General features: G+C 44.8%; 31 protein-coding genes. 15 read left to right on the top strand and 16 right to left on the bottom strand.

The window, feature by feature from the left end:
- The 3 genes from MHH63_RS19585 to MHH63_RS19575 form a co-directional block, all read right to left on the bottom strand.
- Positions 1-821 (bottom strand): SpoVR family protein (locus MHH63_RS19585; protein WP_341171981.1); only part of this gene is annotated, 821 nt, incomplete at its 3' end.
- Between the two features lie 590 nt (positions 822-1,411).
- On the bottom strand, positions 1,412-2,425 hold the full coding sequence (locus MHH63_RS19580; RefSeq protein ID WP_076301347.1) for a bifunctional glycosyltransferase family 2/GtrA family protein: 1,014 nt from the start codon (positions 2,423-2,425) through the stop codon (positions 1,412-1,414).
- Entirely contained in the window at positions 2,422-3,393 is a 972-nt protein-coding gene (locus tag MHH63_RS19575) for a phosphodiester glycosidase family protein (RefSeq protein ID WP_076184669.1), read from the bottom strand. Before MHH63_RS19575 ends, MHH63_RS19580 begins: the two co-directional genes overlap by 4 nt.
- A gap of 158 nt (positions 3,394-3,551) precedes the next feature.
- Between MHH63_RS19575 and MHH63_RS19570 the strand changes: the two genes are divergently transcribed.
- The 5 genes from MHH63_RS19570 (at position 3,552) to MHH63_RS19550 (ending at position 8,773) form a co-directional block, all read left to right on the top strand.
- Complete coding sequence (locus tag MHH63_RS19570; protein WP_036684414.1) at positions 3,552-4,268, top strand: response regulator transcription factor; 717 nt, start codon at positions 3,552-3,554, stop codon at positions 4,266-4,268.
- Positions 4,268-5,203, top strand: a complete 936-nt coding sequence (locus MHH63_RS19565) for a sensor histidine kinase (protein ID WP_076301345.1) — start codon at positions 4,268-4,270, stop codon at positions 5,201-5,203. Before MHH63_RS19570 ends, MHH63_RS19565 begins: the two co-directional genes overlap by 1 nt.
- Positions 5,204-5,320: 117 nt before the next feature.
- On the top strand, positions 5,321-6,241 hold the full coding sequence (locus MHH63_RS19560; protein ID WP_076126453.1) for an ABC transporter ATP-binding protein: 921 nt from the start codon (positions 5,321-5,323) through the stop codon (positions 6,239-6,241).
- Positions 6,234-6,926, top strand: a complete 693-nt coding sequence (locus MHH63_RS19555; protein ID WP_341171980.1) for an ABC transporter permease — start codon at positions 6,234-6,236, stop codon at positions 6,924-6,926. The genes MHH63_RS19560 and MHH63_RS19555 overlap by 8 nt, the downstream gene beginning before the upstream one ends.
- Before the next feature lie 209 nt (positions 6,927-7,135).
- A complete protein-coding gene (locus MHH63_RS19550) occupies positions 7,136-8,773 on the top strand; it encodes an ATP-binding protein (protein ID WP_280752675.1) in 1,638 nt (545 codons plus the stop codon).
- Positions 8,774-8,837: 64 nt separating this feature from the next.
- Here the strand turns inward: MHH63_RS19550 and MHH63_RS19545 are convergent, their stop codons facing one another.
- The 6 genes from MHH63_RS19545 to MHH63_RS19520 form a co-directional block, all read right to left on the bottom strand.
- Positions 8,838-9,689 (bottom strand): DegV family protein, encoded by an 852-nt coding sequence (locus MHH63_RS19545; RefSeq protein ID WP_076126458.1) that lies wholly within the window; start codon positions 9,687-9,689, stop codon positions 8,838-8,840.
- A 151-nt stretch (positions 9,690-9,840) separates the two neighbouring features.
- Entirely contained in the window at positions 9,841-10,704 is an 864-nt protein-coding gene (locus MHH63_RS19540; RefSeq protein ID WP_179088144.1) for an AraC family transcriptional regulator, read from the bottom strand.
- 145 nt (positions 10,705-10,849) lie between these two features.
- Positions 10,850-12,532, bottom strand: coding sequence for a glycoside hydrolase family 13 protein (locus tag MHH63_RS19535; protein ID WP_036684397.1), 1,683 nt, complete (start codon positions 12,530-12,532; stop codon positions 10,850-10,852).
- 88 nt (positions 12,533-12,620) lie between these two features.
- The gene (locus tag MHH63_RS19530) at positions 12,621-14,939 is read right to left on the bottom strand and encodes a glycoside hydrolase family 65 protein (protein ID WP_076303875.1); all 2,319 of its coding nucleotides are present in this window, start codon (positions 14,937-14,939) and stop codon (positions 12,621-12,623) included.
- A 319-nt stretch (positions 14,940-15,258) separates the two neighbouring features.
- Entirely contained in the window at positions 15,259-15,915 is a 657-nt protein-coding gene (pgmB, locus tag MHH63_RS19525; RefSeq protein ID WP_076279393.1) for a beta-phosphoglucomutase, read from the bottom strand.
- A 222-nt stretch (positions 15,916-16,137) separates the two neighbouring features.
- Entirely contained in the window at positions 16,138-17,184 is a 1,047-nt protein-coding gene (locus MHH63_RS19520) for a LacI family DNA-binding transcriptional regulator (RefSeq protein WP_076195090.1), read from the bottom strand.
- Positions 17,185-17,872: 688 nt separating this feature from the next.
- Here MHH63_RS19520 and MHH63_RS19515 point away from each other — a divergent pair.
- Entirely contained in the window at positions 17,873-25,525 is a 7,653-nt protein-coding gene (locus MHH63_RS19515; RefSeq protein ID WP_341171979.1) for a pullulanase, read from the top strand.
- Positions 25,526-25,688: 163 nt separating this feature from the next.
- Here the strand turns inward: MHH63_RS19515 and MHH63_RS19510 are convergent, their stop codons facing one another.
- On the bottom strand, positions 25,689-27,434 hold the full coding sequence (locus MHH63_RS19510; protein WP_341171978.1) for an alpha-glycosidase: 1,746 nt from the start codon (positions 27,432-27,434) through the stop codon (positions 25,689-25,691).
- A gap of 819 nt (positions 27,435-28,253) precedes the next feature.
- Here MHH63_RS19510 and MHH63_RS19505 point away from each other — a divergent pair.
- From MHH63_RS19505 to MHH63_RS19480, 6 genes are all read left to right on the top strand, one after another.
- Positions 28,254-29,585 (top strand): sugar ABC transporter substrate-binding protein, encoded by a 1,332-nt coding sequence (locus tag MHH63_RS19505; RefSeq protein ID WP_340395265.1) that lies wholly within the window; start codon positions 28,254-28,256, stop codon positions 29,583-29,585.
- A 107-nt stretch (positions 29,586-29,692) separates the two neighbouring features.
- Positions 29,693-31,006 (top strand): sugar ABC transporter permease, encoded by a 1,314-nt coding sequence (locus MHH63_RS19500; RefSeq protein ID WP_036684375.1) that lies wholly within the window; start codon positions 29,693-29,695, stop codon positions 31,004-31,006.
- On the top strand, positions 31,003-31,845 hold the full coding sequence (locus MHH63_RS19495; protein WP_036684372.1) for a sugar ABC transporter permease: 843 nt from the start codon (positions 31,003-31,005) through the stop codon (positions 31,843-31,845). The genes MHH63_RS19500 and MHH63_RS19495 overlap by 4 nt, the downstream gene beginning before the upstream one ends.
- Before the next feature lie 97 nt (positions 31,846-31,942).
- Positions 31,943-33,997, top strand: coding sequence for a methyl-accepting chemotaxis protein (locus MHH63_RS19490; RefSeq protein WP_341144048.1), 2,055 nt, complete (start codon positions 31,943-31,945; stop codon positions 33,995-33,997).
- 152 nt (positions 33,998-34,149) lie between these two features.
- Positions 34,150-35,082: an AraC family transcriptional regulator gene (locus tag MHH63_RS19485; protein ID WP_341171977.1), complete on the top strand. Its 933-nt coding sequence runs from the start codon at positions 34,150-34,152 to the stop codon at positions 35,080-35,082.
- 118 nt (positions 35,083-35,200) lie between these two features.
- Complete coding sequence (locus MHH63_RS19480; RefSeq protein WP_341171976.1) at positions 35,201-36,706, top strand: alpha-glucosidase/alpha-galactosidase; 1,506 nt, start codon at positions 35,201-35,203, stop codon at positions 36,704-36,706.
- 1,242 nt (positions 36,707-37,948) lie between these two features.
- Here MHH63_RS19480 and yhbH read toward each other — a convergent pair.
- The 4 genes from yhbH to MHH63_RS19460 form a co-directional block, all read right to left on the bottom strand.
- Positions 37,949-39,112 (bottom strand): sporulation protein YhbH, encoded by a 1,164-nt coding sequence (gene yhbH, locus MHH63_RS19475; protein WP_036684553.1) that lies wholly within the window; start codon positions 39,110-39,112, stop codon positions 37,949-37,951.
- A 173-nt stretch (positions 39,113-39,285) separates the two neighbouring features.
- Positions 39,286-40,971, bottom strand: coding sequence for a hypothetical protein (locus tag MHH63_RS19470; protein WP_341171975.1), 1,686 nt, complete (start codon positions 40,969-40,971; stop codon positions 39,286-39,288).
- Complete coding sequence (locus MHH63_RS19465; RefSeq protein WP_341171974.1) at positions 40,968-47,705, bottom strand: DUF7507 domain-containing protein; 6,738 nt, start codon at positions 47,703-47,705, stop codon at positions 40,968-40,970. Before MHH63_RS19465 ends, MHH63_RS19470 begins: the two co-directional genes overlap by 4 nt.
- 118 nt (positions 47,706-47,823) lie before the next feature.
- Positions 47,824-48,468, bottom strand: coding sequence for a methyltransferase domain-containing protein (locus MHH63_RS19460; protein WP_076126477.1), 645 nt, complete (start codon positions 48,466-48,468; stop codon positions 47,824-47,826).
- A 200-nt stretch (positions 48,469-48,668) separates the two neighbouring features.
- Here MHH63_RS19460 and MHH63_RS19455 point away from each other — a divergent pair, with 200 nt between their 5' ends.
- Positions 48,669-49,157 carry a hypothetical protein gene (locus MHH63_RS19455; RefSeq protein ID WP_036684361.1) on the top strand — a complete coding sequence of 163 codons (489 nt, stop codon included), beginning with the start codon at positions 48,669-48,671 and terminating at the stop codon, positions 49,155-49,157.
- Positions 49,158-50,136: 979 nt separating this feature from the next.
- Here MHH63_RS19455 and MHH63_RS19450 read toward each other — a convergent pair.
- On the bottom strand, positions 50,137-50,598 hold the full coding sequence (locus MHH63_RS19450; protein ID WP_076124771.1) for a hypothetical protein: 462 nt from the start codon (positions 50,596-50,598) through the stop codon (positions 50,137-50,139).
- A 170-nt stretch (positions 50,599-50,768) separates the two neighbouring features.
- On the opposite strand from MHH63_RS19450, the gene MHH63_RS19445 reads away from it, so the two are divergent.
- Complete coding sequence (locus tag MHH63_RS19445) at positions 50,769-51,152, top strand: DUF423 domain-containing protein (RefSeq protein ID WP_076124773.1); 384 nt, start codon at positions 50,769-50,771, stop codon at positions 51,150-51,152.
- Between the two features lie 77 nt (positions 51,153-51,229).
- Here MHH63_RS19445 and MHH63_RS19440 read toward each other — a convergent pair whose 3' ends face one another.
- Entirely contained in the window at positions 51,230-51,757 is a 528-nt protein-coding gene (locus tag MHH63_RS19440) for a hypothetical protein (protein WP_036684355.1), read from the bottom strand.
- A 214-nt stretch (positions 51,758-51,971) separates the two neighbouring features.
- Here MHH63_RS19440 and MHH63_RS19435 point away from each other — a divergent pair, with 214 nt between their 5' ends.
- Positions 51,972-52,274 (top strand): YunC family protein, encoded by a 303-nt coding sequence (locus tag MHH63_RS19435; protein WP_036684352.1) that lies wholly within the window; start codon positions 51,972-51,974, stop codon positions 52,272-52,274.
- Positions 52,275-52,463: the final 189 nt, after the last annotated feature.

The raw sequence follows: 52,463 nt of genomic DNA, 5'->3' as shown, positions 1-52,463 counted from the left end.
GAAGCCCAGCCTTCGTTCATGATCTTCGTCTCCATCTGCGGCCAGAAGTAGAGCATTTCGTCATGGAGCATCGTCATAATGTCACGCTGCCAATCCTCCAAAACAGTGGAATATTGCTGGATAAACCAGACCATATCTTTTTCTGGCTCAGGGGGGAAAGCACGGTTTCCAGAGGGGGCTTCCTGTGGCCCGGTATTGCTTTTATCTAAATTCCATAATTCGTCATAAGGATTGGATGATTTCGAGCCGCCTGGAGGGGCATCTTTAAGCTCCTTCATCTTAGCTTCCAGTAGGTGAGTTTTGCCCAGTTTGCGTGGCTGGATCAGACTGGGGTCTATATGCTCCTGGATAGCCAGCACTGAATCGATGAAGCTCTCCACAGCATCAGTACCGTAGGTTACAGAATAACCGGCAATCCGATCTGCTGTAGCTGACATACTCTCGACCATATCTCGGTTGGACATGGAGAAACGCATATTATTTTTGAAAAAATCACAGTGCGCTAGCACATGGGCAACGATCAGCTTATTCTGAATCAGTGAATTTCCATCCAGCAGGAAGGCATAACAAGGGTTGGAGTTAATAACGAGCTCGTATATTTTGCTCAGTCCGAAATCGTATTGGGATTTCATTTTATGAAAGGTTTTTCCAAAACTCCAGTGTCCAAATCGTGTAGGCATTCCATAAGCGCCGAATGTATAAATAATATCTGCGGGGCAAATTTCATAACGCATGGGATAAAAATCTAAACCGAAGCCAGTGGCTATTTCCGTAATCTCGGCAATGGCCCGCTCTAGCGCATTAATTTCTTCGCTTGGCATGAATCTTTCTCTCCCTCCAGCTTGGGCTTATGCTGCAACCTATTCTGACAAGGCTGCAAAGGTTCCGCGACAACGTCCGGGACTGTTCCATTTATATATATGGGGGAGAAGATGAGTGTATGACGTTCTGAATTTTTGAGCAAAGATAATGTGATTTTGCATACATTATTGGAAGGAAGCACTAGCTTTTTTGTATGCGAATTCTATCAACGGTATCCTTCTCGGTGAATTCGGACTCAGATGACGTTATTTGCAAATTTCCAGCCTTTTGAGCAGGGTTTCGGACCCCACAGACGCTATCCCACAAAACGAGGCTCATATGTGGTGTCTTTCTTACCAATAGCGGCAATGGGGTCCGTTAGCATACCAAAAGTGGAATAATACTGCGATTAGTGTCATCTGTGTCCGATAGGTGCCCAATAGGTGCCCAATAGGTACCCGATAGAAGCTCCATATGTGTTCGAAAAGTATTCCATAGGTACCCATAGTACTCCACAAGTGTCCAATTAGTACTCCACAAATTACCGATTGCTAACCACACGAGCATAAGCAGTTCAGAGAACGTAACCTTCCCCAGAGTACCCAAACCCTCAATACACAAACCTCCGTTGCGCCCAATAGCTGAATAGGAAGATTGAAGCCTCGGTCAGTAGCTTGGCGGCGACAAGCGGAATAATCAGCTTTTCATTATAGAAATAGAGTAGCCCATAGTTGAACAACAATACGAGGATCACCAGCGCAAAATATTTGGGAAGCGATGCCTGAATCTTGGAGCGTTTGCCGCCTGTGAAGACATATTTTCGGTTCATAGAATAGTTGAAAACAGAGCTGCACAATCTCGCGGCCGCGACGGACAGGAATAGGTTATGGCTGAGCCTCTGAAACAGGAATAAGAGTGTGAAGTCGAGCAGGGCTGACAGCAGCGAAGAAGTGCTGAACATCAGTATCGGCAGATAAATCCGGAAGGAGTCCATCAGAGGCCGGAAATGGGATGATTTATTATCGTCCAGATAGACGGTATCGATGTACTCTTCCGTAATGGTGTACCCCTCTTTATGGGCAGTCAGCAGCATGTTCATTTCATATTCAAACCGTTCGCCGGGAATCTGGCATAGCCAATCAAGCATTGATAGGGGGTAGCCGCGCAGCCCAGTTTGTGTATCATAAATCTTAGTACCTGTAGTTAAGGAAAAGACCGTCCGGGTTACAGAGTTGCCGAAGCGGCTGCGCAGAGGAATGGTTCCGGTGAACCGGCGGCTGCCGAGTACGATTCCCGGAGTAGTCTGGTTCCGCAGAGATTCAACGATCCGGTTAATATCATAAGGCAGATGTTGGCCGTCGCTATCCGCGCAGACTACATAATCCGGCAGACCGGCCTCCTGAATATACTGGAACCCTGTCTTCAGAGCACGTCCTTTTCCGAGGTTGACTTCATGGGTTAGGACAGTGCAGCCGAATGCTTCGGCCATATCGAAGATTCCACGGTAGTGCGGGCCGCTGCCGTCATCCACAAGAACAATAGGTTCAAGCTGGAAATTATACAGCTGTAAAATCAAATCGAGCAGTCGTTCATCGGGCTCATAGGCTGGGATCAGTATAGTCATGATGTTGCACCCTCCTTGATATAAAGAATGTCGCTGACGCCCCGCTCCTTGTTTTTGCCCTGCGGATTATTTACGACCCGTCCCATGAAGTACATAGTGGATGAACCACCGCCGTCCAGATTGTAGGCTTCTGTGGCGCCAAGGTCGGACATTACATCAGCTAGCTCAGTAAGGGTCATCCCACGGCTGTACCCTTCATTGCGCCCGTCAACTACGACAAACACATAATGGTTTGGTGCGATCATACCAACTGCGGTGCGGGGATTCGCGTTCTGGATGGAATGGTTGCCGAAGTTGGTATCGATTTTGACATTGCTGAAATCACTGGCAATCTCCCCGTCCTGAATCAGAATCGGACCAAAGGAAAGGGTATCGGTGGCCCCTTGCGCCAGCAGTTCAGAGGAAGAAATCTCTTCCTCGTTATAGGTTTGCATTGTCCCATCATCGAACAGCGCCATTGCATCCCGCACAGGATCATCACGATACACCGTGCCGTTACGGATTATCACTCCGTCATTGCGGAAGCCATAGTAATCACCATTGATGGCAAAAATCGCATGGTTCGCGGAAGCAATGTCCGAGGTATCCTCAGTGATGTTTGTTCCAAAGCTGTTGTCGGCAAAAGCAGTGCGCAGACTGCTCGCTTCCTTGAGGACGATATCAGCGACAAAATAAGTGATCTGGTCTGAACCGGAACCGGTCTGCACTTGGTCGATCTGGATCTGAATATCATCGCTGGAGTAATTCCAGTCGTCAGAGGTTGCGTTAACTTCGGCAGTTGTAACGGCTGTAGCTCCTGAGCTGCTAGTTGTAGCTGCATCATCCGCAACTACGACTTCGACATGTTCGATTAAGTAACGATCTGCCAGACTATATATCACTGTGCCGAGAAGCAGGAGGACAATGATCATCACGATCAGCAGCTTTCGTTTGAAGCTCCAGGCTTGCTTACTTCTCTTGTTCAACATTGAAGCATCACCTCATTTTGTAAGTTGTTAAGGCCATAATACCTGGGCTACCTTTAATGAAACTGAAATAAAAGCTGAAATAAAAACCGAAATAGTAAGAGCTCCGGGAAATTGGTATAATTTAACGAAGAGGTTTTCGACTACGGGGAGGTTTGGACATGCCACAGCGTGTGCTGCTGATTGAGGACGACGAAGCAATCAGTGAAATGGTCAGGTCTTATTTGGTAAAAGAAGGTTATGAGATTGAAGCTGTATTTGACGGTGAAGTAGCAGAGAGAACATTTCGGACCGGTGGTCCATTTGATCTTGTGCTGTTAGACCTTATGCTGCCGAAGCGAAGCGGGACTGACATTCTTCAGACTATCCGTGCGGGGAGTCTGGTTCCAGTGTTGATCATGTCCGCTAAAGACAGTGATGTAGATAAAGCGCTTGGGTTAGGCTTTGGGGCGGATGATTATATTACGAAGCCCTTTTCTATGATCGAGCTAGCGGCTAGGGTGAAGGCAGCGATCCGTCGTGCAGGTTATGCATCTCCCAGTATCCAAGTGGAAGATCAAGCTCCGGTGAAGCAAATGATCTCCATTGGCCGATTGACTGTAGATTTAGATAACTTCTCTGCGTTGAAGAACGGGGAAGAAGTAAAGCTAACGTCGAAGGAATTTCATATTCTTAAGCTGTTTGTGACGCATCCGGGCCGAGTATTTACCAAAGCGCAGATTTATGCGAGCGTATGGGAGGATGATTATTTCGGGGATGAGAACGTCATTAATGTACATATGAGAAGATTGCGTGAAAAAATAGAAGACGATCCCTCCCATCCCGAATACATTAAGACGTTATGGGGCATCGGGTATAAGCTGGGAGAACAGCTATAATGATTGCGGTGCTAGGTGTTGTCATTGTGCTCTTACTCGCCGTCATTGTGTGGCAATATCAGAATTCGCGTAAAGCTTCTAATGATTTGCGATATATGCATGACAAGTTAAGCAGCATTATGGAGGAAGGCTCACATGAAAGATTGCTGCTGTTCAGCGGTAATTTGGAGCTGCAGAGCGTGCTGATTGACCTGAACCGGCTGCTGGATATCAATCATAAAGGAAGCATTGAGCGCGTAAGGCTGGAGAAATCCATGCGTAATATGCTGTCTAATATTTCTCATGATCTTAAGACTCCGCTAACGGTTGTGCTTGGTTATATTGAGACCATTCAACAGGATGAGCATTTGCCGGCCGGGGAACGGGAACGGATGATGAAGATGATTCATCAAAAAGCCCATGAAGTGATCCAGCTGATGAACAAGTTTTTTGATTTGTCCAAGCTGGAATCTGGGGATCGGGAAATTGCGCTTTCACGAGTTGAGGCAGGTGAAGTATGCAGACGCAACATCCTTTCTTTCTATGATATCCTCAGCGCTAAGGGCAGTGAGGTGGAGATTGAGATTCCGGATGAGGCTGTTTACTTCATGGGAAATGAAGAGGCTCTTGATCGAATATTGTCCAATCTGTTGTCGAACGCAATTTCTTATGGCGACGCTGGGAGCGTATTAGGATTAAGGCTCTATAGTGATGAGAACAAAGTATACATAGAGGTGTGGGACCGGGGAAAAGGCATCAGTGAAGTACACCAGGATAAAGTATTTGAGCGTCTGTATACGCTGGAAGACTCAAGAAATCGGGCTTATCAAGGCAGCGGTCTAGGTCTGACGATCACCAAAAGATTAACGGAGCAAATGAATGGAACGATTACACTGGTTAGTCAGCCGTATGTGAGAACGGTGTTTACCCTTACTTTTCGCAGATTACGCTTCTAAGGAATAGAATTGTGCGCAGCTTAAGATTTTCGTAAGAAACGAGTAATAAAAAAGAAAATTCTGCTGTGTACAATAAGAACTAAGGAAGACGAGACGAAAACAAAGGGGAGCGCGGAATTGACTACAATACTTCGGACAAGAAATTTAACGAAAACCTATCAAGGTAAAGAAGTCGTCAGCAATGTGAATATGAATATTAAGCAAGGTGAAATTTACGGGTTTCTTGGACCCAATGGTGCTGGCAAAACTACCGTGATGAAAATGGTCACGAACCTCGTTAAACCTACGAGTGGAGAAATTGAATTTTTTAATGAAAAAATGACTGAGCATTCTTACGAAATGCTGAAGCGGATGGGCTGCATCATTGAATATCCAGTGTTTTATGATAAATTGACAGCCAAAGAAAATCTGATTTTGCACGGAGAGTACATGGGCTATTATGATCCGCAAGCGATTGGTGAAGCGCTGGAGCTGGTAAAGCTCACAGGTGTCGATAAAAAGCCGGTGAAGCAATTTTCACTTGGGATGAAGCAACGTCTGGGTATTGCCAGAGCCTTCATGACGAAACCTGAGCTGCTCATTTTGGATGAGCCGATTAATGGGCTAGATCCTGTGGGAATCAAGGAGATGCGTGAAGTGTTCCGGATGCTTAGCCGTGAATATGGAATGACGTTACTTGTATCTAGTCATATTCTGGGGGAAATAGAGCAGATTGCTGATACGATCGGTGTGATCCGGCAGGGTGCTCTGGTAGAAGAAGTGGCGATGGATTCCATTCGTGGCCAAAATACTGAATATATCGAAGTGGTTACGAATGAGATTAATAAAGCAGTGTATGTGTTGGAGCATAAGCTTGGGCTTAATAATTTCAAAGTGCTGGACCATATTACAGTTAGAATATATGACGGTGGAATCTCACAACGTGATCTGAATAAGGCGTTAGTGCTAGCAGATGTGGAAATTGAAAGTATCAGCAAAAAACAACATACGCTGGAAGATCATTTTCTGCAATTGATTGGGGGTGAAGGCATTGCTTAAATTAATATCTTTGGAGATTCGGAAGAATAAGCTAAAAACGCTTCTTACAGGTGCAGTAATCGTCAATCTTGCGATTCTTGCGTTTATGATTATGGTTTTATTCGTTGATCAAAATGAGAGCGAACCGTCATTTGCTTCTTATAAAGAGTTGTTTGAGGGCGTGTTCGTTTTTGTAAAGGCTGCTTATATTATTTTCGCTTCGGTTATTATTAGCAAGTTGGTGATTGATGAGTATAAGAACAACACCATTACTCTTCTCTTCATGTATCCTATCTCACGTAAAAAGCTGATGACTGCGAAAATATTGATAGTGTTCGCCTTCACATTTGTTGCCATAATCGTGGCAGACATTGTAGTCGGCGCTATCCTAATAGGATTCAATTCCTTTGCAGGGCTTATTCCGGGTGAACTGACCCTTCATGTAATCACTTCAGAGCTGATTAAGTTAGGCGCAAACGCTTTTTACGCAGCGGGTATTGCTCTAATCCCATTGTACTTTGGAATGAAGAAAAAATCGGTCCCTGCCACCATCGTCTCAGCTGTGTTAGTTACCTCCTTAATTTCTGGGGGATTTGATCAAGCTCGCTTAGGTAATTTAGCGGCGGTGTCGATCTCACTTGGATTGTTAGGAGCAGGTATTGCCTATATGGCTATTCGCAACATTGAACATAAAGATATAGCCTAATAGATTCGGAATTTACCCCCTTTTATAACCCTTTTGTAACGATGAAAAAGCATCGTGATTGGGGTTATAAAGGGGGGATTTGACGTTTATCTACGACTGATTTCCGTAATTTTGATATAATAGATATGAAATATATTTTAAATTTTAGATGAACATTGCTCGTTTAGGGGTAATGATAATGGATGAGAGAGCCTGAGGGGATGTGAACTGTGGATAAAGACTGGACGTCCATTCTGAGACGGTTGCTTTCGGAAGAGAGCGCTTATAAATCGTTATATGACCAACATCCTGATTTGATATTCGTTCTGGATAGACAAGGTCGCTGCGTAGGAACCAACCGAACTTTTCATCTAGGCTTGAGCGCAGAAGCGAAGTTGCAAAATACAAGTCCGATATCAGCAAAGAGAAAAAATCTTGGCAATATTGCTAGTTTTGAGGCTGCTCTGCAGGGGAACTCCTCAAGCTTTGAGCTACAAGATTTAGAGAATCCCAAAAAAGGCTCGGATTGCGTAGGCGTTAAACTTTTACCCATCAGAACGGAAGAAGGGATCGCCGGGGTATTCGCGATTACCCAAGTGGCTAACGGAAGCGCTCTTTTACATGCGGAACTGTTACAAGACTGGCTAGATGAATTAGCGGACACCTTAGATACTGAATTACCTATCACGGGCGAAGTGGAGATAAGCTCCAAAGATAGCTCAATAGTAGCTGTGAAGGATCAACAATCGAGCCTCATTCTGAATTCCGTCTCCGCGGGAATCTTTGTGCTAGATACAACGGGGCGTGCTCTATTTATTAACCGTGAGGCAGCGGATATGTTAGGCTACCAACCAACAGAATTGATGGGTCTGAAGCTTATGGATTATATCCATCATATCCAAGGTGATGGTTCGCGTTATTCGACACCTGATTGCCAGATTAGTCTTACGATAGAGGATGGAGTCATCCGCAAGAAAGATGATGAGATCTTCTGGCGTAAGGATGGCACCAGTTTTTTTGTTAATTATCGGGTAGCACCTCTTATTGATGAAGGGCTGATCGCAGGTGCGGTTATTGCCTTCAGTGATATTACGAATGAGCGAGAAATCATTCGTGCGAAAGAATCAGCAGAGCAGGCAGCGCAAGCCAAATCTGATTTCTTAATGATGATGAGCCATGAAATTCGGACGCCGATGAACGGGATGATCGGAATGGCTGATCTATTGTTGGATACTGAACTTGGAGAAGAGCAGCGAGGTTATGCCGAGATTTTACGCAGCAGTAGTTATACGTTATTACAGATCTTGAATGATATTCTTGATTTCAGCAAAATGGAAGCAGGTAAAATGTCACTGCAATCCGAGAAGTTTGATCTCCGCGAGATGATCTCAGACGTCATTGATTTATTTGCACCGAAAGCGGAAGAGAAGAAGCTGGCATTACGTTGGTGGATGGATACTAGCGTTCCAACCATAATCATTGCTGATCCGATCCGCTTGCGGCAGATTGTCGTGAATCTGGTAGGCAATGCGCTGAAATTCACGGAACGTGGGAGCGTGACCCTATCGGTGAAGAACATTCCACTATCTGATGAACAAGAATTTTTGTTGGAATTTTCAGTGCGGGATACAGGTGTAGGAATTGCCGGTAACAAACTCAATCTATTGTTTCAATCTTTCTCACAGCTGCATCCGTCCATAAACCGTAAATATGGAGGTACAGGATTGGGACTGGCTATTTGCAAGCAGCTTGTGGAGCTGATGGGTGGGACGATCTTTGTAGAAAGTGAAGAGAATCAAGGTTCTACGTTTCGTTTTATGTTGCCTTGCAGAGCAGAAGATATAGAGCTGGAAGTAACTTCAAACTAGGGGGGTTACACACAAATCTCCGGTCCATTTGCTTAAGAGGCAATGGCCGGAGATTTGTGTGTTATTAGTCCTGAAGCATATACATGAGACCTACAGTATGCGGCCCACAATGGCTGCCAATTACACAACCCGCATGGAGGATTGCTATTTCATTAACTTGAGTTTTCTCTCGTAGTGCTGCCTCCAGATAGAGCGCATCTTCTTCCGCCAAGGTATGGACCACGATGAGCAACTCATTATCCATTCGATCGACATGAACCAAAGCGTTCTGGAGCATTTGTTCAACAGCTTTTTCTTTTTTGCCACGGATTTTGCTGGTAGGTATGATGCTTCCATCTACCAGTCTAAGAACAGGACGGATTTTGAGCAGACTACCGATGAAGTTCTGCATGCCTGAACAGCGTCCACCCATATATAAGTAATCTAGCGTATCCACAACGAATTCAGTTTCCACAAGGCTGCGGCTGTGCTCCAGCATGGCTGCAATCTCTACGGCAGAGTGGCCCTTTTCAGCAGCTCTGACAGCCTTCATAACAAGGAGGGCAATGCCTCCGCACAAGGTTTGTGAATCTATAACCTGTACGCGTCCCTCAGGAAATTCCCCGGCAGCCAAAAGTGCATTCTGATATGTAGAGGATAGTGAGGAGGAGAGACTGATATATACAATATCTTGTCCGCTGCTAATCACGGGTTGAAATGCAGCAATGAAATCTGCTGGCGAAGGTGCTGCCGTTTTCGGCAATACTCCACTAGCGGCTACACGGCGATACACTTCCTCGGGTGTAATATCTTCACCATCTTTGTAGGTACCTTCTTCAAATACAACATAAAGAGGAACGATGCCGATGTCATAAGTATCCTTCCAGTTTTGAGGTAAATCGGAAGTGCTGTCTGAAAATATTTTTACAGTAGACATGAAATTCTCCTTCACCGATAATTCGGATGACAATAATCATTATAGAACTACATAATCTATTTATTATACCAAGACTATGCCAATTCTCAAAATGAAATAGTAGGCAATCACAAGAAAAAAGACTATCGGGATTTCGATAGTCTTTTTAGTTCTATTCTTTTTTCGTAACAGGGATCCATATCTCACAACGATAGTCCTCTACGTCTGGTCTCCCTGGAAGATATAGCTCAAACTCAGGTCCGCCTGTGTGCTCGTAGCCTGTGGAAGGGAACCACTCCTGGAAAATGCGTGCCCATACCTGCTGGATCGCATCAGGCATCGGCCCTACTGAGGTGAACACAGCCCAACTTGCAGCTGGGATTGTTGTAGAAGCAAAGCCCTGTGCATCAGTCTCTGGAGTAGCTTCGACAGCGATCCAATAGGAGAAGGTTTCTTTATCATGGTTCATGTCAGAGCAGATGCCTAATAAATCCTTATCTTCACCGAGCTCAATCAGCTTATCTGACGTACCATTTTCATTAGCCTCTATCCACAACTGAGGGATGCGGCGCAGATTCTCCCCATCCTTCGTTGTCATTTCCTCTACTAGTCCGATAACATTAAAAGCGTCTCTTTTCTCAATTCTGTAGTCCATTTCTTTATCTCCCTTCAGTGATAGATGGAAGGAGAGTCTAGGGAAAGCCTTGAGCTGTACCCCTGACTCCCGCGCAGCAGAAGGAGTAATTCCATGTGCCTTGCGGAATGCTTTGGCAAACGACTCGGGCGAGTCATATCCGTATTTCAGTGCAACATCCAGCACTTTAACTTTAGAAATAGCAAGCTCCTGTGCAGCCAGAGTTAATCTGCGCTTACGGATATAGTCTTTGATAGATACTCCGGTAAGCATATTGAACATGCGCTGGAAATGAAAGGGGGAGGAGTAAGCAACCTTGGCGATTTCTTCAATGGTCACAGATTCCTCCATCTTGCTCTCCATATAATCTAAAGCTTCTTTCATGCGGATAAGCCATTCCAAGTCCGTCATCTCCCTTTAAGTTCATACTATCAGGCTGCATTTGCAAAATCCTGTTATTCCGTGCTCTCTAATGACAGGTAGCAGGCAGAAGGATAATCTCATAAAAAATCATCCTAAATAGTATAACTCAGGAAGATAGACAAAGTTAGTCTTTCAATCGATACACTCTTGCTTCATAAGGTCGTAATAATTCCCGTGTGGGTGCATCATCAGGGTAATTTCCAATAATAAGTTCCGTAGCCTTACTTAGCTCTGCGGAAAGATCAACAGTCTGTGGAACCTCATTGAAATTGAGCAGCACCAGCCACTTCTCGTCATCCAGAGTACGCGTATAGGCATAAATATCCTCATGCTCTGGCAAAAGTAGCTTGTATTCGCCATAAGCCATGATCGGATTTTTTTTGCGCAAAGCAAGCAGCCTTTGGTAATAATAGAAGATGGAATCCGAATCCGCCAGGGCCTGCTCCACGTTAATTTCCTTGTAGTTCGGATTAACTTTGAGCCACGGCTCCCCTTCAGTAAAGCCGGCATTCGCAGAATCATCCCATTGCATCGGAGTGCGCGCATTATCACGGCCTTTGATATGAATAGCGTTTAGCACGCTGTTAGGATCAGCGCCGCCTTCGGTAACCTTTTCGCGATACATATTGAGGATTTCAATGTCTTTATAATGTTCAATGGCTGTGAACTTTACATTAGTCATCCCGATTTCTTCGCCTTGATAAATATAGGGCGTTCCTTTCAGCGTGTGCAGTAAGGTAGCGAGCATTTTGGCAGAGATCACACGATACTTACCGTCATCCCCGAATCTTGAGACCATACGTGGCTGGTCATGATTGTTAAGATAAAGACTATTCCAACCCTTATCCGCCAGACCCACTTGCCATTTATGAAGAATATCGCGCAGCTTCGACAACGTCCACGGGGCTACGTCCCATTTGCCGTCAGGACCCGAGTCCACATCCATATGCTCGAACTGGAATACCATTTGCAGCTCTTTGCGTTCCTCGTCCGTGTAAAGGATGGCATCTTCAACTGTAGCGCCAGGGGTTTCGCCGACAGTCATAATGTTATAGTTGGATAACACTTTGTCATTCATTTCATGTAAAAACTCATGAACACGTGGTCCATTCATATAATATTCGCCACCCCAAGCAAGTTCCCCGGGAGCAAGGCCGTCTCTATGAGAGGAAGGGAGACCTTCCACTTTGGAAATCATATTGATTACATCCATTCGTAGACCATCCACACCCTTGTCGAGCCAGAAGGTGATCATCTTGTATAACTCCTCACGCAGCTGCGGATTCTCCCAGTTGAGATCCGGTTGCTTGCGCGAAAACAGATGCAGATAGTATTCACCAGTGGTTTCATCCAGTTCCCAAGCCGGGCCGCTGAATACAGAACTCCAATTGTTGGGGCGCTCACCATCTGGTCCACCCGGACGCCAAATGTAGTAATCGCGATATGGATTATCTTTTGAAGAACGGGATTCTACGAACCAAGGATGCTCATCTGAGGAATGATTGATTACAAGGTCCATCATCAGTTTTATGCCACGGGCGTGCAATCCAGTCAGTAATTCTTCCCAATCCTGCAATGTGCCGAACTCATCCATAATATCTTGATAATCGCTGATGTCATAACCGTTATCGTCATTTGGTGATTTATATACAGGTGACAGCCAAACTACGTCGACACCTAGCTTTTGCAAATAATCCAGACGTGAAATGATTCCCTGCAGATCTCCAATCCCGTCACCATTGCTATCTTGAAAGCTGCGGGGATAGATTTGGTAGACAACGGCTTCTTTCCAAAAGGTTCTGTTCATTCAAAATCACTCCTTATATAAGTTATCTTCCTAAAAAATAAAGAGACCCCAAAAGCATTAAGCTTCAAGGGTCTCTTGGGTGTAAGTTTTATACTGTAACGGAATTGCTATCAGCAGTGATGCTGCTTAGTCCGTTTACGGTATATTCTTTGTCGTAGATAGTAATAGAAGCAGGGATATCAGTTTCATTCGTAACAGTAACTTGTGCATCCGTAACACTTACTTTCAGACGGGAGCCGCGGAACATGATTTTAAAAGAGTAAGCGGTCCAGTGACCTGGGTTAGATGGGCTCAGTGTCAGTCTGCCGTCATGCACGCGGAGTCCGCCGAAACCATGTACGATTGACATCCAAGTACCAGCCATGCTAGTGCTGTGCAAGCCGTCTTCTGTATCATTGTTATAGTTATCAAGATCCAGTCTTGAAGTACGCAAGTACATTTCATAGGCCTTATCCTTATATCCCAGCTCACTGGCTAGAATGGAGTGGATACAAGGGGAAAGGGAGGACTCATGAACAGTGATCGGTTCATAAAAGTCGAAGTTACGTTTTTTGGTATCGAGATCGTAACGGTCACCCAGGAAATATAATCCCTGCAGAACGTCTGCTTGTTTAATGAAGCAAGAACGCAGGATACGGTCCCATGACCATTTTTGGTTGAGTGGCAGATGCTCACGTTCCAGATCTTTGACTTGAATGATCTCTTTGTCCAGGAAGCCATCTTGTTGTAAGAAGATACCCAGCTCTTCATCCGCAGGATAATACATCTTAGCAATGATGTCTTTCCATTTTGTAGTTTCGCTCTCTTGCAGCCCTAGTTTGTCAACTAGCTCAGCATAACGAGTAGGCTCATTTTCTTGCAAGTATGCCAGTGCTTCCATGGTATATTCCATAGTCCACGAAGCCATACGGTTCGTATACCAGTTATTATTAACGTTATTCTCATATTCATTCGGGCCCGTTACGCCGAGCATTACGTATTTGTCTTTGCGTGATGCATAGTGAACACGTTCTTCCCAGAAGCGGGAGATTTCCACGAGAACCTCAAGGCCATATTGTCCCAGATAGGCTTTGTCTCCGGTGTAGTTCACATAGTTGTAAATAGCGTAGGCAATGGCACCATTCCGGTGAATTTCTTCAAATGTAATTTCCCACTCGTTGTGGCATTCTTCACCGTTCATCGTAACCATTGGGTATAGCGCACCTTTTTTGAATCCAAGCTTACGGGCATTTTCTTTAGCTTTCTCTAAGTGCTTGTAACGGTAGATCAACAAATTGCGGGCAATGGAGGAGTCCGCCGTACTGAGATAGAAGGGAACGCAATACGCCTCTGTATCCCAGTAAGTGCTGCCGCCGTATTTTTCACCGGTAAAGCCTTTCGGGCCAATGTTCAGGCGGTCATCTTCACCATTATAGGTTTGATTGAGTTGGAAAATATTAAAGCGAATCGCTTGCTGAGCCGAAACGTCACCTTCAATGATGATGTCGCTTTCTTTCCATTTTTCTCTCCAAGCTTCAATTTGTTCGGTCAAAAGAGTTACAAATCCGGCTTCCTTAGCAGCTTGCAGAGCAGTTTGGGCGGCGTCGACCAATTGTCCCAGACCGTGATTCCGAGAAGTAACATTGGCTACATATTTATAAATGACGATTTGATTGCCTGCTTGTGCGGTTACGTCCAGTTTGCTGGCTACATATTTCTCTTGTTCGATCGCTTCTGCTTCGGCAGTTACCTTCTCACCATTGACAAGGATATCAAAAGACATAGCAGAGGTGACATGGAAGTCGAGTTTCTTAGTCTTTAGAGTGAGATGTCCATGATCAGGTCCTGCTTGTTTCTCAACTTCATTCCAGAATTTCTCGTCATAGTTGGAATCCTTGTTCTTCACATCACCATCAAGATAAGGAGTAATCGTAATCTTGCCTGAGAAATTGACAGGAATGATGGAATAGCGAATCGCGCCGATTTCTTGACGAGTCATGCTTACGAACCGGATACTTTCTACTTTAACTTCCTTACCATCTTCGAGAGTGGCAGTGAAGCTACGGGAGAGCGTTCCTTCTTTCATATTAAGTACACGGCGGAATTCGGAAACGGTGCACTTTGCCAGATCAAGGGGGATACCCTCGATATCAATGTTAATACCGATCCAGTTCGTGCTGTTAAGTACTTTGGCAAAATATTCAGGATAGCCGTTTTTCCACCAGCCAACACGTGTTTTGTCAGGGTAGTAGACGCCCGCCATGTAGCTGCCTTGCAGGCTGTTGCCGCTATATTGCTCTTCGAAATTGGCCCGGCCACCCATAAATCCGTTACCAAGACTAAATACGCTTTCAGAAATTTCTTGCGTCTGTGGATCAAAGGATTCCTCAATAATGGACCATTCATCAATTGTTAAATATTGTTTCACGATAACCGCTCCTTTAAATATGTTAGGGGGATATATAAAATGAACAAATCTTTTGTTAAACTTCCGGTGATATAAAAGTGACTGCGATGAATCTTTGGACTTTCGATCGCTGTTATAATCAGATTTCTATATTTAAACCACATTTTGCGGATGAAATCTGATTATAAAGGCGAACGCTATGCTTCTACAGTTCCAAAATTCCTCTCCGTCACTTCATCACCAGAAAGTTAACGATTAATTATTAGTTCATTTAATCTCAGGTAGGAATGTCCATAACAACTCAAATCAGTACTATTTGAGTTCATTATGTTCACTATATTTATGCAAAAGATTCTTTGAGCATGGACACACTCATATGAGCGAGCGATGGAACCACAATATTCGCGGCACTGAGGGTTTCCGGCGAACCAATGCCAACACTGAACATACCGGCCCGGGTAGCGGCCTCAATTCCCGCTTCTGCATCTTCGAAGACTACACAATGTTCAGGTGCGGCATCCAGTGCTTTGGCTCCTAACAGGAACACTTCCGGATCTGGTTTAGCAGCACTAGTATGAGTTCCATCGATGATTGCATCAAAGTAAGGGGTTAATCCGGTATTATTCAAGATCGTCATAGCGTTTTTACTGGCAGAACCGAGAGCGACTTTGATGCCATTCGTACGGCACTCTTTTAGGAAATCAAGCGCACCTGGCAGAATCTCAGAACTGTCCATTTTCGCAATATATTCGACATAACGATTATTTTTCTGTTCCGCAAGCTTAGCTTTCTCTTCTTCAGCAATCGTTAGTCCACCGATTTCCAGCAAAATATTTAGTGAAGCCGTTCTGCTGACTCCCTTAAGGCGTTCGTTATCTTGTTCTGTGAAAAGAAACCCCAGTCCATCTGCAAGCTCTTTCCAAGCGATATAATGGTATTTGGCTGTATCGACGATTACTCCGTCCAAGTCGAACAAGCAGGCTTTAATTTCCGACATTGTAGTACCTCCTAAAAGTTTTGACAGCGTCGTGATCCAGCGGATGCCGTATTAGAATCTTATTAAACCGTTTAAACTTTGATTAAGATGTGTAAGTTTATCCTAACCTAAGATCCTAGAAATCACCCATAAAGAACTGGATCATTAAGTATTGTATGATTTAGCGCAAACGTTTGTACAGATTTTCAAAAAATAAATGAAGCGATTAAACGCTTCACTTATTCATTCGGTTTTATGCTTTGCCTGAGAGTGCATGGATGACTCTCTCACGATCAGACGATGGGGAATGACAAATCGGTTGGTATGACCTGAACCGTTATCCGGACTCTTGATATTTTGGATAAGTACTTGTGATGCGGTGTAGCCAAGATGATAAATTCCTATATCAATACTGCTGATCGGAGGACTAGATAATTCAGATAATGGAATATTGTTAAAGCTTACAATGGCGAGATCGTCTGGAACCTTGTATTTCAGTTCATTCAACCCGCGCAAAATTCCGAACGATACCATGTCATCCACCGCTACCAGCGCAGTGGGTCGATTCGGCAAATTCATGAAAAAGGACATCGCTCTATAGCCGCTATCCTGTAGAAATTCACCCTCTACAATCCATTCATCCCGCATTTCTAAACCGCTATTCTGCAATGCTTTACGATATCCGGCGAGACGGTCACGAGAAACGATTAGATTAGGTGGTCCACTTACGAAGCCAATACGTTTATGCCCCATGGAAATGAGGTGGTTCGTAGCATCGTATGCTGCCATCACATTATCATTATCGACTGATAAAATATTCTCATATTTATCACTCCGGCCAACAAGCACGAATGGATAATCGTTGCTCTCTAGAAAATCAATAACGGCATCATCCGTACGAGAGTAAAGCAGAATAACGCCGTCAACACGGCGACCCTTCAGAAGTCGTGAAACGGCTTCCAGTTCTTCTTTCTCGTTCGCTCCGGAGCTTATCAGCACATCATAACCGGAACGGCTGGCTTGTGTAACGATCCCGCGAATTAATTCCATAAAAAATAGATTAGAGAACAGCTCTTCAGCAGGTTTAGGAAGACTGAAGCAGATGCTGTTAGTAGTTTTCGACACCAAGCTCTTAGCCATCATGTTAGGGGTATAGCCCATATCCTCCATAATAGCTTTAACTTTGCGGGAAGTTTCCAGGCTGATTCTGGGATGGTTGGACAATACCCGGGATACCGTGGAGGGAGATACTCCCGCTTTCTTGGCCACATCCTTAATGGTAACTGTCATTGAAACCTCCTTATGGAACCGTTTGCTTTACACAGTAATATTAATCTAAGAGTTCTAAATTGTAAATAGATAAAGTCATTCAAAAGGAGGAAATTGCTACTTTTGGAAGGAACACAAGAAATTTCAATGTAATATTGTTGCTTTTCACCAAAAAAGTATGAATGATTCGGGAATTTTGATCTTAAAATGTATAAATGCGGTCTGAATTTTGTGAAAAGAGCATTCGCTGAATGCAAACGTATGGCTTAAAGGATGCAAGAACTTAGCTGAAAGGAAGGGAAGAACAAGTTTCGTTTTTATTGCGGCTTTAAATTGAGCTTTTATTTTAGAAAATACTGGTTGACAATACCGTAAATTCGGCATTAGTATGTAAATCAAAATACAGCAAGCGTTTTCATTGGGTATTTTTAGGTTGTAATCAGTTGCACTAACGATCGGGTTTTATGGACTAGTGTTTGTGCATAGCTTTTTGCAAACGATTGCACTAATTTCGACATGATGTATCAAGCTTTTACTTTGATAGAAGGATGGTGACAGCGTTGAATTGGCTTGACGAGCCCTACATATAGACCTTCTTCACCTTCAGAAGGAATTCGCATGATTTATAATCTCATAAATTGGTGGGGTTTGTGAAATCATGTATCCGCTTGCAAAAAGGGAATTCATAATTATGGGAGGTTTTGCAAAAATGAAAATAACTTTATGGGGGAAGAGGGCATTTGCGATCTTTATGATCATTGCTCTCGTGTTCTCTGGTCTTGGACTACATCCTGTTAATGTTACAGCAGCAACGACGAAGGTTGTATTGGTTGGGGATCTGCAGTCTAAATTTACATCGACAGGTGCGGAAGCGCCGGGTAAGGATTGGGATGAGACATCGGTAGTTACCCAAATGACCTATTCAGATAATGGCCTATATTCTTTTACAGGCACACTGCCGGCAGGAGAATATAACTACAAGGTTACTCTAAATGATTTATGGGATGAGAACTATGGATTCACAAGTTACACCAATCCTCAGGGGAGCAATGATGGGGAGAATATTCATATCAAGCTAGAAACAGAGACTGCCGTGACCTTTTATTATAATGACTTAACTCATAAAATAGCCGATTCCACGTATTACACACCGATTGCTTCCGCTAAACTACCAAGATTGACAGGAAACCTGCCGGCAGAAGCACTTACCACATTATCTGATCCTGATTTTGATGATGTTTACAGTACGGTGGCTACCCTTCCTAAGGGAGATTACACCTACCAAGTTTCTGTTCCAGGAGACGGTGAAGCCGGGGATCAATTGTATCCCGAAACTGCTAATAATCTGAGTCTTCCTTCAGATCTGCCGGTTACCTTTAAATTTAATCCACTGGATGGCAGTGTGACAGCAGAATATAAAATTCCTTCTGAACCTGTTGAGGTTACCCCTGTTCCGGCTGGACACATCCGTATTCACTACACTCGGACAGCTGGTGACTATGAAAATCAGGGATTATGGACATGGGATGATGTTCAATCCCCTTCCGCAAATTGGCCAACAGGGGCAACTCCATTTCCTGAAGGGCAAATTGATTCTTATGGTGCTTATGTTGACGTGCCAGTGAAGGATGGAGCCAAGAAAATTTCGTTCCTTGTGGTAAACCGAGTCACTCAGGCTAAGGATGAAGGCGATAAACTCTTTGCCATTAACACGCCTGAGACGAATGAAATTTGGATCAAGCAAGGCTCAAATGATGTAACACCGTATGAACCAGTTGCACTTGCTCCTAATACAGTGCGAATTCACTATATGAGAGCTGATACAAATCATGATCAATACGGACTGTGGCTGTGGGATGACGTCGTAGCCCAATCCGAAAATTGGCCGTCTGGAGCTACTCCTTTTGTGGCAGATCAAACAGATCGTTATGGTGCATATGTTGATGTTCCACTTATTGAGAACGCGAAGAAAATCGGCTTTATTGTGATGAAACCTTCGAACGGTGATAAGGACGGTGACAATAAAACCTTTAGCCTGCTGGATCGATACAATCAGCTATGGGTTAAAGAAGGAGACAACAATGTTTATGTTTCTCCGTTTGGAGAGACACCAATTGGCTTAGTATCCGCAGAGGTGTTGTCGACGAGCAAAATCCTTCTCGGCTTCACACTGACTGACGGTTTGGATCCAGCTGCCTTAAAGACAGCAATTACAGTTAAGGATAAAGAGGGTGCTGCAGTCCCGATTACTGCGGTAACCCTTACAAGCAAAACTTCAATCGAAGTGGATACAGAAGCTTTTGATTTGGAAAAAGTTCCGCTTAGCGTTACTTATTCAGGTAAAACAGTCTCCGCCGCAAGTGGCTGGAGAATGCTTGATGAAATGTACAATTATACAGGAGACGATCTTGGAGCTACGTATAATGCTGACAAAACAGCCACATTGAAATTATGGGCACCTAAAGCAAGCGGAGTCGTTGTAAATCTTTACGATAAGAATGACTCTAACGTGCAAGTGGGTAGTGTTGCTTTAACACTCGGCGAGCAAGGGGTTTGGTCAGTCCAGCTGAAGCCAGCTGATTTGATAGGCACAGCGGCAACAGATGTAAGGGGCTTCTTTTATCAATACGAAGTAACGAATGACGGTGTAACCCATAAGGTCCTTGATCCTTATGCTAAATCAATGGCGGTATTCACTGTTGATACCACAGGTGCTGCTGGTGCCGGCGGGGATACAGTGGGCAAAGCGGCTATCGTTGATTTAAGCCAGACGAACCCTGATACCTTTGGGTATGCTGATATAAAAGGCTACGAAAAACGTGAGGACGCCATCATCTACGAAGTCCACGTGAGAGATTTTACATCAGATGTATCGATCGAGGATAGTCTGAGTGGGGAAAGATGGGGTTCTTATAGCGCTTTTGAAAAGAAACTTGATTATATTAAATCTCTTGGTGTAACGCATGTTCAGTTGCTTCCTGTGATGGCTTGGTATTACGGGGATGAGACGAAGATGGGGACTAGAGAGCCAGAGTATTCCGCAAAAAACAATGAATACAACTGGGGGTATGATCCTCACAGCTATTTCTCTCCGGACGGGGCTTATTCACAGAATCCTGCCGATCCAGAAGAGCGGATTAAAGAATTAAAAGGTTTGATTGATGCCGTGCATGAAGCTGGAATGGGTGTCGTTCTGGACGTAGTGTATACTCACATGGCTAAAAAAGAATTTTTAAACGACATCGTACCTAATTATTATGCCTTCCAAGATGCAAACGGCAACTTTATCGGGGGGTTCGGCAACAATTTAGCCACCAACCATAAAATGGCTGAGAAGCTGATGGTTGATTCGGTAAAATACTGGTTTGAAGAGTATAAGATTGATGGAATGCGCTGGGATATGATGGGCGATGCGACAGCTGATGCTGTTCAGCATGCTTATGATGCCGCGGCAGCAGTGAATCCGAAGGCACTCTTTATTGGTGAAGGCTGGAGAACATTCGGCGGCGCTGCGGCTGATCCTTCTCTCGCTGGGCAAGGTGCAGATCAGGATTGGATGGACAAAACGGATAGTGTCGGTGTTTTCTCCGATGAATTCCGTAATGAATTGAAGTCTGGTTATGGTTCCGAAGGTCAGCCTAGATTTATTACCGGTGGAGCACGTCCGATCGCTACAATCCTGGACAATATTAAAGCTCAACCTTCGAATACACCAGCAGATGATCCGGGTGATATCGTCCCATACATCGAAGCTCATGATAATCTGACACTTCATGATGTCATAGCACAATCGATCAAGAAGGATCCGGATATTGCTGAGAATGAGCTTGAAATTCAGCAGCGGATCAGATTAGGAAATATGCTCGTATTAACTTCTCAAGGTACAGCCTTTATCCATGCCGGTCAGGAATATGGGCGGACTAAGCAGTGGAAGGGCACAACGGATCCTGAGGATAAATTCACAGAGATGTTCGACAATAACAACCAATCGTTTGGCTATTTCATTCATGATTCTTACGATTCATCGGATGCAGTTAACATGTTTGATTGGACCAAAGCAACGGATGAATCTAAGTTCCCGGTACAGAACACGACAAGAAAATATACGTCGGGTCTGATGGAGCTGAGAAAATCAACGGATGCCTTCCGATTGGGCGATAAGGATTTGGTTGACTCTAACATTAACCTGATCCCTGCTCCAGAAATGAAGGATAACGATCTTGTCATCGGTTATTCCAACAAAGCAACAGATGGTACTGGCATCTATTATGTCTTCATGAATGGTGACAGCACAACTAGAAAGCTGACCTTATCTGAGGATTTGACGGGTGGTCAAGTGCTTGTGGACAACGATGAAGCTGGTGTTACAGCGATACCGGCTGCGCAGCAGACAGGTTTTATTTTGACAGCAAATTCAATTACATTAGAGCCTTTGACGGCTGTGATTATTCAAAAGGAAGCTGCACCAGTTACGCTTACCTCTTTGGAAACAGATAGTGCAAGCTACACGCTGGCAGCAGGCAATACGCATCAAACCGCTGTTTTTGCGAAATATGATGACAATAGCAGAAGTAATGTTACTAAGAAGGCTACTTACCTTTCCAATAAACCTGAAGTGGCTACAGTAACTGATAAAGGTCTAGTCAAAGCGGTTGGGCTAGGAACGGCAACCCTTACTATCTCTTATGAGGGTGTTTCCACAACCGTCACCGTTAAAGTTACTGACAAACGATATGTTCAATTCACTTATACCCGTAGCGATAAGGACTATAAGGATTGGAATATCTGGGTTTGGAACACTGGAGCTAAAAATGACCAGATTGATTTCACAACCTTTAAGAATGGCACAGCGAGCGTTCTGATTGAGGTTGCGGAGAATGCAACAAGCGTTGGATTTGTCCTGCGCAAAGGTACGGATTGGAACACGGGAAAACAAGACTATCCGGACGATCGTGTCATACCGTTGACCCCTGGTGAACCGTTCACTAAGGTGTATGTAACCAGTATGGTTAAAGAGCTTGATATCAAACCAAGTATTAGCGGCCCTATTTTAAAAGATGGAACGATTACTTTCAGATACCGCGACGACGCTTTGTTCCGTAATGGAAATATGGACGCAATAACAGCTGCTAAAGTAAAAGTGAACGGCACTTCGTATCCAATGATCTATGATCCGGCTAACGAGTGGTTCACTTATACACTGGCTGATTTAAAAGAAGGTATGTATAAATATACTTTCTTGATTACTAAAGACGGCGTCACTACCGAAATTACAGATCCAAAGAATACGGTGAATGATGAATCTGTTATTGATTATCATCAACCTGTCGTTACGATTACGGCATCCGTAAGTCCAGAGGCAGTCACATCCAATCAGAATGCTGTTGTAAGCATCAACGCTTCCTCTTCGGAAGAAGTAACTTACTCTGAAGCATATATGGATTTAACCAATCTTGGAGGACCTAGCAAAGTTAAGCTGGATACGGAACTCTTGAAACAAACGGTTGCTGTGAAAGACACGGTGTCAGCGGGCATCAAGGATATTCCGATTACGCTCGTAGACCAATACGGCAATGCACATAAGGAAAAGGCTACACTTGAGGTAAAAGCAAGAACCTATACAGGGGATAAGCTGGATTTTGATTGGGATGAGGCCCGGATTTATTTCGCGCTTACAGACCGGTTTAAAGACGGTGACCCAACGAATAATGAGAATGTAAATAAAGATCATCTGGAAGCTTATCATGGTGGAGATTTCCGGGGGATGATCGACAATCTCGATTATTTGCAAGAGCTAGGAATTAACACGTTATGGATCACGCCAATCGTAGATAATATTGATTTTAACAAAGGCGTTGACTTTGGCAGCGAACAATATGGATACCATGGGTATTGGGCAAAAGATTTTACCAAGCTCGACGAGCATCTTGGCGATATGGCAACCTTCAAGGAGCTAATCGAAAAGGCGCATGACAAAGGGATCAAGATCATGGTTGACGTTGTACTCAATCATACGGGTTACGGTCTGAAAGCTGAGGATACCTATCCGACAATTACAGCTGAGGATAAAGCACGTTTCGAAGGGATGCTGCGCACGGATGGTGTATCCGCAGATACAGATCCAATTAAGGGTGAGCTTGCTTTCCTGCCAGATTTCAAGACGGAAGATCCAGCCGTTCGTGAAAAAATTATCGCTTGGCAAACAGGCTGGTTAGACAACGCACGTACGGAACGTGGAGACACGATTGATTATTTCCGTGTGGATACAGTCAAGCACGTGGACGATACGACTTGGAAAGCCTTTAAAAATGCACTGACAGCGATTGATCCAAACTTCAAAATGACCGGCGAATACTTCGGTGGAACCATTGATAACAATGGTGGAATGCTCGAAACTAGCCAGATGGATGGTCTGCTTGATTTTGGATTTAAAGATGCAGCCAGAGATTTTGCAAATGGTAAGGTAAACAGTGTGGATGCTTATCTGCAGGAACGTGAATTAAAGATCGATAATACGAAGATGATGGCTCAATTCCTGAGCAGTCACGATGAGAATGGTTTCTTGTCTGATTATGTGGGAGGCGATAAAGGCAAGCTGAAGATTGCTGCAGCTCTGCAAATTACCGCCAAAGGACAGCCGGTAATATACTACGGAGAAGAACTGGGGAATTCCGGAAGCAATGCTGGAAATATGTCTGAAGGTCAATTCAGTGAGAACCGTAAGGATATGCCTTGGGATCAATTGACGGCAGAGAAGCCACTACATGACCATTATCAAAAGCTGTTGAATATCCGTGCGAAGTACTCCAAAGTGTATTCCAAAGGTGCGCGCACGAAGCTCGCAGGTTCAGATGATTCAGGTTATTTAGCTTTCAACAAATCTTATGAAGATGAGAACGTAGTGACGGTAATCAATACTAAAACTAGTGAGAATTCTGTAACGATTCCAGTACCGTTTGCTGCCAATTCATCGGTAACCGATGAATACAGCGGTAAAACATACATGGTTTCCGAAGATCAAAAGGTAAATATTGATCTGCCAGGCATAGATGATGGAGGCACGGTTATTTTGGCGGAAGTATCGGATGTTATACCGACACCAACGCCGACACCAACACCAACGCCGACGCCGACACCGACACCAACGCCAACGCCGACACCAGAAGTAACACCGTCGCCTGAGGTGACACCAACGCCAGAAGCCACAGCGGCACCAACCTCTGGAGTTGTTGTTAACCCTAGCCCTACACCGCCAGCGGATACTCAGGTTGTGAATGAGGATAGCTTGAAGAATGGTAAAGACGGCAAGGTGCAAATTGATGTTGTTGCCGGTAAGACAGCGGTACGCTTACCTTTACAAGCTGCACAAATACTAGGAACTAATGATCTTGTGTTTAAAATGGGAGATCTGTTAGTTACTATCCCTAGCCAGCTTTTAAGTACAATGCCAAGTTTAGCTTCAAGTATTGATGGGGTAGGTGCCCAAATCTTGCTTGAACTGAACCCACTGGCGCAGTCTGCTGCGAAAGCCATAGTAGACGGTTTAAACAAAGACAGTGCTCATGTTAGCTCTCTTTCCGATGTATTTGAATTCAGACTTAGCGTGCTGATGAAAGACGGTACTCGGATTGTAATTAAGCAGTTCGATGAGCCGATTACGATCTCATTCAAGATTAAAGGGCAATTCAACAAGGACTTAATCGGAATCTATTATTTAAGTGATAATGGCGGGTTAGAGTACGTGGGAGGACAGCTGAATGGAGAGGTGATCACGGCACAAGTCACACATTTCAGTAAGTATGCTGTGCTTGAAATCGATAAGTCGTTCAAAGATGTTCCTGCAACCTATTGGGCATTTAAGGCGATTCAATCACTTGCCGCCAAACAAATTGTGTCAGGGGTCACTACCTCTGAGTTTGATCCGAAAAGTAATGTTAGCCGTGCGGAATTTACAGCACTACTAGTACGTGCACTTGGCTTAAAAGCGGAAGGGCAGGTCCTGTTTACTGACATCAGGTCAGATGCATGGTATGCCTCATATGTAGCCACAGCTACTAAGCTGGGTATTGTTAGTGGACGGAGTAATAATATTTTTGCGCCAAATGCATCAATTACCCGTGAGGAAATGGCTGTTATGGCGATCCGCGCACTTGAAATGAAGTCTGGTAAGAAGCTTGAACCTTTAGCAGCCTCTACGGCATTTACTGACGCTTCAAGTATTAGCAAGTGGGCGGAAGCCTATGTGAAGACTGCAGCAGACTTAGGACTCCTGCAAGGCCGAGAGAACAATCGATTCGCTCCAAAAGCATGGATGACCCGCGCAGAAAGCGCACAGGTTATTTATACGCTGCTGAGTAAGTAGGCTAAACTAAGGTGTGCTGAATTCTGGCACCCCTTAGTTTGAGCAGCGGTTAGCATTTTAGTATGCTCCAAAAGAAAACAGGGTATCCCGAAGCGATTATCGCTTGCGAGATACCCTGTTTTGTTATGCTGTATGGCTGGGCAGTGGGAAGAAAAGAAATCTTTTAGATGATTGCCTTTAGGATAGCGAATCCATAGGCTGGCATTTTCACGATCAGCTTGCTGCGTTCTGTGCGCATTGTTTCGCCTGTAAACAAGTTCTCCCAATCCCGCTCGTCTACGTCAATACGGAAGGTCTGAGCGGTCTCTTCACTGTTGATTAGTACCACAATCGTCTGCAGATCCAGCCGGCGCTCATAGGCTAGTTTGCTGCCTTGTTGTCCTGCCTCCAGGAAGGTAAATGTACCTGTGCGGAGAGCAGGGTGGTCGTTGCGTATTTTAGTAAGCTGACGATAGAACTCGAAGAGCTCTCGATCCTGCTTTTCAGGGTTCCACTCCATGCATTTGCGGCAACCAGGGTCACCTTCACCGTCCATGCCGATCTCGTCACCGTAATAGATGCAGGGAGTGCCCATAAAGGTGAATTGGAACAGTGCCGCTAATCGCATCTTGTTTTTGTCTCCAGCAGCCAGCGTAAGCAGTCGTGGAGTATCGTGGCTGTCCAGCAGATTAAAAGCAACTTCACTAGCCTGCAGCGGGTAGCGTGATAACTGTTTACCAATGGAATTGGCGAATCCTTCAGCATCAAGAGTGCCATTCACAAAGAAGTCAAGGACGGCGTCAGTGAAAGGATAGTTCATAACGGCATCAAATTTATCGCCTTCCAGCCAAGGTGCAGATTCATGCCAGATTTCCCCCAATATGTAAGCCTCAGGATTAGCACGTTTAACCACCTTGCGGAATTCCCGCCAGAAATCATGATCCACTTCATTGGCAACGTCCAGACGCCAGCCATCGATCCCGACTTCTTTGATCCAGTATTCTGCGACTTTCAGTAAGTATTGTTTAACTTCAGGGTGTTCTGTGTTTAGCTTTGGCATTAGCGGTTCAAAAGCAAAGGTGTCATAAGTAGGGACACCGTTTTCAATCTGAAGCGGAAACTTGCGAATATGGAACCAATCTTTAAAGGCGGAAGCCTCTCCTTTTTCTTGAACATCTACAAAAGGAGCAAAGGTTTTGCCAGAATGATTGAATACGGCATCTAGCAGGACACGAATCCCACGTTTATGGCAGCTATCGACGAGCTTTTTTAAAGTCTCAATATCTCCAAAATGCGGATCGACTTTCATATAGTCTTCTGTATCGTATTTGTGATTAGTAGTTGCATCAAAGATAGGTGTGAAATAAATAGCAGTGATCCCAAGCTCGTTAAGATGATCTAAATGATCAATAACCCCTTGCAGGTCGCCGCCAAAAAAATTGGTTGGTGTTGGTTCGGAGCCCCATGGCTGAACATTTTCCGGATCAAGGCTCGGGTCACCATTTGCAAAGCGTTCTGGGAAGATCTGATAAAAAACAGCGTCCTTTACCCAGGCAGGCGGAGCGAATACGTCAACGCGGTTAATGAAAGGGAATTCGAACAGCTTGTTTGGGTTTTCCGGCCGCACCGTTTGAAAGTCACTTTCGGTCATCCAAATTCGTTCGTTATCTTTTTGAAGTAAGAAACCGTATTTCAAGCGGCGGTAGAGAGGTACTGAAGCACATTCCCAATAGTCAAACATAGCATCGGAGGTGAAGAGGGTCATGGGAATTAGCTCTTTTGTGGTATCCCAAGCATATTTATCTCCAGCAAAGGCGAATACTTCGGTTAAATCCCCTTTTTTAGCGCGTAGACGCAGGTGAATCGTACTTTCATTATAGGCATAAGACCAATTTAACCGCGGACGATGATACACTGCTTCCAGTAACATGATAAATCCTCCTAAAGTTTTGTTAGCGCTACTTCCTCGGATACTTCGGCAAAACCGCATCGAAAGCATAGGCTAAGTTTTGTTAGCGCTACTTTCTCGAAAGCATAAACTATTCCCGGACGATACTCCACAGAGCGCGTGGAATGTAGAATGTCGCTATTGTTATTGGTTGCACAGTTTTTTATGCAACATGCACTAAATCAGTAGCAGAGTAGCACATAACAAAGAGGCACAACCACCGCGAAGTAGCTTGCCCGAGGTTGTACCTTTGATAAGTAACATTGCCTTTTAATTATATAGAACAGGAGGCAGACAAGGGATGTTGTGCTTCATGCTGGACAGCCTCTTAACGTTTTGGATTATAGCATGGAATAAAAGGGCTTTCAATACTCTTGTTCAAACCATTGCACTAAATTTCACTAAAGTAAACGAGCATTGTGTAGGGCAATTTATGAGAAATCTCTTGAAATAGAGAAAATGTGGCATATTAGGGGCAAATAAAATAGATATTCCAATAATAAACACATGAATTATCGACTAATTAAAAGATATCATGTGAAAAATGGAGATATATGCCTATAATGTATATCAAATAATGGAAAATGACCCAATACAGTATATGCAAACGTTTTTAAAAACAATCGTTACTGTTGTATGATGTACTCATGAATGAAGCGCTTTCTTACCTGTGAAATGCAGATACAGAAGGAGCAAGCTAAAAGAAGAACTTTTTTTTTAGCCTTTCTGAAATCGTTTGCGCAGATTGCAGCACTACTATTTTCCATCTTACGTTTTTAAAAATTGGGAGGGGTTAAAGTAATGAAATTGAAAAAAATGATGGTTATCACCGCAGCTTTCTCAATGGCTCTGTCCGTTACAGCATGCGGTTCGAACAACAACAGTACGAATAACGGGGGCAACAACGCAGCAAAAGCAACTAATAATGCTACTACAGAGACTGCAGCGCCAGAGAGCACAGATGCAGCAGCAACAAATGAAATTGTACCTGAAGATGGCGCAACTCTAGTTGTATGGGAAAGTAAAGAAGAAAGACCTTTTGCAGATGAGATTGCTAAACAGTTCACAGCAAAATATAACGTTCCAGTCAAGGTTGAAGAATTGGCACCACCAGATCAAGTAACTAAACTTACTCAAGATGGTCCTTCAGGATTAGCGGCAGACGTTATTCTTATCCCTCACGATAACTTAGGTAAAGCGGCAAGCGCGAGCTTGGTTCTTCCTAACGATGTCTTCGGTGAAGAAACAAAAGCTAACAATACTGAAGCTTCGATTATCGGATCTTCGTACGAAGGCGAATTGTATGGTTACCCAAGAGCAGCAGAAACTTATGCATTGTTCTACAATAAATCGCTTGTTAAAGAAGCACCTAAATCATTTGATGATGTTCTTGCATTCAGCAAAACATTCACGGATAAATCGAAAAATAGATATGGGATTATGTGGGAAGTAGGAAACTTGTACTTCAACTACATGTTTATCGCTTCCGATGGCGGATACCTCTTCGGTAAGGATGGTACGGATAAAGATGATATCGGTCTTGCTAACGATGGTGCAATTGCAGGACTTAAAGAATTTGTGAAACTGAAGGAAGCATTGCCAATTAAGAGTGGTGATATCAACAGTGATATCAAACGCAGCTTGTTCAACTCTGGTGATGTAGCTATGGATATCACAGGTCCATGGGAGCTTGGAGGATACAAAGAAGCTCTTGGTGACAACCTTGGTATTGCTCCAATCCCTACAGTGAATGGCAAAACAGCAATTACATTCTCTGGTATTAAAATTTTCGCAGTTAACTCGTTTACTCAATATCCGAATGCTGCTAAATTGTATGCGAATTTTGCTTCAAGCAAAGACGCTCAGCTGTTACTGAACAAAACGATTGGTTCGGTTCCTACAAACAACGAGGCGCTTCTTGATCCACAGATCTCTAGCGATCCATATGTCTCTGTTTTTGCAGAACAAGCTAAGAACTCCCAACCGATGCCTTCTATTCCTGAAATGGGTAACGTATGGAGCCCAGTAAATGCTGCCCTTCCAGAAATTTGGGATAAAAATGGGGATCCAAAAGCAGCAATGGACAAAGCTGTACAACAAATCAAAGATTTGAATAACAGTGCATCCCAATAAGGATCATAATTCACTGTCTTAACAGCATACAGTGAATCAAGCTGCCCGCCGCATGTTTAGCGGCTGGCAGCTTCTTATTTTCACTCGGAGAGGAGAACGGAAGCGAAATGCAACGACATCGCACGAGGGCCGCAATACTGTCGACGATTTTTATGGGATTGGGACAAATATATAACCGCCAATTCGTTAAAGGAATATTATATTTAGCCGTAGAAGCTGTAGCCGTTTTTTATTTTATTGAGAACCTTGCCAACTCTTTATGGGGCATCGTAACACTAGGAGAGAATCCGAGTCGTCTGGTTAAAGTGAAGGGGATCGCCAAGATGGTTACCGGTGATCACTCGATTTATATCATGATCCAAAGCTTGATCACCATCCTTATTCTTATTCTATTGATTATCGCCTGGTATTTGAATATCAGAGATGCTTACAAGATTGGAGAAAAACGTGATAACGGTCTTCAGGCAAACACTTTTAAACAAAGTGTTCGTTATATCCTGGATTACAAGTTTGCTCAAGCGTTTCTAGTCTTGCCGGGCATTGGTGTTCTATTCTTTACGATTATGCCAATTATCTTCATGATCCTGTTGGCCTTTACGAACTATTCCGCACCTGATCATCTTCCACCCGCCAAATTGGTGGACTGGGTTGGATTTCAGACCTTTCGTAATTTATTGGTCCTTAAAACATGGAGCCACACTTTTTATGGTGTATTAACATGGACAATTATATGGGCAGTTCTTTCAACCATTACTACATACTTCGGAGGACTGTTGGTCGCTTTGCTGGTGAGTCAGAAGGGCATTCGCTTCAAAGGAATGTGGAGGGTAATTCTGATTGTGCCTTACGCGGTGCCACAGTTAATCTCGCTTCTGCTCATGCGCAACTTATTTAACGGTCAATTCGGGCCTATCAATCAATACATGGGGTATTTTGGATTGGATGGATTACCGTGGCTGACTGACCCATTCTGGGCTAAGGTTACCGTAATTATCGTTAATATGTGGGTAGGTATTCCTGTTTCTATGCTGCTTATCATGGGCGTTCTGACTACTATCCCACGGGATATGTATGAAGCTGCTGAGGTGGATGGAGCCTCGGGTTATCAGAAGTTCCGTATCGTAACGTTGCCGATGGTATTGTTCTCTACAGCACCAACCTTGATCACGCAGTTTGCAGGTAACATCAACAACTTTAACGCGATCTTCCTATTAACTGGTGGTAGTCCGGTAAATGGTGACTATCAATATGCCGGTTCTACGGACTTGCTAGTAACCTGGTTATACAAATTAACGCTAGATCAGAATAAAAACAACATGGCTTCGGCAATAGGGATTATTATCTTTATCATTGTCGCTTCATTCTCCCTGTACAATTACCGCCGGACAAAGTCATTTAAAGAGGAGGATATGATCCAATGAGCAGAAAAGTCGCGAACATTATTCGCTTAGCAGGTAGTTATATTATCTTGATTGCTTTGTCGATAGCTGCACTCTATCCTGCCCTTTGGATTCTTTTAGCTTCTTTCCGACCTGGTAAATCATTGTACAGCAAAACGTTTATTCCCGAGCAATTCACTTTATCACATTACAGAGAATTGTTCACATCACCCAGCTATATGTTTGGGACTTGGTATGCCAATACCTTGAAAATAGCTGTGTTCTCGATGCTTATCGGGGTAGTTCTTACTTTGTTAACCAGTTATGCCGTATCCAGATTCCGGTTTAAAGCGCGTAAAACAGCGTTATCCACCGTATTGATTCTTGGTATGTTCCCTGGTTTTATGAGTATGATCGCTATTTATATGCTGCTTAAAGAGTTTAATTTGCTGGATACACATATTGCGTTAATTATCGTTTATGCGGCTGGGGCGCCGCTGGGGGGAACCTTTATCGCCAAAGGGTTCCTCGATACGATTCCTCGTTCCTTGGATGAGGCCGCTCGTATTGACGGGGCGAGCAATTTCGGAATATTTATGCGAATCATCTTACCTTTGTCACGTCCTATGATCACATATATGGCGCTGACTCAATTTGTTGGACCATGGGTGGACTTCATTTTTGCGAGACTCATTCTGCGGACTAAGGAGAACTGGACAGTCGCAGTGGGGATGTGGGATATGGTTAACACCAATCAAAACACTAACTTTACCTTGTTCTCTGCGGGTGCGGTTTTGATCTCCATTCCAATTATGATTTTGTTTGTATTCTTGCAACGTCTGCTAGTAGATGGCTTGACAGCAGGAGCTAGTAAGGGGTAAACCCATTCGCTCGCTTCATGCTAATAAATGATCAGGGTACAGCCTTTATACAGAAATGGAGGGCTGTACCCTTATTTCGTCATGGGGAGTGAACTTAATGAAAAAGTCCTGGACTCTATATTTTAAATCTGTTGGAGTTAAACTGTTCGTTATTTTATTTAGTTCTATAGTTCTCTTATCCTCCGTGCTAGGATTGACTTCCTATTTTGCCGCTAAAAATATCATTACGAATGAGGTTGCTGCAGCCTCCACACAATCTGTAGTTCAGGCAGCGGACAAGCTGGATTTTGTGCTGTCAGAGTATGAGGCACTATCAAGGCAGTTTGCACTCGACTCTGTGTTAAAGGGTGATTTAGAAAAAATAAATAGTGGCGAGCTTACAACTGTGGCCAAAGCGGGGGCTGAAGATCGGATTCGCAGAAAGCTGGACTTGGTAAAAGGGTCTGATGAGCGGATGTATGGCGTCAGGCTGGTATCCAAGAGCTTGGTAGACTCAGAATCTTATAAGTCTGCTGGTATAAGTGGGATTCGTAGTGATGAAGGCATTTCCGCAAGATTAGAGCAAATTGCCGCAGCTAAAGGAGAGCCAGTCTGGTTTCCCGTTCGTGAGAAAGGCTTTTTTGATGCTTATACTGAGCCATCCTTAACTATGGGGAGATTGCTGCGTAATCTTTTACATCCCGAAGCGGAGTATTACATGCTAATCGAAGTGAAAGGGAAGGCCATGACTGAAATGCTGTCTAACCTTCAGATTGGGATGACCGGTGAAATTCGTATCTTGAGTGCGGATGGCAGCATTGTGTATGGTGCGGATCATGCCAAGCTGGGTCAACCCTCTTACATAAAAGTTTCAGAAGAACAAGGGAAAGAGCAAAATCATTCATTTACAGCGGAGGATGAGAACGGAAGTTCTCAGCTTGTTGTATACCAGCCCCTGGCGACTGCCAAGTGGATGCTTATGGGGTATGCTCCTGTCAGTGATTTTACTAAGTCTGCGGACAAGCTTTTATATATCACATTTTCTGTGGTGCTGGCGGCAGCCTTAATAGCACTACTAATTGGTTATATTCTTGTTCGATTGGTAGGGCGCCCGCTGGGTAAGCTGGCAATCTTGATGGAGGAAGGAGAGCGTGGGAACCTACAGGTACGAACCAATTTCAAGGGCAAAGATGAGATTGGCCGCTTGGGTCAAAGCTTCAACAAAATGATGGAGCAGATCTCCTTACTTGCAAGGCAGAGCGGGAATTCGGCAGATGAGGTCCTCCTTACTTCGGAACAATTAGTACAAGCATCAAGTACAATCTCCCTCCATGCCAGAGAGGTTGCGACCGCTACCGGTGAGATTGCAGCGGGGTCAGCCAGCCTCGCTGTTGAAGCCGAACGCAGTTATCACAATGTTGAGATTATCGGCAACAAAATGAGTGAAGTGACGGAAATAAATACAGTGATGGACCATTCAGCAGAACGGGTCATTGAGGTTAGCAATCAAGGTACAGAGCTGATGAAGCTGCTGGTAGAGCAGAGTGAGTCTACGGTAGAGGTGATCAATCGAATTCAAGATAATTCTACTAAGCTCAGAGAAAGCACTCATTTAATTCGCAGTATACTCAGCCCTATGATTGCTGTGAATAAGCAGACCAATATTTTGGCACTAAATGCTACCATAGAAGCAGTTAGAGCAGGTGCGGCAGGTAGAGGGTTCATAGTGATTGCTGATGAAATCAGGCAGCTCGCTAACCAGTCGAATGAATCGATTCAATCGGTCTCCAAGATCACGGAAGAGATTGGTCTACATATCGAGAACACCGTTAAGGATATCAATGAAGCCGCTCCTAAGTTCCGTGAACAAATCTCTTCTGTAAGAGAGTCGTCAACGATATTCGCGAGTGTCAAAGAGGAAATGGAACATTTCATGAGACATATTAGTGAATCTTCTGCTTCTGTCCTCGAACTGATTGAGTTCCAGCGTCAACTCGGTGAATCCATGGCCAGCGTAAGCTCCATCGTCCAGCAAACCACTGCTTCGACGGAGGAGGTAGCTTCTATGTCATCTCAGCAATTCACGGTTAGTGAGGAATTGGTTGCCCTATCGGAAAAGCTGGAGGGCTTGGCAGCCGATCTTAAGCACTCTTTGGTTTCTTTTCAAGTATGACAATATTATTCTAATAGAGACGGGCAATTTTCCAATATAATGGAGAGTTGCTCGTTTTTGTTGATTTGATTGCTATCGGACGTTATCTTGTCTTCGAAGTGGCTAAAGGGATACACTTGTATTAAGTAATAAATGAAGAAAGTAGTGATCCATTGACGAACTTAAGTCTGAGTCCTAGCGGGAGTCTTTTTCAGCAGGTTTTAATCGAGGGAGATTATAGTCCTCATTTTTTTGCTTACTATTATAAACAGTGGAATAACTACAATATGTCTTACCATCAGCATAATTCAACGGAAATCATGTATTTGATCTCAGGAAGTTGTATCGTGGATGTCCGTCCAAGCTCAGGAGGAGAAGAGAGAGTTCGGCTGAAGCGGGGAGAATTGATCATCCTAGACGCGAATGTTCCGCATAGGCTGATTGTTGAAGAGGGAGCACCATGTCGGATGCTAAATGTGGAATTTGGCTTCATGGAATATAGAGGGGTTGCACCCTCTGTCGGCAAGCTAGCCCGTGAAGAAGCGGCGCTCGCAGAAATGCTGCAGCTTCCTTTTTCCAGTTTAGTAATGCCTGATCCGGAGGAAATCTATCATGTTCTAAAAGGACTTGTGTTAGAGCTTGATCAGAGCGGTGGGAAGGGGGGAAGTATGGTTGATTTATTATTTTGTGAGCTTCTGTTGCGATTATCCAGACTTCGGCAAGAGCAGCTTCATACCAGCCAACAGCCCTCGCAGCTTTATGTGCGCCGGAGCATCGAATTCCTGCATCAGAACTATGACCAGAACATTCAGGTTAAGGACATCGCTGCCGCAGTTAATCTGCATCCCGGATATTTGCATCGAATTTTTAAGAGCCATACGGGTCGGACACTCAGCGATTACTTAAATATGCTGCGAATGGAGAAAGCGAAGATGTTGCTTGGGCAGAGCGACATCCCTATTGCTGAAATTGCAGATTACGTAGGAATTAGCAGCAGGCAATATTTTCACCTTCTTTTTAAAAAATACGCCGATTGCACGCCTGTAGAATTCCGCAATTCCATTGAGCGTCACGCCTGGAGTTATGAAGAGCATGATTTTCAGTAGATAGGTTAGGATTTTTGACACCTTCTTTCAAAAGAGGTCATGATATTGGTTACGCTTTCCTTAGGTCCCTTGCTACAATGGACAGGAACAACCAATTCATTACCGGAGGATGATAACCATGTCATTTAAAGTGTCTTTTATAGGGGCAGGCAGCATTGGATTTACCCGTGGATTGTTGCGGGACTTACTAACTGTACCGGAATTTAAAAATATCGAAGTCTCATTTATGGATATTAACAGCCACAATCTGGAGATGGTCACGGAGCTATGCCAGCGTGATATTAAGGAGAATGGTTTAAATATACAAATTCAGGCGACAACGGATCGCAGAGATGCACTGAAGGATGCTAAGTACGTATTTTGTACTATTCGGATGGGTGGGCTTGAAGCCTTTGCTACGGATGTGGACATTCCCTTAAAATACGGAGTCGATCAGTGTGTGGGAGATACTCTGTGTGCGGGTGGCATCATGTACGGGCAACGCGGAATTGCGGAGATGCTGAATATTTGCCGTGATATCAGGGAGATGGCAGCACCGGATGTGCTTTTGCTTAACTATTCGAATCCGATGGCTATGCTGACCTGGGCCTGCAATAAATATGGTGGTGTTCGGATCATCGGTCTATGTCATGGTGTACAGCATGGGCACCAGCAAATTGCAGATGTGTATGGTCTTAAGAAATCCGAAGTTGATATTATCTGTGCGGGCATCAATCACCAGACCTGGTATATTTCAGCAAGTCATGAGGGGAAGGATCTGACCGAAGGTCTTTTAGAGGCTTTTGAGAAACATCCGGAATTCAGCCGTACGGAAAAAGTGCGCATCGATATGCTTCGTCGCTTTGGCTACTATAGTACAGAATCCAATGGACACTTAAGTGAGTACGTGCCATGGTACCGTAAACGCAGTGATGAAATTATGGGTTGGATCGATCTGGGGAGCTGGATTAACGGAGAAACTGGTGGTTATCTGCGTGTCTGCACGGAAGGTCGAAATTGGTTCGAGACCGATTTTCCAAACTGGATGAAAGACCCGGCACTGGAGTATACGAAGGAGAATCGCGGGGAAGAGCACGGCTCTTATATTATAGAAGGGTTGGAAACGGGACGAGTGTACCGGGGGCACTTTAATACAGTGAACAATGGCGTAATCTCTAATTTACCAGAGGACGCCATTATCGAAGCACCGGGATATGTAGACCGGAACGGGATCTCCATGCCATTGGTAGGTGAATTGCCGCTTGGGCCTGCCGCCGTATGTAACGTGAGCATTTCAGTGCAACGTCTGGCGGTTGAAGCAGCTGTACACGGCGATGATAAGCTGTTACGTCAGGCATTTATGATGGACCCACTCGTTGGTGCCGTATGTAATCCAAAAGAAATCTGGCAGATGGTCGATGAGATGCTCGTCGCAGGGGAACAGTGGCTGCCTCAATACAGCGAAGCTATTGCTAAAGCCAAGGAACGTTTGGCTTCAGGAGAGCTTATCCCAACGAACGCTAACAACGAAGGCGCTGCTCGCCTGAAGGTGAAGTCGGTGGATGAGATGATGCAGGACCGGGAAGCAGCGAACAAAAATGCTGGTGAGTCTGATAAAGGCAAGGATAGAGAGAAGGTTCATTAGGCTGTAGCGTGAAAGCTGTTTAACTATAAATAACCTCCACATTCCAGAGTTTGGGATTGGAGGTTTTTTTAGGATGGAAGTCTAAGAGGGGAAAAACAAAACAGCAGTCATAGCTTACGAAAACAAGCTGACATGGGTGGGGAGTACAAGTTTATCGGTACCGATCCAAATTGTGAAATTAGGTTTATAGTAGGAGTTATTATGTAACTGAAAAAAGAAAGTTAGTTTAATTTCACTGGCTTATTTTTTTATCTATACCGTAGCGCCGAGGGCTACAGTAATCCCAAAGTTGCCCTACATACTATTCTGACGCATTCCTCGATACTTACGGACTCAGATGAGCAATTTGCCCACCCCCGATACTTGCGGACCCAGATGACGCTATTCGCCCATCCCCCGATACTTGCGGACCCAGATGACGCTATTCGCCCATCCCCCGATACTTGCGGACCTAGATGACGCTATTTAGCAATTTATCGCCTTTGGAGCGTATTATCGGACCCCAGTGCAGCTATTGCTCAGAATGAGGCTCGTTTTTGGTGTTTTTCATGCCTATAGCGGCTATGGGGTCCGATAGCAAGCCAAATATGCGATAAAGCTACGTATAAGGTCATCTGTGTCCGAAAGCGCCGATCCCCCAGTTGCCCTACATACTATTCTGACGCATCCCCGATACTTACGGACCCAGATGATGCTATTCGCCCATCCCTCGATCTTACGGACCCAGATGACCCTATTTGCAAATTTATCGCCATTGGAGCATATTATCGGACTCCAGTGCAGCTATTGCTCAGAATGAGGCACGTTTTTGGTGTTTTTCATGCCTATAGCGGCTATGGGGTCCGATAGCAAGTCAAATATGCGATAAAGCTACGTATAAGGTCATCTGTGTCCGAAAGCGCCGAACCCCCAGTAATCCCAAAGTTGCCCTAGATACTATACTGAACGCATCCCCTGTTCTTACGGACCCAGATGACGCTACTCGTCCATCCCTCGATCTTACGGACCCAGATGACGCACTTTGTCCATTCCCTGATCTTACGGATCCAGATGACGCTATTCGTCCATCCCTCGATCTTATGGACCCAGATGACGCTATTCGTCCCTCCCCCGATACTTGCGAACTTAGATGACGCAATTTACGAAGTTTGTTGTTTTGTTCAAGAAGGAGCAACGCCAAAAACGCGGATGTCCCATCAGCCATTTTTGGCTTTTGGGATACCCGCGTTTTGGAGTGGGGGATTAAGAATTAACCGTACCCTTTGGACTAAAGAAGGTCTTCAGCGCCTGATACACTTCTTTTTTGTCTTTAATGACGTAATGCATGAATTGTTCATGTTTCAGATGGCGATAAGCTGACATCAAGGTACTGCTTCGATTGTATTGGTTCACCTCACCGTAGCCGAACATATTGCTTCGTTTCAGCAGTTCTCCGATCAGTTTCACGCAACGTTCGTTGTCGGAGGTGAGATTATCACCATCGGAGAAGTGAAATGGATAAATATTGTACTGCGCAGGCGGGTAGCGGCTATCGATAATTTCAATCGCTCGTTGATATGCCGAGGAACAAATCGTTCCCCCGCTTTCGCCACGGGTGAAGAAATCATGCTCACTGACTTCCTTAGCCTCCGTATGGTGGGCGAGAAAAACAATCTCTACCTTCTCATACTGGCGGCGCAGAAAACGGGTCATCCAGAAGAAGAAGCTGCGGGCGCAGTATTTTTCAAATGAACCCATCGAACCTGACGTATCCATCATCGCAATAATGACCGCATTGGAATGAGGTGTTCTAATATCATCCCATGTTTTGTAGCGCAGATCATCTGGGCTGATACTGTGAATGCCGGGATTTCCGCTGCTTGCATTGCGTCGAAGATTTTCCAGCAGCGTACGTTTTTTATCGATGTTGGACATCATCCCTTTTTTACGAATATCGTTAAAAATTATGGATTTGACCTCGATCTCTTCTTTATTCTTAGGCTTCAGATGAGGCAATTCCATATCCTGAAACAGAATGTCCTCCAGATCTTCCAGATTGACCTCTGCTTCCACGGTATCTTGGCCCGGCTGATCACCTGCTTTTTCTCCTTTGCCGGGCTGTGCCGATTGTGAATCGCGCCCAAGCACATCGCCGACCTGACTTTCCCCGTCCCCCTGTCCTACATGCTTCTGTTTACGGAAGTTATAAATAATCCGGTATTCATCCAGACTGCGAATCGGAACCTTCACAATCTGCTTACCGCCTGACAAAATAATATTTTCTTCGGTAACGAGGTCAGGCAAATTATCCTTGATGGCTTCTCTGACCTTTTGCTGATGGCGTTCCTGATCCTGATGACCTTTACGATGAAGGGACCAGTCTTCTTTTGAGACTACGAAGGAAAAGGGACCGGATGATTGCGACAGGATGACCACCTCCCATGGAATATGAATGTTGATTGAGGGAATTTTTTGCAAAGTATATATTTGGATCCCCCGCAAAGTACCTGAGTACGCATAGAAAGCAAAGCCTCACTTTGTGGGGATGTTTTGGGGTTGTAACTAAAGTATATTCATGGGGATGAGGGATATGTGATTTCTTATTCACTGATCTCATCTACGGTCAGCACATAGCTGTTAGATTGGCTTTCGCCAGAGTAGTTACGTCCATCCATATTGAAAGAGAATTGAGCATTTACGGATCCCTTAAGGAAACGACCCATTACCTGTTCACTCACCTGGACAAAATAATGAATGTTAACCATAGATGCAGCATTAACTATCCCCAGCGGCAAGGTGCCGGCAAATGAAGATTGTGGATTCGGAACTCCATCAATCACAATGCTGTTGGGATCAAGAAAACATTTTTCCGGGGTTAGCCGATTCAGAGATATTTCCGCAGGCCAATTTCCGCTATTGGTTAGTGAGATCCAGCATTGGACTCGCTCTCCTGCTTCTACGATAGTTGGTTTTGCATGGACTACGAGTGAAATGACAGGTGTGACTACTAGGGTGGTAACTGTATTGGAACGAGAGGTTTGCCGTACGGTCCGTCCGTCTGGAAGCACAAAGGTATACTGAACACTACCATGGTTTTGTACGGCTGCGATTTCATGAATGTTAATGGCTGCAGGTATACTCACTTGAAAAATTACAACTGCTGTAGTTCCGCCTCTTAAAGTACCTAACTGGATGCCTTCCGCTGGTCGTGCACCTTTTTGCAACACTCCATTTAAGAGAACACTATCCCATACGAAAAGAGTACCTGAAGGTATAGCATCTGTTAGGACTGCATTTACAGCCAGATTCCCGTTGTTCGTTACGGTAAGCTCATATCTCAAATTATCGCCCGGAGCTGCTGTAACATGATCCACTTTTTTACTAATGTTGACCCCCGCTTGGACAAGTGAGACAACCGCAGTGTTACTTTCGGTCGTAATTGTATGCTCATCGACTGCATAGGTGACAACCGCGCTGTTGGTTAAGGCCAACGAGGGAGAAAACTCTGTTACTCGGACACGAAAAGTAATATCAACGCTTAGGTCTGTGTCCAGCGAACCGAGTAATATCCCCTGTGCCGGGTCTGATTCTGGGTAATAAATCCCACCTGCAATGACACTCCCCGGTATAAACACCGCCCCGTCCGGAATAGAAATTATTGCGTTGATTTGAGTTAAAAGGCTGTTGCCTTCATTTGTAAGCCGCAAGGTGTAAGTGACTACATCCCCTATAAAAGAAGTCGGAGTACTTGCAGACAAGGAGGTCGAGAGCTGGTAGGAGCGTAAAGAAACCTGTACGGAATTTGAAAATAGATCACCTTTAACGATTCTTCCCTCCGGTGTGGAAAAAGAAAAACGGCCTAGCGCTTTATTTTGCAGCACTAGGGAAGACGGCAGGGAAATGATGACGACTTGAAAGGCGATGCTCACTTGATTCTGCGGTGCAATAGAACCAAGGGGGATGCCTGAAGACGGTGTAGCCCCCGGAAGAGGCACACCGTCTCTGAGCACACTGTTGGAAATAAAGGATACACCTTCTGGAAGAATGTCAAACACCGTCAAAAAAGCATCTGTATTTCCATTATTACTGGCTGTAATGGTATACACCAAAGTGTCGCCTAAAGAGGCGTGGAGTTTATCTGTACTCTTCAGCAATGAAAGCACGGGGCCCACGACCGGGGTGTTAACGGTATTGGAATAGACAATTCCGTCAACACCCGCTGCCGAGTTGAAGAGTACCATGGACTGATTGGTTACGACAGGTTGGGTACGTGAGCCGGGAATCATAACGCTACTACCTGAACCTGGAAGGTAATGGTTGAAGAAGCACCTGCAGCAATTGTACCAATTGCGATTCCCGAAGCCGGACTGCCACTAGGACGTGGGGCTCCATCTACGGTAATGCTTCCCGTTACGAACTGGCTGCCAGCTGGAATAGGGTCAACCATGATGACATTATTAACTGGTGCAATCCCTAAATTGGTGACAACAATCGTATAGGTGATGATATCGCCAACAACCGCATCAATAGAAGTAGTGCTCTTAACCACACTTACGTCAGGTGAAGATACAGGGATAATTAGGACATTTGAGACAGAGGATCCCGTGAGTGAACGTCCATCTGGTGGTGTGAATGTGAAATTTGCTGTAGCTTGATTGACCAATTGCTGCGGTGAAGGCAGGGACGCAATAGTAACCTGTAAGGTAATCGTTACTGTTACTGTACTTCCCGGAGCTACCGACCCAATACTTAAGCCAGTAGCCGGATCTGATCCTGGTTGTGGTACCCCATTCACGAGCACGCTGTTTGGAACAAAGACAGCTCCGTTCGGAATGGTATCGGTAATAACTACATTTGCTATGAGGTTACCAGTATTCGTCACATTTAAGGAGTAAGTAATCGTATCTCCGACAGTTGCGGCGGTTCTGTCCGCCCCTTTGACAACTACAATGATAGGTTGATATACCGGAATAACAAGTGTATTTGAGAATGAAGATCCTGAGAATGCGCCGGAGGTGAAACTGACGGAAGCTTGATTACTAAGCGTTGCAGGATTAGGCAGCACATTGACAATCGTGTTGAACGAGACTTGGAAAGATGCTCCCGGTGCAAGTGTACCGAGCGAGATCCCGTTCGCTGGGTTGGCGCTAGGGCGTGGAGTGCCATCTACGGTCACACTGCCAGCGACAAAGCTAGAGCCTGCAGGTATTGGATCACTGAGGTTAACGTTACTGATATTTGCTATTCCACTATTGGTAACAGTGAGGTTATAAGTGATGGTATCGCCAACAACGGCATCGGTAGCTGTCGAAGATTTAGTGACGATAACGTTCGGTGAGGATACTGAGATTGTTGTTGTATTGGAATTGATCGAATTGTTAAATGTCCGTCCATCTGGAAGTGTGTATGCAAACGTGACGGAAGCTTGATTGAGCAGCTGTTGGCTTGCCGGCAATGTTGTGATAAGCACTGAGAACATTACAGACAGGCTTCCATTCGCGGAGATTACCCCCAGTGGGATCCCGGCAGCTGGGTCTGCTCCTGGAGCAGGAGCGCCTTGAATGAGTACACTATTTGGAATAAACGTTGTACCCGCTGGAATGGTGTCACTCAGGGTTGCTAAAGCTCCGTAGTTACCTGTGTTGGTCACATTTATAGTATAAGTAATCGTATCCCCAACGGTAGCATTGACTGAATTGGAGCTTTTTGCTGCTGCAAGGATAGGCAGATAGACAGGCGTCGTGACGATATTTGAGAAGGCTACATTTGAGACAACACCTGAGGTGAAGCTGACTGTTGACTGATTATTTAACAATCCAGTAGGCGGCAGTGAAACTACATTTACGGTAAAAGCAACAGTTACGGTTACACCGGGTGCTATGCTGCCTAGGGTCACTCCAGTAGCTGGGCTAACTCCTGTGCGAGGCACACCGTCCACAAGCACGCTGCCTGTCACAAAGGTGGTGCCGGCAGGAAGGGCGTCTGTGAAGACCACATTATTTACAGTGGCAATCCCGTTATTAGTTAAAGCTATGGAATAAGTAATAGTGTCACCGACTGTAGTTGATGTTGTGGTTGTAGTTTTAACTACAGCAATATTAGGTGAGGAGACCGGAATAGTGACGGTGTTAGAGAGTGCAGACCCATTAAGTGTACGTCCGTCGGGTAAGGTGAAGCTGTATGCTGCGGTTCCTTGATTGACCAGTTGCTGAGGACTAGGCAATGAAGTGATGTCAACCGTGAAAATGACTACGGTCGTTCCTCCAGGCTGTATTATTCCAGCTGCAATTCCGGTGGAAGGATCCGCTTGCGCTAATGGGAGTCCATTGATGAGCACACTATTCGGAACAAAAGCCGTACCTGCGGGAATATTATCCGTCAATGTTAAATTAGCAGCATAGTTTCCTGTGTTACTCACTGTCAGTGTGTAGCTAACGGCATCGCCAACCGTGGCATTGGCTGTACTAGCACTCTTGACTACGGCAATGTTCGGCTGGAACACAGGGACAGTAACGGTATTAGAAAAAGTGGAGCTTGAAATAACACCTGAAGTGAAGGTAACAGATGCCTGATTGATGAGTGAAGCTGTAGGAGGGACGGAGGTAACAGTAACACTGTAAGTAACCAGCGCTGATGCACCGGCTGCTAGAGTGCCGATAGATATCCCCGAAGCAGGATTCAAGTTCGGGAATGGAACTCCGTTGACAGACACGCTGCCTGTTACAAAAGTACTCCCTACCGGTGTAGGATCATTGAGTAAGACGCTAGTAACAGATTCTATACCATTATTAGTTATATTGACGTTGTAAGTGACCGTTTCACCAACAGCAACTGATGTTGAAGTAGTGCTCTTGGTAACGACAATGTTAGGAGCAGAGACTTGTAAAGTTACAGTGTTAGACACCGCAGTCCCAGATAACGGTCTACCGTCAGGCGGAGTAAAGGTAAAGCTTGCAGAAGCCTGATTACTAATCTGCTGAGGTGTTGGCAGGGAGATGATATCAACGGTGAAGCTGACTGCAATACTGGCACCAGGAGCGACATTTCCTACAGCTATCCCTGTATCAGGGGCTGATCCGGGTTGAGGCATGCCACCTACAATGACACTATTAGGAACAAAAACTGTACCTGCTGGAATGTTATCAGTTAGCGTAAGATTTGCAGCCAGATTACCTGTGTTGCTAACAAGCACTGTGTAGATGACAGAATCACCGACAACTAAAGCATCGAAATCGCCGTCTCCATCAGCGGCACTTTTTAATAAGGAGATTTGGGGCTGAATAACTGGTGTAGTTGTGATATTAGATGAAGAAGAACCGGAGAATACACCGGATGTAAAACTGACAGACGACTGATTGTTAATCTGTGATGGTATCGGCATCGTTATCCTCACCTCGAATGTTACGGTAGCTGTGGCGCCAGGGCTCAAACTACCGATTGGAATGCCGGCGGACGGAACTGCTAGCGGCAGGGTAGTGCCACTTACAATTACGGTTCCGGGAATAAAAGCGACATTCTCAGGCAGAGGATCGCTGAGAATGATATTGCTTACTGTTGCAATACTGTTGTTGGTCAATACAGAGGTAAAGGTAAGGATATCACCAGTAACAGCAGTAGCAGCGTTTACGCTTTTTACAACACTGACGTTAGGGGCGGACACTGGGACAGAGAGCGTATTGGACACTACATTTCCACCGAGCTGACGCCCGTCTGGAAGGGTGAAATTATATGTCGCTGAAGCAGAGTTCAGCAATACTTGTGATGGAGGCAGGGCTGTGATTGTGACCAGAAAACTTACGGTGACACTATCACCAGGAGCGAGCGGTCCAACTGGAATGCCAGTTGCCGGATTATATCCGGGCAAAGGTGTTCCTCCAATAATGACACTATTCGTGTCAAACACGGCTTGGGGTGGCAGGATATCAGTTACTAATAGAGTAGCTGCAATATTCCCGGTGTTGCTGATCAGGATGGAGTATGAGAGAGATCCCCCTACAGATGCCTGGGCTGCATTGGCGCTTTTGACCATACTAAGGATGGGCTGAAATACAGGTGTTACTATCGTGTTTGAGAGCGAAGAACCGGTGAACGCCCCAGAGGTGAAGGAGGCGCTGGCTCTGTTTGTAAACTGTGCTGGACTTGGCAAGGAAGCAACATTCACTCTAAAAGACACCGTGACAGAGCTGCCCGCGGCGATACTTCCGATTGCTATACCTGTACTTGGGTTAGCCGCTGCAACCGTCGAACCGTTGACAGTCACACTGCCTGCTACAAAAGCTCCCCCCGTAGGAATAGGGTCAGAGACAACAACGTTAGTAACAGTGACGCTGCTTGGGTTGGACACTATGACTGAATAAGTAAGATTTTCTCCAACCGCTACATTAGTTAGATTTGCAGTTTTGGTTAGTGTAATGTTTGGAGCGGAGACCGGAATGGTTAGGGTATTGGATAGACTGGTCCCGGAGAATGATCTTCCACTTGGCAGTTGGTAGGTGTAATTGCTATTGCCTTGATTATTCAGAACAGGTGGAGCAGGCAGAGATTGTACAGAGACAAGAAAGGTCACAGGAACAGCTGCCCCTGAAGCTAAAGTGCCTAAGTTAATTCCTGTAAGTGGAGAGTCAGCAGGTCTAGCAACACCGTTAACAGTTACACTTCCCGAGACAAAGGTGCTTCCTGAAGGAATATTGTCGCTCAGGGTTACAGCCGCCCCGATATTCCCTGAATTCTGAACATTTAACGTATAAAGAATATTGCCACCTACAGTTGCACTGGAAACGTTCGAGCTTTTTGCAATTTGGATTACAGGCTGATACACGGGAGTTGTAGTCGTGTTTGAGACTGAAATGCCAGTAAAAGCACCCGAGCTAAAAGAGGCACTAGATTTATTCAATAGCTGAGCGGGACTTGGTAATGAGATAACGTTGACTTGAAAAGTGACGGCGACGGAGCTTCCTGGAGCGATGGTACCGACAGCAATCCCTGTTCCAGGATTAGCTGAGGGTTGTGATACACCGGCGACGGTGACACTTCCGGGAACCAGCGATGTACCCGCAGGTATGGTATCTGAGAGTGAAACGTTGGTAACTGCTGCAATTCCGTTGTTACTGATTACTGAGGTGTAGAGCAGTATATCTCCGACAGTTACGTCGGTGAATCCAGCGCTTTTGACTACGGTAACATTGGGTGTTGTAACGGGAATAGACAAAGTGTTGGACGAGGCAGAACCAGCTACCGTTCGCCCATCTGGAACTTGAAACGTATAAGCGGCGCTTGCTTGGTCAACCAACTGCGGCGGTGAGGGAAGACTATTCACGATGACCCGAAATTGAACAGTAGAACTGCCACCGGCTGGAACCGTACCGATAGCAATCCCCGTGGCAGGGTTACCAGCGACAGGATTTCCATTGACGGTGAAGCTGCCTGCGACGTAAGAGCTGCCTGAGGGAATGTTATCCGTAAGTGTTGTTAACGCGCCGATATTTCCTGTGTTCGTGATTTGAAGAGTATAGGTGATCTGATCTCCAACCGTAGCATTGGCGGTACTGGCTGATTTCACAATGTTAAGGACGGGTGAATATACAGGTAAGGTTACTGTATTAGATGGAATGACCCCCGTCATGATAGGGCCTCCGGCTACACTTTGAAACGTAAAGGCAGCGTTGGCAGTATTTGCGATATTTTGTGGACTTGGCGGCAATGAAGTGACTTTGGCTTGATATGTAACCGTTATTGAACTGCTTAAAGCTAATGAGCCTAATGGGATTCCTGCTGTAATATCAAAAGTAGGCCTTACGACGCCAGCAACGACTACGCTTCCAGTTACAAAAGTGGATCCTGCCGGCAGCGCATCTGATAAAACGACACTTGCTGCTCCCGCTGTTCCTGTATTACTGACAGTCACCGTATAAGTTACCGTATCACCGACTATGGGGCCGGCTACATTAGCGCTTTTAGTGAGGTTTATTTTAGGAGCATTGATATCAACCTGTATGGCATTACCGTTGAGTACATAAGCATCGCCTGAGGTGGTTAATTGTAATACGGCTGAAGATTGATTGTTTATCAGCCGTGCGGAGACGTCAACATTGGTAATATCCCAGCCTTGACGGCCGCCGATAATGTTGGTCCCTGGGTTTCCGTTTATTTGATTGCGGTTTCCAAAGGTACCTGTTGTGTTTAGATTACCTGCATCATTGTTAATCTGTGACGCAAAAAAGTTGTTGGCAAAGTTATTAGGTCCCGATAAAGCAACAAGTGTAGCCGAGGTTGGACCAAACAACGCTTGATCCCCCGAACGGTTGGCATCCCCCTCCTGTGCGCTGAATAACGCTCTGCCGCCAAGCGCACCTGTAATTGGTGTTGCGAAGCCTGTGATCGTAGTTGAAACTGGGGCTGAGGTTGCCTGTACAAGTATTGCACCTGCCCGTAGGGACATATTGCGAAAAGGTAAGGCTGTATTTTGGTAGATTACGCCTAATGTCCAGCCAGCATGGTTGGCCGTGGAATCACTAGGGATAACAATCGTACCCACTACACCGCCAGTGGTGTAGGTGCCGGCGCCGCCTTGTTGGATAATGCTGGTCACGTTGGCGGAACGAACATATGCTGATGCACCACCTCCCAAATCGACTACGTTGCTCGTTGCTGAATCGGGAGTAACGCTGAATGTAGTGCCAGCAGGAGTTATTAGGGAGACAGGATTGTTAATGGCCGAACTGAGGTTAACGGTTCCGTTAATATAGGTACCGCCCCATATCAGTTCTGCATACAGCACTGTGCTGCCAGATGGTAGGACCAGTATGGCTGCTGAACTGTTGCTTGTATAAAGACTAGTAGTTCCGCTAGGATAGGAACCAAATGTCGATGAAGTATTAACAGTAGTAAAGCCACCGATGCTGTCTAGTGTCCCTGGCACTCCGATCGTATCGGAGCGGCTAAGTCCAAGCGTGTTGCCGGTAAATGTGATAGCACCGGTCGCATTGATCGTTGCCCGTACGACTAGTGGAATGATTCTCACCTCCTTCGAGGTTGATTTTGGCCAAAAGTGAACCGTCCTATAGTTAGGACGGCACAGTTAATACCTGTATGTTAGCCTATGATACAAAATGGGTATTAGTGTATGTCCCATCTTAAAATTATAGAAAAAAATGTCTGTTTTGTGATTTAAGTCTTCGTTCGACAAGAACATGAGGTTCAGGATAATGACTTCTGCTCATCAGCTCCAGCTCTTGATCAGTGATATTGTGCTTGACTACGACAAAATGGTACATGATTTCATGCACTACATTTGCTTGAAGGGTCTTTAGTATTTCTAGTTCTTCAGTTTCGTAAAGCGGATCTTCATAAGGGTGTTGATAGAATAACTCCATCCGCAGCAACCGATAATCGAAGGGTGGTGCGGGTACAGGGTAGTCTGGAATAGCTGGGCATACTGGACCGGATGGGGGTTGGAAGAAGGATCCTGTAAAATGCCGGGGGGTATATTCGTCAAACTTCTGCTTAAAGGAAGGATTGGACATATGGGCAAAGCTGTGGGCATAGGGTGCTAGAATGCAAACAACTGCTTTATGGATGCTAATTCTGTGAATTTCCGCCATGGCTGCGAATAAATTGTCCACATAAGGCAGTACACGGCTAGCCATAACAAACTCAGCGCTATTGTCAGGGAGAGGAATCTCTTGGCAAATATCACAGACAATATCTACAACAGGACCCGCGATCCGATCGATCCCGAGATAACCTGCTTCCTTATTAGATCCACAGCCGATATCGATTTTCAAGGGGCTCACTCCTTTGGGATAAATCAGGCTCACACTATTGTATTAATACCGCTGTAGCCTGCATCCGACGGATGCCTAATAGAGGCTGGAAGTTATCTAAAATTACTTCATATGAAACTTTCATAGAGTGGTTAACGTTATAAGAGTATACTTATGAAGATGACTTTGAAAATAATCGCCACATAGAGGAGGCACTCAACATGAAAAAACAACGTTCATTACCCGCCATAGCAGCGATTGCTGCCTTAACATTTGCCTTAACCGCTTGCGGTGGGAATAATTCGGCACAGACTTCAGGAGAACCGACTGCAACACCTTCTCCAACTCCAACCGAGAGCGCAAGCACTGCTGAGCCTACTGAAGCTCCAAGCACTCCCGTACCCACTGAGAACCCAAGTACAGCCACACCAACCGAAAATCCGAGCACAGCTAAACCTAGTTCTACTCCAAAAGCAGAAGGTAAAACAATAAAAATGACGGCCGTTTATATCGGACAAATAGATAGTCATTCCGTTGAGATTGCGACAAAAGAAGGCCCAACCGCTTTTGAGATTTCAGCTGGAATGGAGAGTATACTTGATACTTTGAATTCAGATGATTCCGTAGTTATTGAATACGTGGAAAAAGCAGTGGAGGGCGATCCGTCCGTCAAGCAACGTGTGCTGACAAAGCTGGCTCTAGCAAAATAATTGAAGGTATTGATTTGTAAATAGAGGGTGTCTCAGCAATCATATAGTGGTTGCTGGGACACCCTCGTATTTTTTAAGCATAGTTCTTGCTCAAAACACTAAACTTTGTTTGATCGATCACAGTCCGCATACCTACACCATTATGGATTAGGAGCCACACTATTGGAACTAGCAGCACCACTAACGGAACTAGTAGCACCTATATTGGACTCAGCAGCCCTTAAACGCAGCTTTTCCCTACATTTAATTCGCTATCGGACCCCATAGCAGTTATTTCTATGAAAATCGCTCAATATGATCCTTTTTCCATGCAATAGCGTCACTGGGGTCCGAAACTGTGCTCCAAAGGCGAAAAAAACGTAAATAACGTCATCTGAGTCCGTGAGCCGCGGATGAGGGATAGGATCCAGCATTATCGGACCCAGCAGCCCTTAAACGCAGCTTTTCCCCACTTTTGATTCGCTATCGGACCCCATAGCAGCTATTGCCATAAAAACCGCCCAATAGGATCCTTTTTCGATGCAATAGCGTCACTGGGGTCCGAAACTGTGCTCCAAAGGCGAAAAAAACGTAAATAACGTCATTTGAGTCCGCAAGCCGCGGATGAGGGATAGGATCCAGCATTATCGGAATTATCATCATCGGAATTAGTATCATCGCAATCATTATTATCGGACCCAGCAGCCCTAAAACGCAGCTTTTCCCCACTTTTGAGTCGCTATCGGACCCCATAGCAGCTATTGCCATAAAAACCGCCCAATAGGATCCTTTTTCGATGCAATAGCGTCACTGGGGTCCGAAACTATGCTCCAAAGGCGAAAAAAACGTAAATAACGTCATTTGAGTCCGTGAGCCGCAGATGAAGATGAGGACTCCCCAATGCAGATTTTAGATTCATACATAAATAAAGGTATCCCCACAACTCGCTCAAAGTTGTTGGGATACCCTTTTTAATGAAGTTAGCATTTTTAAAAGAAGCTTAAAGCGTTCCAGCATTGACTAGGAAGGTTGTAATAAGCAGCATAAAGAGTAAGATAATAACACCATTGACTATCGTGCCAATAATGCCAAACACCTTGCGACGTTTCCGAATGGAAAGCCCAATGATGCCGATGACTACACCGATTACATTAAGAGCAGCCAGAATAATAACCGTTAATCCTAGAAGCATTATGAATTGCGAGGACTGGCTTAATAGTTCGGAATTCTCATTAACCAATGAAGAAGACTTCATTATAATAGAGATAAAGATGGCTGCATAGCCGATGATCGACACGAGACAGATAATGAACGAAGCAATACCAGGTCCAGAATGTTGAAGATCATGTTCTACTTTTTGATGCGTAGATGATAAATCAGCGCTTGGGTAATCCGGATGAGGATTGGGATTTCCCACCTCTGCCGCAGGTACGTCTGATTTTGACAGAGAATTTAAGTCCATGGTTTGCACTCCTTGAGAGATTAGAATGAAAATGTTGTTAATATCCACTTTTTCATATTGATGCTAAAAAAGCAACCCCTGAATGAGGCAAAATAAAAAATGACTGCTGGAAATAGGAACGGGCATTACGTTATGATAGAATGAGTCTAAAATTAAGGGGGTGTAATCATTTGCAACGGAAATTTATGGCCTGGGGGGCTGTGCTAGCAATGCTGGCAGTAGGAATTGGTGCTTTCGGTGCCCATCTACTAAAACCAGTGATCAGTGAAGACTATATGAAGGTATATGAGACTGGTGTGCAGTATCACTTGGTACATGCGCTGGGGGTAATTCTCATCGCACTGGCTGTGGGCCAATGGGGCGAAAGTGTCCGATTACGTTGGGCGGGCCGATTGTTAATTGCAGGTACCATTTTGTTCTCTGGCAGTTTGTATGTTCTGAGTATCTCCGGAATTAAGGTGCTAGGAGCGATTACACCTATCGGTGGGGTATGCTTTATAATTGGCTGGTTATGCCTTGCGATAGAGGGATTTTCACGTAAAACGTCGTCTTAGTTGTTAAAAAAAAGAAAGACCAATAAGCACCTGTTCCCCAATGAGGGAGGGTGCTTATTTGCTTGTAACGCATGCGCTTACAGAAACTCGTCGATTTCATTTAGATTAAAGCTGTACACCTGCTTCTCATCCACATGGTAGACACTTATAGAGTTGGCTGCTTCATCAAAGTTTAAAATACGACAGGGCATGGACACTTGTTTCCCGTACCGGTTCGCTCGTAAACGTACCAATTGATTATTCTGAATATACTGACGAATCTTCCCGTATGCATCAGCTGGCGTCTCAATGGCCGTTTGCTGTGCAGGCGTTTCTGCCTGTTTTTTTATCGGTGTATCCAGCTGCTTCTTCGTAGATTTTGGAGGCAGCTTTAATGAAATGGGAGGAGCAGAGTTTTGATTCAAAGCTAGTTTAGCGGAGCGTAGCAAGCTGTCAATGGTTCTCCCTAATTCAAGACCGGAGTTAATGTTGAAATCTGTGATATGGTCATTATTGTTCAACATTTCGAGCAGAAATTGCAGTGCAAGCGGGTTGGTACGGGCATTAATCAGGATGTCGACGTTAAATAAATAATTGCCGTCTGTGCGTTGTAGTTTCTCGTCCATAAATCCCCCAGCTTTTCGTTTAGAACATCTCTGAATGGTTACAGGAATGTAATTAACTATAACATTAAACATGCAATATTCATATACCCAGGACTACTGGAATAGGGACTATTATACTGCATTTTATACTAGGCATAGGACTACCGTCAGCACACCCACAGGAAAATTAGCATACATATACAACGTGGATAGTGAAAAAAAGGAGGTGCTGCTATTGGTTACTATGGAGCCTATTACAGTAGGTGAACATACGCTGATCGGGGTAGAGGTTAAGCTTCCCAAAACTACACTGCTCTCCATCAGCACGAACCGAGGTTATATTATGTGCGGTGCACTGGATGTCGGTCTCCTCAATGAAACACTTAGTGATCGGCATATCATCGCAGCTCGTGCGGTGGGTGTACGGACGCTTGCCCAGCTTTTAGCTGCCCCGTTGGAGTCTGTAACGATAGAAGCAGAGAGTCTTGGCATCGTACCAGGTATGACGGGTGCGGAAGCGTTACTTCTTATGGTCTGACCGGAAAATTTAACAATTCCAAACAAACGGGGCTTAGGCCCTTTTTGTTTGTGTGCAAGTATTCACATTTAAGCATAATCGGGTGTGTCTTTGCTAATGCTAGAACAAATAAAGGTGTTATGGAAGGCTTCTCCTTGTTTCGTATTACAGGTAAAAGGGTAAATTAAGAATAGACAAGTTACTACCGGA

Source organism: Paenibacillus sp. FSL H3-0310 (assembly GCF_038002785.1).
GTDB classification, from domain to species: domain Bacteria; phylum Bacillota; class Bacilli; order Paenibacillales; family Paenibacillaceae; genus Paenibacillus_AQ; species Paenibacillus_AQ odorifer.
This window is presented reverse-complemented; position numbering and strand designations above follow the sequence as displayed.

Bases quoted from the DNA above. Each gene is read 5' to 3' on its own strand.
- MHH63_RS19580 (WP_076301347.1), bottom strand. From the start codon at position 2,425: ATGACTATACTGATCCCAGCCTATGAGCCCGATGAACGACTGCTCGAT.
- MHH63_RS19575 (WP_076184669.1), bottom strand. From the start codon at position 3,393: ATGTTGAACAAGAGAAGTAAGCAAGCCTGGAGCTTCAAACGAAAGCTG.
- MHH63_RS19570 (WP_036684414.1), top strand. From the start codon at position 3,552: ATGCCACAGCGTGTGCTGCTGATTGAGGACGACGAAGCAATCAGTGAA.
- MHH63_RS19565 (WP_076301345.1), top strand. From the start codon at position 4,268: ATGATTGCGGTGCTAGGTGTTGTCATTGTGCTCTTACTCGCCGTCATT.
- MHH63_RS19545 (WP_076126458.1), bottom strand. From the start codon at position 9,689: ATGTCTACTGTAAAAATATTTTCAGACAGCACTTCCGATTTACCTCAA.
- MHH63_RS19535 (WP_036684397.1), bottom strand. From the start codon at position 12,532: ATGAACAGAACCTTTTGGAAAGAAGCCGTTGTCTACCAAATCTATCCC.
- pgmB (WP_076279393.1), bottom strand. From the start codon at position 15,915: ATGTCGGAAATTAAAGCCTGCTTGTTCGACTTGGACGGAGTAATCGTC.
- MHH63_RS19520 (WP_076195090.1), bottom strand. From the start codon at position 17,184: ATGACAGTTACCATTAAGGATGTGGCCAAGAAAGCGGGAGTATCTCCC.
- MHH63_RS19515 (WP_341171979.1), top strand. From the start codon at position 17,873: ATGAAAATAACTTTATGGGGGAAGAGGGCATTTGCGATCTTTATGATC.
- MHH63_RS19510 (WP_341171978.1), bottom strand. From the start codon at position 27,434: ATGTTACTGGAAGCAGTGTATCATCGTCCGCGGTTAAATTGGTCTTAT.
- MHH63_RS19505 (WP_340395265.1), top strand. From the start codon at position 28,254: ATGAAATTGAAAAAAATGATGGTTATCACCGCAGCTTTCTCAATGGCT.
- MHH63_RS19500 (WP_036684375.1), top strand. From the start codon at position 29,693: ATGCAACGACATCGCACGAGGGCCGCAATACTGTCGACGATTTTTATG.
- MHH63_RS19495 (WP_036684372.1), top strand. From the start codon at position 31,003: ATGAGCAGAAAAGTCGCGAACATTATTCGCTTAGCAGGTAGTTATATT.
- MHH63_RS19490 (WP_341144048.1), top strand. From the start codon at position 31,943: ATGAAAAAGTCCTGGACTCTATATTTTAAATCTGTTGGAGTTAAACTG.
- MHH63_RS19480 (WP_341171976.1), top strand. From the start codon at position 35,201: ATGTCATTTAAAGTGTCTTTTATAGGGGCAGGCAGCATTGGATTTACC.
- MHH63_RS19470 (WP_341171975.1), bottom strand. From the start codon at position 40,971: ATGATTCCCGGCTCACGTACCCAACCTGTCGTAACCAATCAGTCCATG.
- MHH63_RS19455 (WP_036684361.1), top strand. From the start codon at position 48,669: ATGAAAAAACAACGTTCATTACCCGCCATAGCAGCGATTGCTGCCTTA.
- MHH63_RS19450 (WP_076124771.1), bottom strand. From the start codon at position 50,598: ATGGACTTAAATTCTCTGTCAAAATCAGACGTACCTGCGGCAGAGGTG.
- MHH63_RS19440 (WP_036684355.1), bottom strand. From the start codon at position 51,757: ATGGACGAGAAACTACAACGCACAGACGGCAATTATTTATTTAACGTC.